Here is a 57,671-nt window from a genome sequence, read left to right on the forward strand (position 1 = left end):
TTAATTTTTTTCGTACTTTAAAGAACAAATACTTTAATTAATTCAACTTTCAAGCCCTGTATTGAGTAAATTTATTGATGAGTTAAACAAAAAACCTCTCGAAATGAGAGGTTCTACTATTTTATAATCCAGAATGTTACAGTAACAAAGTTAAAGGACTTTCCAGATATGTTTTTAAGGTCTGTAAGAACTGAGCTCCAGTAGCACCGTCTACCACTCTGTGGTCGCATGCCAGTGAAAGTTTCATAATGTTTCCTACCACAATCTGACCGTCTTTTACAATCGGCTTCTCAATGATTGCTCCTACAGATAGGATGGCAGAGTTCGGCTGGTTGATGATACTTGTAAAGGTTTCGATTCCGAACATTCCAAGGTTGGAAATAGAGAATGTAGAACCTTCCATTTCATTTGCCTTCAGGCCTTTGCTCTTAGCTCTTGAAGCCATATCTTTTACAGCGGCAGAAATCTGCGTATAGTTCATCTGGTCTGTATTCTTCAGTACAGGAACCACTAATCCGTCAGGAATAGCTACTGCCACGCCTATGTTGATATTTCCTCTGTGGATGATCTTATCTCCTGCCCAGCTTGAATTTACCTGAGGGTGCTTTCTTAATGCTATAGCAGTAGCCTTAATGATCATATCATTGAAAGAGATCTTGGTATCCGGTAAGGAATTGATTTCTTTTCTGGCCTCAATAGCCTTATCCATATTGATCTCTACCATCAGATAGTAGTGAGGAGCAGAGAACTTACTTTCAGAAAGACGTTTTGCAATAATATTTCTTACCTGAGAGTTTGGCGTTTCTGTATCTTCACCCTGAACAAAGCTCAATGCAACCTGTGCTGCTGCCGGAGCAGAAGCTGCTGGCTGGGCTGCCGGAGCCTGAGAAGGCTGATAGTTTTCAATGTCTTTTTTAACGATTCTTCCGTTTTCTCCTGAACCATGAATGCTGTTGATATCAACACCTTTATCCTGAGCCATCTTTTTAGCTAACGGAGAAATAGCTACTCTGTCAGAAGATGAAGCGTTTGATGCCGGAGCCGCTTTTTCTTCTGCTTTAGCTTCAGTTTTCTGTTCAGCCGGTTTTTCAGAGGCCGGGGCAGCTGCTTTTGGAGCACCTACCGCAGAAACATCTGTTCCTTCCGGGCCGATAATAGCCAATACTGAGTCTACCGGAGCTGCACCACCTTCTTCTACACCCTGCTTCAATAATACTCCGTTGAATTCAGATTCAAAATCCTGAACCGCTTTATCAGTTTCGATTTCAGCAAGAAGATCTCCTTCTTTCACTGTATCGCCTACATTTTTATGCCATTTCGCCACTTTACCTTCTGTCATTGTATCAGAAAGTCTTGGCATTGTAATAATTTCTACACCTGCAGGAACTTCTGCAGTAGTCTGCTCGACACTTGTAGCATTATTTTCTGTTTTTGATTCTTCTTCAGATTTTTTCTCTTCAGATCCGCCTGCAGCAGGAGCAGCAGCTCCACCTGTTAACCCTGAAATATCTTCTCCTTCATTACCGATAATCGCTAAAACAGAATCTACAGCAGCAGCAGCGCCTTCTTCTACACCAATATATAAAAGAGTTCCTTCCATTTCAGATTCGAAATCCTGAACAGCTTTATCTGTCTCAATTTCAGCTAAAATATCTCCTTCTTTTACTTTATCGCCTACTTTTTTATGCCATTTTGCCACTTTCCCTTCCGTCATAGTATCCGAAAGGCGGGGCATCGTAATTACTTCTGCCATAATTTTTTTTAATTTGAAAATTTGGTAATTTGCTAATTTGAAAATTAAAAAAGATGTGATAATAAATCATTTTCAAATTTTCAAACTTTCAAATTGATTCATTATCTTTTAGTTTTCTAATTTATCTAAGAATGGGTAGTTTTCCTGAGCATAAACATATTCGTAGATTTTCTCCGGATCCGGATATGGTGAATTCTCCATGAACTCAACGCATTCTTCTACAAACTCTCTTGATTTATTGTCGATCGCTTCCAGCTCAGCTTCTGTAGCCCATCCGTTTTCCAGGATTCTGTGTTTTACCAGCTCCATAGGGTCATCATTCTTATGAATCGCCACCTCTTCTTTGCTTCTGTAAGGTTCTGCATCAGACATAGAGTGTCCTCTGTAACGGTACGTTCTTGCTTCAATGAAGGTAGGTCCGTCTCCTCTTCTAGCTCTTTCTATTGCTTCGTAAGCTGCTTCGGCTACTTTTTCAGGATCCATCGCATCTACAGCCAGGCAAGGCATTTCGTATCCTAAACCTAATTTATAGATATCTTCGTGGTTGGCTGTCCTTTTTACAGAAGTTCCCATTGCATACTGGTTGTTTTCTACCACAAATACTACAGGAAGTTTCCAGTTCATCGCCATATTGAATGTTTCATGAAGCGATCCCTGTCTTGCTGCCCCGTCCCCGAAGAAACAGATGTTTACAGCTTTTCTGTCAAAATATTTATCTGCAAAAGCAATTCCGGCCCCTAAAGGAATCTGTCCTCCTACAATACCGTGCCCTCCGTAAAAACGGTGCTCTTTGCTGAAAATGTGCATAGATCCGCCCATACCTCCGGACGTTCCGGTAGCTTTACCACAAAGTTCAGCCATGATTCTTTTAGGATCTACCCCCATCGCCATTGGATGGATGTGGCATCTGTAAGCAGTAATCATACTGTCTTTCGTTAAATCCATTGCATGCGTGAAGCCGGCAGGAATAGCCTCCTGACCGTTATACAAATGTAAAAAACCTCTGATCTTTTGTTTTAGATAAAGAGAACGGCATTTGTCTTCAAACCTTCTCCACATAGTCATATCTTCATACCACTTCAGGTATACCTCTTTAGAAAATTCTTTCATGTGCTAGCTCTTGCTTTTTTATGATGAATATTTGAGCAAAATTATAAAAAAAACTTTGTTTTTATCGTATACATCCTAATTGTTTTTTTGCTTATAGTGTTATATTTGAATTTTAAACTTAAACATGGAAGAAAAACAGCCTTTACTGGTGCATAAAATTTCAAGAATCATCTCAGATTTTTTCAATCCTCTTATTTCCTTATTTATTTTTTTCGTTTATATGAGTGTAAGGGAATATTCCCTGAAAGATTCTCTTCTTTATTTTGTTCCTTTATTATTAATGATCATTCTTCCGGTCGTGATATGGCTGGTATGGAATGTAAAGACGGGAAGATATACCAATATGGATGTATCCGACCGGGTTCAGAGGAAAAGCCTTTATATATTTATTGCCGCCTGTGTGGTTGCTTATCTTGTTTTTAACTATTTCAGAAACGGATACATTGATCTTGTCATGCTTTTTATACTGATTCTTGTTTTCACTATGCAGATCAGCAATTTATTTATTAAAAGCTCGATGCATACAGCCTTTAATGTATTTGTTGCAGCCCTGTTCTTCACTCTCGACTGGAAGGCGGGGCTCGTATGGCTGGGCATAGCGGCTTTGGTGGGAATCACAAGAATTATTTTAAAAAGACATACGGTAAAGGAAGTATTTATGGGTGCCGGGATAGCATTTGTGGTATCTTTTATTTATCTTTATTGCAATATACAATTTCAACATTAAGAATTCTATGAAAATAAATCATCTTACCGCTGCTGAGGAAAATTTTATGAAGCTGTTCTGGAAGCTTGAATCTTTTTATCTTAAAGACATCATGGAGCAGCATCCTGAGCCGAAGCCGCACCAGAATACCGTTTCCACTTACCTGAAAATACTGGTGGAAAAAGGTTATATCACAACTCAAAAAGAAGGAAGAATCTTTAAATATACAGTGGCAGTTCCGTCTGAAGAATATAGAAAATTTCTGCTGAAAGAACTTTCGCACAATTTTTTCAATGATTCCGGGAAAGAAATGCTTGAGCTTTTGTTTAATGAAAAACTGATATCCCAGAATGATCTGAAAAACTACTTTGATCTTAAAATTGAAATCGTTCCTGCAAAGATTGAGGAACCGAAATTTGAGTACGCAGATGAAATATTAAATCCTAAAAAAGTTAAAAAGGCTAAAAAAGACAAAGACAAGAAGAAAAAAAAGAAAAAGGATTAAGCACAAAATAAGCGGATCATGAAAACAAGATTCCGGGAAATAACAGGGAAAGCACAGGAGGTTCTTTTGCGATATCCAATGGTTTTATTAATGGGACTTCTCTCTTCTGTCGGTGCTATCTGTATGCTGGATAGCAAAAACAAAAAAGAATTGCTGTTTACCCATACCAAATTCACCATCTGTTGCTGTCTGGGAATTTCTTTGATGTTCGCGTTAAAAATCCTTTCTCAAAGAATCGGGAAAAGACTATTACTGGAAATATTGGGAACCGTTTTCCTTGTTGGATTCTATTTTGTTTTACCTGTAAAAGAGCGGGAGTTCACCGAGGTATATGGCTTTATCGTTGCCATTACTTTCCTTTTGTCTCATTTACTGGTTTCCTTTGCTGCATTTCTGGAAAAAAACAGGGAGCTTAATTTCTGGCAGTATAATAAGAACCTTTTTGTTAATATTTTTCTGACAGCAGTTTTTACAGGAGTGTTTACAGGCGGTGTAGAACTCGCGATACTGGCCGTTGACAAACTGTTTGATTTTAATTTCCACGACAAACTTTACCTTGATACTTTTTATGTATTAGCTATATTCGGGAGTTCCTTTATTTTTCTGCTCTTTAATGAAAACGGCCTGAACTATCTTGAAAAAGACGGAACATATCCTGTGATCTTAAAATTTTTCACCCAGTTTGTCCTGATCCCTTTGCTTTTTATTTATGCAATCATCCTTTACTTTTATTCATTTAAGATCATCATCAACTGGGAACTTCCGAGAGGATGGGTTTCCTATTTGGTTTTAGCCTATAGTATCGTTGGTATTCTTGCCTTATTGCTCGTATATCCGTTGAAAGAAGAAAAAGCAAAATCCTGGGTCAAAGTATTTTCAAAGCTATTCTATTACACTATAATTCCTTTGCTTGTTTTATTATTTACAGCCATATTTACAAGGATTCTGGAATACGGTTATACGGAACCCAGATATTTTGTATTGCTGCTGGCACTTTGGCTATTGAGTGTGGTGGTTTATTTTATATTGAACAAAAAAGCAAGTATCAAATTCATTCCTGTAAGTTTATTCATATTCGGTCTATTTTCACTGATCTTTCCTTATTTGAATGCATTCAGTGTTGCTAAAAGAAGTCAGAAAAATGAATTAATGAAACTTCTGGATGAGAATAAGCTATTGGTCAATAATAAAATAGATTTTCAAAAAAGAGTGTCCGACACCATTGTGATAGAAATTTCGGACAAATTTCAGTTCCTGGCAAAAAGAAAGCAAAAAGATTTTCTGCTGAATCTTGTTTCCGGGAAAACAAGTAACCTTTTAGCCCGTGAATTTGAACAGCCTTACTCATGGGCATTCATTACATTGAGAGATGCATTTACCAATGTAGACAAAACCCTGGAAGCTTCAACATTGGAAAGACTTGTTTTAGAATCTGAGACCAGAGTAACTCACATTGAGGGATATCAGTATTTAATTAATTTCAATAATTATACTCAGGAATCAAGAGATATTAATGGGGATACATTCGAAATAGATAATGAGACAGAAGTAAATAATAACAGAACGATAAGGGTAATCCTTAATTCAGCTCAATCGGTAGATTTCGGTCCTGCCATGAACAAACTTTTTGAAAATAATACCTCTGGAACGGGAACAGTAACAATGAAAGAAATTTCTATGGAAAGTGACCTGGAAAAATATCACATCAAAATAGTGTTCCAGAATATGTCAAGAAGTAAAACTCCTGACAATAAAATGAATATCTACTATGACAATGCGGTACTTCTGATCAAAGAAAAATAAAGAGATAAAAAATTATCCCTTCCTGAATACATTAACAAATGCTAATAATCAGGAAGGGATAATTGTATATAAAAAAAGCGGCTCAAAGCCGCTTATATTTTTACCAACGGTTTCCGCCGCCGTTACCTCCACGGTTGTTTCCACCACCGTATCCACCACCGTTACCACGGTTGTTTCCGTAACCACCGCCTCTGTTGTTGTCAAAGCTTCTTCTTGGCTTCTCTTCTCTTGGCTTAGCTTCAGATACGTTTAAAGTTTTTCCGTTAAATTCTTTCTGGTTAAGAGCTTCAATAGCTTGTTTTCCTTCTTCATCACCCATTTCTACAAAACCGAAACCTCTTGAACGGCCAGTTTCTCTGTCTGTAACAATTTTAGCTGATGATACATCACCAAATTCTGCGAATAGATCGTGCAACTCATACTCTTTAGTTGCGTAATTGATGTTTGAAACAAAAATGTTCATTTTAAATAAAAATTATAAATTAATAAAAATTTGGTATATAAGAGAAAAACAACATAAATTAATGAACAAATATTGATTCCAAATATAAACGAATGCAAGATACAATTAAAAATTATAAATCAAAGTTTTTTTTAAGCCATTTATCACGCCGCTATGAATTCAAAAGATAGAATTATTTTTAAATAACAATTAATTATCGAAAAACAATAATTAAAGCCGCTTTTATAGAAAGTTAAAGTTAGTTAACATAATAGAAACAAGCCAACGGAATATCAGAAAACAATGCTCTGGTGATGAACTTCCGGATGTTTAAGGTCAAGAAACAAGATAAAAATATATGAAACATACTACCAATTACATCAACACTTTCATTGAAGTTGCCGGAGACTGCCCTGTCTCCCATGCCGAAACTCCGCCTGAAAAGAAAATAAAGACTTTAGCAGAGCTTCAGTATGATAAAATCATTAAAAATCCGTACCGGTATACTTCTGACGATATTATATTCGATTGCTATGCCCTGAAAAACGATATTGCAGAAAACGAAAAAGAAGAGGCAAAGATCCGTTTTTTCTCCAAAGGACAGCCCTGCCTCAGATCTTCCCCGCTGGCCAAGCGATATGGATTCGGCATTCATCACAACCAGGAAGGAAAAGTCGCAATTTTCCCTGTTGAAAGTAAAGAATATCAGAATTTCTTAAATGATGACCGCATAAAAAAGGTAAAAGCGATGCGTTCCAAAAAAATATGATTGAGAAAATGAATCATTTTCTTAAGATCAGTAAATGCTGTTTTCTTGATAAACCCAGTTTTTAACCTTAAATTTGTCTGGCAAATCAGTAAAACATGAACTATCATACCAGAAAATGGGTAAAGCCTGAAGACCTGAATCCCAACCATTCCCTTTTTGGAGGAAGACTTTTACAGTGGATCGATGAAGAAGCAGCACTTTACGCAATCATTCAGTTGGAAAATACAAAAGTAGTAACGAAATTTATTTCAGAGATCAACTTTGTAAGTTCGGCAAAACAGGGAGACATTATAGAAATCGGGATTGAAGCCACCCACTTCGGATCGTCATCCATTACTTTAAAATGTAATGTAAGAAACAAAATGACGCACCAGACTATCATTACAGTAGACAAGATCGTCATGGTGAACCTGGACAGTGAAGGAAACCCCGTGCCCCATGGAAAAACACAAATAGAGTTTGTAAAAGACAGACTGAGCAAGCCATGAAAATCTTCATCAAAAATATGGTGTGCAACCGCTGTATTTCCGCAGTGGAAAAAATATTCAGCGAGGCAGAAATAGCGACCAACTCAGTTATGTTGGGAGAAGTTGAAACCAAGGCAGATGTTTCTGAAGAGAAAATGACGGCTATAGAGAAAAGCCTTCTCGATACGGGCTTTGAAAGAATAAAAGATTCTGCCCATCAGCTTGTTGATAAAATTAAAAATATCATTATCATCAAAATCAGTGAACTGGATATTGATGAAAACTTCCTTCTTTCCGAATTTTTAAGCTCGAAAATTCACAAAGACTACAGCTCCCTTTCCAAAACCTTTTCCCAGAACGAAAACGTTACCCTGGAGCAGTTTTTCATCCTTCACAAAATTGAAAAAGTAAAAGAACTCCTTCTTTATAATGAATTCACCCTTACGGAAATTGCGGGAAAGCTTGGCTACAAAAGTGTTCAGCACCTTTCTTCCCAATTCAGGAATATCACCGGATTTACCCCTACGGAATTCAAGAAACTGAAAGATCATCAAAGAAAAACACTGGATAGTTTCTAAGTTTGAGAGTCAGAGTGTGGGAGAGTTTGAGTAACTATTAAATTAGATGTACTAATTTAATTTAAAATAGGTAATCATAGAATATCAAACCTCTTTCCATTTATCTTCCACACTATAAACTCTCCTACTCAACCCTTCTTCCAAATTCTATAACTATTATCCTTAAATTTATAACAGCCTTACCATTTCATTTTGGACATTTGTAATATAAATTCAAGGATCATGGACAAACAATATAATATACTCGGGATGACCTGCTCCGGCTGTCAGAAAAAAATCTCCGGACAGCTCAACAGTATTGAAGGAATTACAGCCGATGTCAATCTGGAGAATAATACAGTCACCATTACTTCTGATAAAGAAATCCAGCTTTCAGCTCTGAATAAAGCTCTGGAAGAAATAGGAAAATACAGGCTGGAAGACCCAAAACAACCTGAAAATACTTTTGTAAAGCCTCAGGACAGGGTTTCTCCTTCTTCTGTATATTACTGTCCAATGGAATGCGAAGGCGATAAAGTATACTTTAAACAAGGCGAAAGATGCCCTGTTTGCAATATGTATCTGGTTCCTATCGAAGAAAAGCATGCTAAAGACCCGAACCACAAACCCACCTACTCTTCCGCTAATCTTCCTGACAATTTCAAAGACAGCGTAGGTAAATACTATTGCCCGATGTTCTGTGAAGGTGATAAAATTTATGATGAAAAAGGGGACTGTCCGGTTTGTCATATGCATCTGGAAGAAATCACGGAAGATCTTGTAAAAAATGCTGCTTCTCACAACCATCAACACACCCATGCTCATCATAATCACGGCCATCATCATGAAGCTCCGAAAGTTACAGATGACATGGCCGGGAAATATTACTGCCCGATGTACTGCGAAGGCAACAAAACTTATGATTCCAATGTAGGATGTCCTGTATGCGGAATGGATCTGGTAAAATATCCTGAGAAGAAAACTGCAAAATATACCTGTCCCATGCATCCGGAGATCATCAGGGATGAACCCGGAGATTGTCCGATCTGTGGAATGGACCTTGTAAGAATGCCCGACAGCGGAGATGACGAAGAAGATGAAACCTATAATATTTTAAAAAGAAAATTCATTATTTCTCTTCTCTTTACAGTTCCTGTCTTCATTCTTTCGATGGGCGGAATGTTGATTAATTTTCCTTTTTCCCATACAACACAGGGATTTATTGAGCTCGCCCTGACCCTTCCGGTAATGTTTTATTCCGGATGGTTCCTGCTGAAAAGAGGCTGGGTTTCATTTAAAACATGGAATTTAAATATGTTCAGCCTGATTGCCTTAGGAGTTGCAGCTGCATTTATTTTCAGCATAACAGCTTTGGCTTTTCCGGATATTATTCCGCATGAAATCAGAGGACACAATCACGAAATTCCGTTGTATTTTGAGGCGGTCTGCGTGATCTTAACACTTGTGATTCTAGGACAGCTGATGGAGGCTGCCGCTCACAAAAAAACAGGAAACGCCATCAAAGAGCTGATGAACCTTTCTCCTGATGAAGCTAATCTTATGATAAACGGGGAAGAAAAAAGAGTTTTGCTTTCTCAGGTAAAGATCGGAGATCTCCTGAAAGTAAAACCGGGTGAAAAAATTCCGGTTGATGGAAAAATCACGGAAGGAAATTCCCTGGTTGATGAAAGCATGATCACCGGTGAACCTGTCCCTGTAGAGAAAAGTGTTGATGATAAAGTTTCTTCGGGAACCATCAACGGAAATAAGGTTTTTATCATGAAAGCTGAAAAAGTAGGCGATGAAACCCTTCTTTCGCAAATCATCAAAATGGTGAATGAAGCCAGCCGAAGCAGGGCACCGATACAGAAACTGACAGACAAGGTTTCCAAAGTTTTTGTTCCGGTTGTAATCCTCATTGCCGTTCTTACCTTTGTATTATGGCAGTTTTTCGGTCCGGAAGGAAAAAGAAGCTTATTCGCCTTTGTTAATGCTGTTGCGGTTTTGATTGTGGCATGTCCATGTGCATTAGGTCTTGCAACTCCCATGTCACTGATGGTAGGAATTGGAAAAGGTGCCAAAAGCGGTATCCTGATTAAAAATGCCGAAGCGCTGGAACAGATGAATAAAGTGAATGTTCTGATCACTGATAAAACAGGAACTCTAACGGAAGGAAAGCCATCTGTAGAACATATTGAACCATCAGGAAACGCCAACAGGAATGATATTCTGAAAATAGCATTTTCACTGAATCAGAATTCCGAACATCCACTATCTAATGCGGTAATAAAGAAAGCGAAAGAAGAAAATTTAACCCCGGAAAAGGTTGATCACTTCGAAAACATTTCAGGAAAAGGAGTCCGGGGAAATATCAATGGAAAAACGGTGTATTTAGGAAACGAAAGTCTTTTAACATCCAATAATCTGTCCGTTTCTCCGGAATTAAAGCAAAAAGCCGTAGAAGTACAATCAAAGGCGCATACTATTTCTTTTGTAGCACAGGATCAGTCTGTATTAGGCTTTATCAGTTTTACAGATAAAATTAAGGAAACTTCCAGAAAAGCTGTTCAGCGCCTTATGGATGAAGGAATTGATGTGATCATGATGACGGGAGACAATGAGCATACCGCAAAAGCAGTTGCAGATCAACTGGGAATCAGGCATTATAAAGCAGGCTGCCTGCCCGAAGATAAACTGAATGAAGTAAAAAAACTTCAGCAGCAGGGTAAAATTGTAGCCATGACCGGTGACGGGATCAATGACTCCCCTGCTTTGGCGCAATCCGACGTAGGAATTGCAATGGGAACCGGAACCGATGTGGCCATGGAAAGTGCAGAAATTACATTATTAAAAGGTGATATTTTAGGCGTAGCGAAAGCTAAACTACTCAGTGAAAAGCTTCTTAAAAATATCAAAGAAAACCTGTTCTTTGCATTTATTTATAATGTGCTGGGAATTCCGGTAGCGGCAGGATTATTGTATCCTTTCTTTGGAATACTGTTATCACCTATGATTGCAGCAGCTGCAATGAGTGTCAGTTCACTTTCTGTCATTCTCAATTCATTAAGGCTGAATTCTGTCAATCTGGATACGGAAATAAAATAAATATCATGAAAAAAGAAAGTCTTTACATTGGATGTTCGGGATTTTACAATAACGACTGGAAAGGGTCGCTGTATCCTGAAAATGCTCCAAGTAAAGACTTTCTTACCTTATACTCACAGGTTTTCAATTCAGTGGAGATCAATTCCACTTTCTACAGAAAGCCAACTGCAAAAACGCTTTCAAAATGGTATGATGAAACGCCTGACAGCTTCAGATTTTTCATCAAAATACCAAAAGCAATTTCACATGAAAAGCGCCTGAAAGATTCCAGACATGAGATTTCAGAGTTCTGTGAACACATTGAAACTCATCTGAAAGAAAAGCTTTCCGGGTTTTTATACCAGTTTCCGCCTTCATTCAGAAAGTCGCAGGAAAATATTGACCTGATCCTTGCCGGCCTTGATTTTAAATATTTAAATGTTATAGAATTCCGTCATGATTCCTGGTGGTCTGAAGAAATTTTCACCCTTTTAAAAGACAACAATATTGTTTTTTCAGGAGTCAGTTTTCCCGGAAACCTTCCGGAAGAGATGATCATCAATCATCCTGACATCTTATATTACAGGCTTCATGGCAAACCCGTGCTTTATAAATCTGAATACAGTCCAGAATTTATCGATAAGCTTGCTGAAAAAATCAACCATTCGGAAAGGAAAACATTTATATTTTTCAATAATACCTGGGGAACGGCAGCCATTAAGAATTCTCTTTATTTGAAAGAAATATTAAAATAAATCCCACAGAAAGGAAAATAATACTACTTCAATAATAATAGAGAGAAGCTATTATTATTATAATTTTAAATGTTAAAAAACAGCAATAAGAAAACATAATCTCAAAACTTTTCATTTCACCGCAAAACACCATAAAACAAAGAGCTTAAAATAAAATTAAAAAACTGCATTTTAACAAAATGCGGCATATTATTTGTTAACATTTCAACAATTATTTTAACAAGTTTTTAACGATTTAATCTCCATTATCTTTATGAAAAAATTTTTGGGAGAAAAGTCAAAAAATATGGCTTTTCTTGGGATGACTGCATTGGTGAGTGCGGCTTCAATGGTATTCAACGGCTGTAACGGCAAAACTGATGTGAAAGAGTTTGAAAAAAACATTTCACTGGAACATCCCACCGCAAAACCGGTCCCCAGAATAGATGATGAGAATGTAGAATCCGATAAAAGAATCATCTACCTTACTTTTGATGATGGCCCTAACCAGGGAACAGAAAACCTTCTTAAAGTTTTAAACAAAAGAAATGTTTGTGCAACCGCCTTTCTGGTGGGGAAACACGCCTATGGAAGCAAAAGGCAGAAAGATGACCTGGAGCTTTTAAAAAATAATCCTCTGATCGAACTAGCTAATCACAGTTTTAGCCATGCTCATAATAAATACACCGATTTTTATAAAAATCCCGATGCTGTGGTCCATGATTTTAATATTGCCAGAGACAGCCTTAAACTTTATGATATGATCGCGAGAACACCCGGCAGAAATATCTGGAGATTGAACAACATCAACGTGACCGATATCAAAAGCTCTACCTATGCTGCCAACAGCCTTAGAAAAGCAGGCTATAAAGTAATCGGCTGGGATCTTGAATGGAGACCTTCCCAAAAAATGACCTTAAAGGGAAGTCATGAAGCCATGATCAAAAAAGTGGACAGCATTTTCTTTAATGACCTGGAAAAAACATCGAGGCATCTGGTTTTCCTTACCCATGATCAGTACCTCAGGGATGCTGATTCCATTAATGAATTGGATATGTTTATCGAAAAGCTTCAGAAAAGCAACAAGTTTGTGTTCAGGAAGATTTCCCAGTATCCACAGATTAATGAGATATTAAATTAATGTAACAATCCAGCAGTGGAACAATGAATACTATATGTGTATTACTTAAGCTGTAGCCCATCAAATAAGAATCAATAATTAAAATCTGGCAGCAACTATTTTACGGATTCATTAGTTTTTTGCTTTTAAAATTCAGAAATTTGCATATATGGAAATTAAAGAAAATTATACAGCAATAAAAAATCAGCTGCCAGCGGGAGTTCAACTGGTGGCCGTTTCCAAAACACACCCTGTTGAAGCCATTCAGGAAGTTTATAATCTGGGGCAGAAAGTTTTCGGGGAAAATAAAGTTCAGGAACTTATGGAGAAATACCCTCTCCTTCCGCAGGATATCCAGTGGCACCTGATCGGGCATCTTCAGACCAATAAAGTAAAATATATCGCTCCTTTCATTGATACCATTCAGAGTGTGGATTCTGAAAAAATTCTTTCAGAAATCAGTAAAGAAGCCGGGAAAAGCAACAGAAAAATCAAGGTCCTGCTTCAGGTAAAAATAGCTGAAGAAGAAAGTAAGTTCGGTCTTGAAGTTGCTGAAGCAAAAGCATTATTCCAGCGATATCTGAACGGAGAATTTCCGAATGTAGAGATTACCGGCCTGATGGGTATGGCTACATTTACCGACGACGAGGAACAGGTAAAAAGAGAGTTTTCGATATTAAAAGGACTTTTTGATGAATTAAATACATTAAAAACACTGGAAACTTTATCTATGGGAATGAGTGATGATTTCCCGGCTGCCATTGAATGCGGTGCCAATTCCGTAAGGGTGGGATCCGCTATTTTCGGCAGAAGAGATTACTCAAAATAGTATATTTAGGTATAGTTTTTGCTAATAATTGAATCAAAAAATCTAAATTTGCAACTATGCAAAAAATCCTTATTGTAGAAGACGAAAAAGCAATCTCGGGAGTACTACACAGTATCCTTTCTGATGAACTTACCGATTACGAATTTGTTATCGCTGAAGATGGCCTCGAAGGCTACAAACAGATAGAAAAAGAAGATTTCGCATTAGTGATTTCTGATATCAAGATGCCTAAACTTTCAGGAACGGAACTTTTAAAGCAAAGTATGGTTCTCAAGCCCGAAAGTACCTTCATCATGATCTCAGGCCACGCAGATATTGATTCTGCTGTTTCCTGCTTAAAAGAAGGAGCGTACGATTTCATTTCCAAACCTATCGACATCAACAGGCTGATTACAAGCGTAAAAAATGCTTTAGCCAAAGAAAGTCTTAAAAAGGAAAATAAAAATCTTCAAACTGAAAATAAAACCTTAAAAAGAAAGGTCAACAAAAAATACCAGATGATCGGTGATTCCCCTGCTCTGAAAAAGATCCAGGATATGATCGAAAAAGTTGCTGCTTCTGATGCCCGTGTTTTGATTACAGGACCCAACGGTGCAGGAAAAGAACTGGTAGCCCATGCTATCCACAACCAAAGCGAGCGCGCAAGAGGACCAATGGTAGAGGTAAACTGTGCGGCCATCCCTTCTGAACTTATTGAATCTGAGCTTTTCGGGCATGTAAAAGGTTCTTTTACAGGTGCTATTAAAGATAAGCAGGGAAAATTCGAACAGGCAAACGGAGGTACGATCTTTTTGGACGAGATCGGAGATATGAGCCTTATTGCTCAGGCTAAGGTTTTGAGGGCATTGCAGGAAAGCAAAGTTTCTCCTGTGGGAAGCGATAAGGAAATTAAGGTGGATGTAAGGGTAATTGCTGCAACCAACAAAAACATGCAGAAGGAAATTGAAGAAGGAAAATTCAGGGAAGACCTTTACCACAGGCTCTCTGTGATTGAGATCTACGTTCCGCCGTTGGATGACAGAAAAGAAGACATCAAATTATTGGTGGATCACTTTTCCGGTATGATTGCCGATGAGCATGGTACTGCCGTGAAGAAATTTGATGATAAAGCGATTGACGCGCTTAAAGTTCTTTCGTGGACAGGAAATATCAGAGAACTGAGAAATGTTGTGGAAAGATTAATTATTCTTGGCGGAAATACTGTTTCTGAGGAGGATGTTGCCAATTTTGTAAGGAAATAATTTAATTGAACATTAAATATATTATAAAATTGCAGTAGCCTTACTGCAATTTTTTTTTGACCCTATTTTAAGTAAACTATATATGAATCATAAAATATTATGAACTTTTTAAACAAAAACTACACGAAAGAGTGCCTTACCCTGGCTCTGCCTGTAATGCTTACACAGGTTGGGCAGGTCTCGGTGAATCTGTTCGACAATATTATTGTCGGAAAACTATTAGGTGCGGATGCCCTGGCTTCCGTTTCATTGGGAAATGCTGTATTTTTCTCGGTGTTTGTACTTGCACTGGGTTTTTCATTTGCAATTCCCCCTCTGGTTTCTGAAGCACATTCCAAGCAGGACCACGGAATCATTAATTCTGTTTTCAGTCATGGCTTTGTCATCAATATGTCTGTAGGAATTATTTTAATGGCTGTTTTGTTTCTGGGAATGCCACTGCTCTATCATTCCGGACAGCCGGAGAAAATCATTCCGAACACAGTCGATTTTCTGACTATTATGGCGATCAGTATGATCCCTTTCATGGCTTTTCAGACGCTTCGTGAAGTTTCTGAAGGGCTTTCCTATACCATAGGGGTAACCAAAGCGACCATCATTGCCAATATCATTAATATTGCGTTAAATTATGTTTTCATTAAAGGACTTTGGATCTTTCCTGAAATGGGGGTAAAAGGTTCCGCTTTAGCAACCCTGATCTCCAGAATATTTATGGTAGTCTTCCTTTATATTGTGTTGGTTAAAGAGAAAAAAACAAGACGGTATATCAAAGATTTTTCTTTAAAAATTCAGGTTTTCTCCAGAAACATGTTTGATAAAATGGTGAAATTGGGCCTCCCTACAGCATTGCAGATGTTCTTTGAAGTAACTGCTTTTGCCGGTGCTGCATTTATCTGCGGGCTTATTTCAGCTCATGATATTGCTTCCCACCAGATCGCATTGAGTATGGCTTCGTTTACCTTTAACCTTTGTGTAGGGTTCAGTGTGGCATCAACGGTTATGATCGGTAGAAAACTGGGAGAACAGAATTTTGTTGAATTAAGAAAAGTCGGGATCAACAACCTGAAAATAGCTTTTATTTTCATGTGTATCTGCGGATTGGTCTTTATTCTGGGAAGAAATATTTTACCTACTTTCTTTACCAAAAAAGAGGAAGTTGAAGTTATTATGCTGGCCTCGAAATTAATGATCATAGCTGCCTTATTCCAGCTTTCGGACGGAGTGCAGGTTACTGCTTTAGGAATGCTCAGAGGGATCCAGGATGTAAAGATCCCTTCGATCTATACTTTTATCGCTTATTGGGTGATTACCATTCCTTTAGGGTATTTTCTGTGTGTCACCTTAAAAATGGGTGCTTTCGGAATGTGGATCGCTTTAGGATTGGGATTAACGGTTTCTGCTGTTTTCCTGGTGAAACGGTTTTTGAATATGTCTGCGAAGAAAATTAAGCAGTAATATCGATAAATATATTAAAAGTAAATAAAATGTCTGCGCGAAATCTTCGATTTCGCGCAGACATTTTTATATAAATAACATTAAAGTCTTCGACTCCGCTCAGACTGACAATGTTAGAAAAACAACTTATTATTAGAGATGCCACACTGAACGAAGTCGAAGTGTAACATATTAACATAATGATTTTCAATAGTATTAAACTGATATTTTTAAAAGCAAAATAATGCCTTTGAGGTTGCTTCGTCGCTTCTGAACTTCGTTCGCAGACCTTTAGTCTGTTCGCAATGACGGTTACCCTACTCTTTTCCCTAAAATCTTCAGGCTTCTCTCCACTCCATCTAAAACAGCTACATCTGGCAGTGTTCCCCAATCCTCAAATCCAAAATTCCTGAAAAGCCTTAAACTGGCTACATTATGAAGGAAGATAAGGGCTACAAGGTTATTTACCCCGAATTTCGCAGCATTATCTATGCAATATTTAAGGATAGTCTTACCATAACCTTTTCCTCTGCAGCTTTCATCCAGATAAATACTTACCTCTACCGTTCCGCTGTAAGCAGCCCTTTCGTGGAATGAACTAAAGCTCACCCATCCTATGGTCTGACCATTCTGATCTTCAAACACCCACAGCGGCCGTGTTTGAGGATTGTGCTCATTAAACCATTTTATCCTGCTTTCCACAGAAACATTTTCCATATCTGCCGTTACCATTCTCGACGGGATGGTAGAATTGTATATCTCAACTATTTTTTCCAAATCTTTCAGGTCAGCATTCCTGAATTGCAGGTCTTCCATATTTGTATAGGTTCCGGTTTATTGATGTGCAAAAATAAGAAGCATTGTATTCTTATCAACAGAATCAGGGGAAAAAAGTTATCTTTTATTTTTCTAAATTTTTCAAAGTCCTGTTCAGACTTCTTACTGTAATTCCCAGATAGGCTGCCATGTCTTCTTTGGAAATTTCTATTTCCTGCTGCGCCTGAAGCTCAAGAAGCTGGGCGAGGGTATGTTCTGCAGCATACAGCTGCTGATAGGAAGCTCTTCTGGAAGTATTCACGATACGCTCAGCAAAAACATCCAGCAGCAAATTATTCAATGAAAGGTCGGTTTTGATTAAATTCTTAAAATATGGGACTGCAACAGCGTAAACAATAACATCGGTTACAGCTTCAATACTGCACAGACAGGGAATATTCCGGATCAGTTCTATTTCTCCGGTAATCTCGCCTTTTCCAAGAAATTCGACAATATATTCCTTATCATTCTCTTCGACAAAGAAACATTTGGTAATACCTTCTTTAATCAACATTATTTTGGAAGGTTTTTCATTCTGGGTGAATATCCTTTCGCCTTTGGAAAATGACCTGATGATGATATCTTCCTTACGTTCCTGTTTCTCATAAAGATCTTCCAGGTAATTTAAAAATAACTGATTGGTCCGTAGCATTTCTTATCCGGGACAAATGTCCTTTTGAAATTGAATTTTTATACTGAATTTTGTCATCAGAAAATTACAAAAGTAAAATGAATAATCATATAACAACCATTGCATTTGATGCTGATGATACCCTATGGGTCAACGAACCTTATTTTCAGGAAGCAGAAAAGGAATTCTGTGCACTTCTTGAAGATTATCTTCCGCAACATTCCGTATCCCAGGAACTGTTTAAAACCGAAATGAAGAATCTTCATCTTTATGGTTACGGTGTAAAAGGTTTTATGCTGTGTATGATAGAAACCGTTAGCAGAATTTCAGAAGGAACAGCATCCATACAATTAATAAACAGAACTATCGAAATTGGCCAGGAACTTTTGCAAAAGCCTATAGAATTACTGGAAGGCGTTGCTGAAACATTAGATGTATTAAAAGGAAAGTACAGGCTGGTTGTAGCTACAAAAGGAGATCTTCTGGATCAGGAAAGAAAGCTTAAAAATTCAGGGTTACAGGATTATTTTCACCATATAGAAATTATGAGTAACAAAAAGGAAAGCGATTATCAGAAGCTGCTGAAACATCTGGATTGTAAACCGGAACACTTTCTGATGCTTGGAAATTCGATAAAATCTGATGTTCTACCGGTATTGGAGATCGGAGGTTTTGCCGCACACATCCCTTATCATGTGACCTGGAGCCATGAACAGCATGAGCATCATCTGGAGCATAGCAATTTTATGGAGCTTAAGAGTATTGATGAGATTTTAAGATATTTATAAAAAAACTCGTCCTGACGGACGAGCTTTACAATTTAATTATTTTTTTAAGCACTTCTCAAGGAACTGATCCTGCTCCCACAAAAGATGTAAAATATTTTCTTTGGCAACATAACCGTGCGCTTCTTTCGGAAGGAGAACCATTTTTACAGGTGCACCCAGATTTTTCAGAGCCTGAAAATATCTTTCGGTTTGTAAAGTAAAGGTTCCTGGATTATTGTCAGCATCACCATGAACCAAAAGTAATGGTGTTTTCATTTTATCTGCGTTCATGAACGGTGACATCGTGTTGTAAATTTCAGGAACATCCCAGTAATTTCTCTGCTCACTCTGGAACCCAAACGGAGTCAGAGTTCTGTTATAAGCACCACTTCTGGCAATACCACAGGCATAATCTTTAGAATGGGTCAAAAGGTTGGCAGTCATAAATGCTCCGTAGGAATGACCTCCTACAGCCACTTTGGTTCTGTCAATATACCCCAGCTGATCTACCGCATCTATGGCAGCCCTTCCGTTGGCAACCAACTGCGGAATGAAAGTATCGTTCGGTTCTGTCTTACCCTCACCGATGATAGGGAATGCAGCATCATCCAGCACAGCGTATCCTTTCGTAGTCCAGTATACGAAAGATCCGTAATATGGGAAGGTAAAGTCGTTCGGGTTCTGGGTATTCTGTCCTGCTGTATTTTTATCTTTATATTCTGTAGGATATGCCCAGATCAGTAAAGGAAGCTTTTCTTTTTTTGTTTTTCTGTCGTAGTTTGCAGGCAGATAAAGAGTTCCCGTTAAAGTAACTCCGTCATTTCTTTTATAGGTGATCACTTCTTTATAAACATCTTTAATGCTTTCAAAAGGATTGGCAAAATGGGTTACTGCTTCTGCTTTATTGGATTTAATATTCTTTTTAAAATAATTCGGGTAAAGGCTTGGGGACTGTTGAGTCGTCAAGATTTCTCCTTTTGAAGGATTAAGGATATCAATGATTTCTTCTTTCCCATTCTTGATATTGGATGTGTAGAGCCTTTTCTTTTTCAGTGACTTTACATCCATTTCATCAATGAAAGGATGCTGCCCGTCTTTCGTGAATCCGTCTCCTATAAGGTAGGTTTTCCCGCCTTTCATATCAATAACGGTTCTTCCATACTGGTTTTTTGCCGTATTAAAATTTCCCGGGTCACTGTAAACGTCCTGATAATTTCTGTCATCAATAACTTTTGATTCCCCGCTGTTAAGGTCTACAAGGAAAGATTTGGTATTTCTCGTATCATACCAACCTTCGGAGACTACGGCATAATGATCATTCGTCCAGCTTACTCCTTCATATCTCTGTTTTGTTTTAAAGAATGACTTTGGAGCAGCCGTAAAAGGGGCTTCCCAGGTGAAAATCTCATCTCTGTATTCCGCAGCCTTAGACTGGTCTCCTCCATCCAGAGCTTCGGCAAATACTAAAGTTGCCGGCGCATCACTTCTCCAGCCCATGCTTCTTTTTCCTGTTCTTACAGATGAAAATCCTTTCGGCATGATTTCATTCAAAGGAACATCGTTCACCGTTTTTATAGCATTTCCTTTCAGATCATATACGGTAGTAGTCGAAGGGAACCTGTTTAGTGGAACGATATAGGAGAACGGTTTTTTGATCACGGTCGCCATGAGATAGTTTCCGTCTGGGGAAAAACTTAAACCGGAATACATATCCTGGTCTTTTACTTTTTTAAGGTTTCCGTTCAGGTCAACATTATAAATCTCAGAAGCGGTAAGAACTTCAAAGTTTTTTTCATCCTGGGGGTTTTTAAGAAGATCCTGGTAAGTTCTGTTTTGCGAAACTTTACCGTCAGCAGTAGAAACAATGGGCCCTGTCGGGAGATCTTTACTGGCATCTATCAGAGTCGCTCTGTTTTGGGGAAGTGTTCTGATCAGCAGGCTTTGTGAATCATTAGACCACGTATATGGTGTTCCTAAATTCGCATTCAGGTTATCACCTGTAATCTTTTTGGCTGAAGCAGCTTCCAGATTTACGATCCAAAGCTCCACTCCTTTATCTGTTGTATGGGTAAATGCCAGTGTCTTTTCATCAGGCGAAAATGAAATATACGTAATCTTAGGATTAGCAGGCAGATTCTTTACCTGAACTTCATTTCTATCATTAATTTTTCTGATCTTCAGATTATTGGAATAGGTAACACTGCTTGAAATATTGGTAACCGGATTAATTCTCAACCCGGCAAGCTTCATTTCCTGCTGGTTAAGATCTTCCAGAGTTTTATAGGTCGGACGGTAAGTAAAAATCACCCAATCTTTTTTGCTGTTCATCAGAACACTCGGGGGTCTTTCGTAATCTGCAAGTTTTAGAATTTCAGCAGATGGCTTTTGATAAGTAATATTTTCCTGAGCATCATAGAAATTGAGAAATGCCAGAAGGCAAATTGTCAGTTTTATCTTCATATAATTCATTTTCTACGAAAATAGTGATTTTAAGCACCTGAAATAACTTATTTAAGCTATTATTTTTAGAAAATCAAATTTTAAATCATGGTAATAAAAAAGAGCACTATTTCTAATGCTCTTTTGTTTTATCTAAATCCGGATTACCAATCCGAGGCTCTTTTTCTTTTTTCTATCATATGATCCACTGATACTTTTCCCGCGCCAAAGGCCATCAGAAGAAGATAGACAGACAGGTAAATAAGACTTAGTTCTCTTTTTTCAAAAGGATCTGCCCCATGAACTACAAAAGCAGCAATGATCATTGTAAAGATCAGAAAACCCAAAGAAAACCTTGTAAAAAGACCTAAAATCAGGAGTATTGAACAAACGAATTCAGCAATAACCGTAAGAACAAGAGTCACTAAAGGACCTAATCCTATAAAGTCGAAGAACTCGATCTTACCGCCTTCCAAAAGCATCTGAAGTTTCGGAAAACCGTGAGAAAGCATTGCAAAGCCTACAAATACTCTCACTGCCAATAAAACAATATCTTTAGGTAGTGAGCTGGAATTGGACTGAAAATAGTTCATTTACTAAAAATTTAGAATTAAAGTTACTAAAAATCTTTTAATAGAACGGAATTTCAGGTGTTTTTAGTTTATCTGTATCCGAAATTTTTCAGATCTCTGTCATTTTTACGCCAGTCCTTTTTCACTTTCACGAAAAGATTCAAATGTATTTTCTTGGAAAAGAATTTTTCCAGATCCAGTCTGGCTTCTGTTCCTACTTTTTTGATGGCCTCTCCTTTATGCCCGATGATAATTCCTTTTTGGGTATCTCTTTCTACATAAATAATAGAATCGATGAAAATAATTCCTTCTTTTTCTTTAAACTGCTCAGTAACTACCTCTACGGAATACGGAATTTCCTTCTCATAGTTAAGAAGAATTTTTTCACGGATGGCCTCATTCACAAAAAAACGTTCCGGCTTATCGGTATACAGGTCTTTGTCATAATAAGGCGGGTTCTCCGGAAGCAGAGATCTGAGTTTTGGCAGAATGATATCTGTATTGAAAGCATTCAGGGCAGAAATAGGAAGAATTTCCGCTTTTGGAATTCTGTTGTGCCAGTCTTCCACCAATTTTTCCAGTCCTTCCTGTGTGGTCTGATCTACTTTATTCAGAAGAAGCAGTACCGGAACCGGGATCTTATTCAGTTTATCAATTAAAAATTCTGAAGGTTCGGCTTTATCGGTAACATCTACAATGAATAAGAATACATCGGCATCCTGTAAAGAATCCTTTACAAAATCCATCATTTTTTCCTGAAGGCCATACTTGGCGTCTAAAACTCCTGGCGTATCCGAAAATACGATCTGTAAATCATCTTCATTATAAATTCCAAAAATCCTGTGGCGTGTTGTCTGTGCCTTTTGTGTTACAATAGCCAGTTTCTCCCCCATTAATTGGTTTAATAAGGTAGATTTTCCGGCATTAGGCTTTCCGACTATATTTACGAATCCTGCTTTGTGCATATATTATTTTTTAGGCTCAATATTGAACCGGGGTGCAAAGTTAGTGAAAACAAAATTTAATTGTGTTTTGTTTCTGTGAAAAGTAAGTAAAGCCTTTGAAAAAGTAATATATTTATGACAAAATTGAATGACCGAAACAGGTAAGTTTGCTTTACATATTTTAAAACCAATATTTTTGACATTATAATTGTTTGTATGGATATAGATGAAATTCTTGACCGTATTGATGTACTTCCTGAGGCATCCAGAGGCTCCTTAAAAAGATATATCACAGAAGTATCATATCCAAAAAATTTCTGCCTTATGGAAGCAGATAAGATTATCCCGTATATCTATTTTATAAGGAAAGGTATTGTGCGGGCATACGCCTCCACTGCGGATAATGATATTACATTCTGGTTCGGCAGTGAGGGTGAAACAATAGTCTCCATGAAGAGCTATGTGGAGGATAAGCCCGGTTATGAAAGCATTGAGCTCCTGGAAGACTGCGATCTGTACATCCTGGAAACAGAAAACCTGAAAAAACTTTTCAGCGAGGATATCCATATTGCCAACTGGGGACGGAAATTTGCAGAACGGGAGCTTGTAAGAACGGAAGAACTGATTATTTCCAGGCAATTCAAAACCTCCCTGGAACGTTATAAGGATCTGATGATTAATAAACCCGATCTTTTAAAAAGAGTTCAGCTTGGACATATTGCTTCTTATCTGGGAATTACACAGGTAAGCCTCAGCAGAATACGTGCAGAGATAAAATAATGTCATTTTTTATCAAATGTAAAATTTTGTTTCCCCTCAAATCCTGAAATTTGCAGGAGAGAAAATTAAAAAAAATGAATTGGATTATTTTAATTGTCGCCGGATTATTTGAGGTTGCTTTTGCATCATGCTTAGGAAAAGCCAAAGAGACATCCGGTACTGAAATGTATTTGTGGTATGCCGGCTTCCTGATTACCATGACCATCAGTATGGTACTGCTGATCAAAGCTACACAAACACTTCCGATGGGGACAGCTTATGCAGTATGGACAGGGATAGGAGCCGTAGGAACAGCCCTGATGGGAATTTTCTTTTTTAAAGATCCGGTAAGCTTCTGGAGGATATTTTTCATTGTCACCCTGATCGGTTCCGTAGTAGGGCTTAAATCTGTCTCTCACTAATCAGGAAAAACAATTTCTATCTATATTAAATAAACCCGTTTTCATATGAAAGCGGGTTTATTATTTATTTTTTGAAAACTACAGGTAAGATTTCGTTTTTCCTTAACCCGTATTTTTTGATTTCTTCTTCTGAAAAATTCTGTGAATAGAAATTGGGCTCTGTTTCAAAACCGGCTTTTCTCAGACGATCGAAATAATCCATCCCGTACCAACGGACGTGATCGTATTGGCCAAAATGTTTCTGACGCTCTTTAGGATCTGTAATGGTGAAATCTTCATAGGTCTTTTCCATAGAGTTTCTCATCGGAACCTGAAAAATCCCCCAGCCTCCGGGTTTCATCACCCTGTACAGTTCACTCATAGCTTTTGCATCATCCTCAATATGTTCCAGAACATGATTGCAAAATACAATATCAAAGCTGTTATCTTCAAAGGGTAGATCCAGAATATCAGCTTTCACATCCACAATCGGAGAGAAAAGGTCTGCAGAAATATAGTTCAGGTTCTTCATCATTTTGAATTTCCTTAGAAATTCCTGTTCAGGTGCAATATGCAGAACTTTAGCATTTTTAATGAAAAAATCTGTCTCATTCTGAAGATAAAGCCACATCTGGCGGTGTCTTTCCAGGCTTAGTGTTCCCGGAGAAAGAGCATTTTCTCTTTGTTTTCCATAACCATAAGGAAGGAATTTCCGGTAAGATCTTCCGTCGATAGGGTCATAAAACTCATCTCCCTTGAAAAACTGGTAGATAAGCGGCCTCGCCCAGATACTCATTTTAATAAGCATTGGGCGAGGTATTTTATTAAGTAAAAGTTTCGTTACTTTTTTCATTAAAAATCCAGTTGGAAAGGCTTTTCTTCATCACTTACGATCCCCAAAGCCTCATAAACATATTTAAATGTGGAAAGCAGTACCGGTTTCCCGTTGATCACCGCCACATCATGCTCAAAGTGCGCCGAAGGCAGATTATCCAAAGTAGTTACCGTCCAGCCGTCGTTATGGAATTTTACTTTTTCCGTACCCATGTTTACCATAGGCTCGATGGCAATAGCCAGACCGTCTTTGATGACTTTACCGCTTCCCTGTCTTCCGTAGTTCGGAACCTGTGGATCTTCATGCATCTGTCTTCCAAGGCCGTGTCCTACAAGTTCTTTTACTACTCCATAGCCTTCTTTTTCACAGTGCGACTGGATTGCATGGGAAATATCCCCTATCCTTTTTCCTCTTACGCACTGCGCAATTCCTTTATAAAGGGATTCTTTGGTAACCTGCAGCAGTTTTTTAACTTCAGGTTTTACTTCACCGATTTCAAATGTATAGGCATGATCTCCTACGAAACCGTTAAGAATAACACCACAGTCTACAGAAAGAACATCTCCTTCTTTTACAATATCATTGTTAGGAAAACCGTGAACAACCTGATCATTCGGAGAAATACACAGTGAGTTTGGAAAACCTCCATATCCTAAAAAAGCAGGTTCTGCGCCGTGATCTTTAATAAAATCATGAGCCAGCTTATCAAGATATAAGGTATTGATTCCCGGTTTTATTTCTTTGGCAAGCATTCCCAGTGTCTTGGAAACTAGGTGTGCGCTCTCCTTCATCAAACGGAGTTCTTCTATTGTTTTTAATTGAATCATTGTATTAATTTACCAATGTATAAATGTACCAGTGCAACAATTTTGAAAATAAATATTGTTACATTGCTATACTATTAAATTGTTATCTTATTTTATTACCAGAAAAGTCCTTTTTTCTTTTCTTTTTTCAGTTTTGAATAGGCCAGAACTTCTTTTCCTTCTACGCGGAACTCTATTCTTTCCTGAATAATATTGTAAATTTCGCCCCATCCCGGAAATCCTCCCAGATTCCTGTCGTCGATGAACCAGTCTGCATCCAGTTTTCTTGATTGGTTCCCGGGATCGAAAACCTCTCCTTCAAAACTGGAATTTACAGCATAAAATTCTACTCCGTTCTGTCTGCAAAATTCTACGGCTTCATCTAGCGTTTTGCCATGTCTATATGTCCAGAGGATCAATCTGTACCCTTCTGCCTGAAGTTTTTTTAATGTTTCAAAAGCAAAGATTTTTGCTTTGCCAATTGCCGGATATGCATCATCCACGATAGTTCCGTCGAAATCTACAGCAATTTTTTTATTATTTAACATTTTGTCTTTTTTTAGCTTTGCAAAGATAAGAAATAAAAAGAGTGCCGAAAACGATGGCACTCTTAAGTTTTATATTTTTAAGTAATATGGAACTAACTTTTAACCCAGCTAAACTGAAACTGAAGGTCCGGAGTAGAAACTCTGTCGGTAATCTTCTGCAGTCTTGCAGGCAGTTTCATTAAATATTCCTGAGCTTTTTCAGCTTTTTCAGTAAGTCCTTTTACGTGTTCAATCTTCCATTCATCCAACAGGTCTGATAAAATATTGATATAATCGTTTCCTGTATATACCATGCATCGTTGAGCTGCATCTGAGAAATGTCCCCAAAGCTCTCCTGCTTTTTGTCCGGACTGTCTCATCAGGTGAGCAGGCATAACGATTTTCTTACGCATCATATCTTCGAAAGCAAGAATCATTTCCGATGGGTCTATTTCAAGGATTTTGGCTACGAAGTGCTTATAAGCTTTGGCATGTCTTGCTTCGTCTGCAGCAATAACACCACACATTTTCGCCAGCTTACCGTTTCCGGACTGCTTGGCCAGTGTCCCTACTCTACGGTGGGAAATGTTGGTTGCTGTTTCCTGGAAACTTGTATAGATGAAGTTTCTGTAAGGGTCCATGCTTGTTCCCAGATCAAAACCGTCGTTGATAAGATATTGGGTGGTGATTTCCACTTCTCTCATGTTTACTCTTCCGCACAGGTAAAGATATTTGTTCAGAAGGTCTCCGTGTCTGTTTTCTTCTGCTGTCCATGCTCTTACCCAGTTGGCCCAGCCTACCTTTTCTTCCTGGTTGATTCCTTCAACACCCATTAACCATGATTCGTAAGATGGTAATGCTTCTTCTGTAATACAGTCCCCGATAAGGGTTACAAACAGATCGTAAGGCATTTCACGGGCAAAGGTCTGGATTTCCTCCAGGTCATATTTAAAATCTGAGCTTGACGGATCCGGAAGGTAATCGGAAGGCTGCCATATTTTTTCAATTGGCGTTAAAAATTTATCCAGAAAAGAGGTTACTTCCTTTTCCAATATTCCCATTACTTCTTTTCTGACAAGCTTTTGATACATCTTACTAAATAGATTTTAATTTGCAAAGATATGATTTATTTATTATTTGTGGCATAATAACATATGCAACCCATACTATGACTGATATAAATCATACAAAAATGCCGCCATCTGTTATAATAACGGCATTTTTATGACAATATTATTAAATTTTAGCTAACTAAAATATCTCCTGTCATTACTTCCGGAATTTCCACTCCCATTACTTTTAAGATAGTTGGTGCAACATCTCCCAGTTTTCCGGGTTTCAGATTCCATGTATGGTCCTTATCCATTACGATAAACGGCACCAGGTTGGTGGAATGCTGTGTATTTGGCGTTCCATCCGGATTGATCATTACGTCTGAATTTCCGTGGTCGGCCAGGATAAATACGGCATAACCATTTTCGTAAGCTGTTGTTGCCACTTTTTCAATGCATTTATCTACTGTTTCAGCAGCTTTTACGGCAGCTTCAAAAACTCCTGTATGCCCTACCATATCTGTATTGGCAAAATTTAAGCAGACAAAATCGGCCGTTCCGTTTTCAAGCTCAGGCACGATGGCATTTGTGATATCGTAAGCAGACATTTCAGGCTTAAGGTCGTAGGTAGGAACATCTTTCGGACTTGGGCAAAGGAGTCTTCTTTCGCCATTGAATTCCTCTTCCCGCCCTCCTGAAAAGAAGAACGTCACGTGAGGATATTTTTCTGTTTCCGCAATTCTTATCTGTGTTTTCCCGTTTCTTTCAAGAATTTCTCCCATCGTTTCCTTCAAAACTTCTTCATCGAATACAACCTGTACGTTTTGGAAAGTCTTGTCATAATTGGTTAACGTGATATAATGAAGGTTCAGCTTACGCATAAAAAATTCAGGGAAATCTTTCTGGGAAAGTACTTCCGTTATCTCACGCCCTCTGTCTGTACGGAAATTAAAGCAGATAACCACGTCATTATCCACAATTCTTGCTACCGGAACTATGTTTCCTGTCGCTGTTGTATTGACTAAAATAATAGGTTTTAAGAATTCATCGGTCACATTATTATTGTATGAATCTTTAATGGCAGCCAATGCGTCTGTCGTTTGCAGTCCTACACCTTCTACCATTGCATCATAGGCCAGTTTTACACGTTCCCATCTTCTATCACGGTCCATAGCATAATATCTTCCGATTACTGTTGCCAGTTTTCCTACGGTTTTCTGCATATGTTCCTGAAGTTCTTCTATAAAACCCAATCCTGAATGCGGATCACAGTCTCTTCCGTCTGTAAATGCGTGTACAAATACATTTTCATTCAATCCGAACTCATGAGCGGCAGTCAGTAAACCTTTTAAGTGATTGATATGTGAATGTACCCCACCATTGGAAACCAATCCGATAAAGTGAAGCTTTTTATTTTCTCTTTTAGCATATTCGAAAGCATCCTGAATAACCTGCTGCTGTCCCAACGTTCCGTTTTCAACTGCCATATTGAGTTTTACCAGGTTCTGGTAGACTACTCTTCCTGCTCCAAGATTCATGTGTCCTACTTCGGAGTTCCCCATCTGTCCTGCAGGAAGTCCTACAGCCAGTCCGCTGGCTTCCAATGTTGTATGTGGAAATTTTTGATAACAGCTGTCTATAAATGGAGTGTTTGCTTTATCCAGGGCAGAAACCTCAGGATTTGTCCCCAATCCCCATCCGTCAAGGATTGCTAATATTGCTTTTTTTGACATTTTGTATAACTTTTTGTTACACAAATTTACCTAATTTCGGATGAATAGAAGAATCTGGAGGGTTTATTTTGAAAAGATCAGGTGAAAAAAGATGTTCTTTAGACTACTGGTATCAATATAAATAGCATAATTAATTTTCAAACCTGCTGATGTACTTTTATAAATTATTATTTAATTTTGCTTTATGGATTTACGAGATCAGTTAAAGAACCTATTTCCTGAACACGAAGAACAGGATTTTGAGATGCCTAAAGAAGAATTTAAGCAGCAGGAACCTTTGGTATGCAAATTTGAGAAGAAAGGCAGAAATGGCAAACCTGTAACAATTGTTGAAGGCTGGGAAGGCAGTGAGGAAGATTTGAAGAAAATTTCTAAAAAAATAAAAACCACCCTGGGAATAGGTGGCTCAGAGAAAGACGGAACAATCATTATTCAGGGTGATAACCGTGACAAAATAATGAATATCCTTAAAGAAATGGGATACAAAACCAAAAGAGTCGGCGGATAGATCTAGAAATAGATCTGGGTTTCCGGCATGAGGTTTTTTAACCGTTCAATCTTTGTTTTTTCTATTGGATTTCCTGTCAGGATAAGGGTTTTCAGCTTTTTCAGCTGGGCTATTTCTGAAGGAAGATCTGTTAAATGATTATGAGCCAGATTCATACTGACTATATTTTTCAATCCTTTTATCTCCGGAGATATTTCTGTGATATGATTGCTGCTGGCATTCAAAAATTCAAGATTCTGAGCTTTGAAGAGGTTTTCAGGGAGTTTTACAATCGCATTCTGCTGCAGTTCCAGGTATTTTAAATTTTTAGGAAAAGAAAGGTTTCCCAGATCATTGATCTGATTTTCAGATAAATTGAGAAACTTTAAATTTTTGATCCTGTACAAGCGGTCAGCAATGATACTGATCTGGTTTCCCTGAAGGTTAATTTCTTCCAGTGCAGGAATTTCCATCAGTGCTTCCGGAAATACATTAAGATTATTGGCATCAAAATGCACTGCCTTTAAATTTTGCAGCTTTGCAATATTTGGATTAATGCTTGTAAGGCCATTCAGGTTCATCGAGAAAGTGCTCAGCTTTTTCAGATTTCCTATTTCATCAGGAATGTATCTGATGCTGTTTTCATTCACATTCAAAATCTCAAGCTCTGTTAGGGTAAAAATCTCCTGATCCATTTTTTCAAGTTTGTTTCCCATGATGTTCAGGAAAAACAAAGACTGCAGTCTGGAAATCTGCGGGGGAAGATTGAAAAGCCCTTTTTGCCTGAAACTTATACTATAAACCGTCTTTTCACTGTTCAATGCCTCATCAATACTGGTAAAAGTGGGATATTTTACCGGATCGATCTGTGCCCTGATCTGGCAGAGATATAAAACGGAAATAAATAGGACTATTTTTTTCATAAAAAGAAGTTTCGGTTGCGGCGGCTTCGCCGCCGCAACCGAAACAGGTATTAATAATTACTTTTTCAATAATTTCACAGTTTTCTGGAAACCGCCTTCTGCCTCGACATTCAGAACAAGGATACGGGATGATTCCAGCTGGTGGGTAAAATCGAGATCCAATGATCTGTTTACTCCACTGAATTTCTTGGTATAAACAATCTTTCCGTCTATGCTGTATGCTGTTACCGAAATATCTTTCAATCCTTTCGGTGAATTGATCTTAACCATTCCTGAAGTAGGATTTGGAGCTACATCAACCGTATTTTCTGCATGTTGGTTTTCAACAGTTCCCAATGCTCCTGAAGTTCCCAGGTTTTGTTTTAGGGCGATCACAATGGTAGCTGATTTTCCTCTGTAATCAATAGTGTTTCCTGTAGCATCTACATCTGTAGTAATGGTAGAATCAGGATGCTGGATCGAGAAGAAGCCGAATTTATGGTCAGGAGTAAACGTCAGTCCTGTTGGCTCTGATCCTGCCGGCATTGAAGCGAAAAGTCTTACTTTAGGATTAGCCTGCGTATGATCCGGGGCAATTACCCAAATATAATTTTTCCCACCGTCCTGAAGAACCCAAAGGTTTCCAAGTTCATCAAAGGTAAGGTTGTCGTTTCCATCTCCCCATGCTTCAGTCTTCATCCCTTGTGGGGTATTGAATGAGTACGTTGTAGCAGCACCTCCTGCAAAAGTTTCAACCTGAGAAGCAGTTGCTCCGTTATCCTGAAGACGGTAAATTTTATCCAGTCCTTTTGCAGTAAAATAAATCTTCCCATCCAGCGGGCTGATATCCACATCTTCTACTCCGTTAAATCTTGTTCCTCCAAGCGACTGAGCAAGAGCTGTGGTGTTATTCTGATCTGCTTTTAATTTATTCGGAACCTGGATCCATGTTGCGGTAGTTCCCACAGGATCTCCGGTAACGCTTAATCCCTGGTCCAGCTTTAATACATACAGATTTCCTGAAGAGAGGTCATTCGGGGTATCCATTACATATTTGTACACCATATGAGTTCCTCCGTCTTCTCCGTAATAGGCTGTAGTTCCGGCACTGTTTACCACTACGTTTTCGTGGTTCATAATACCCATCTGCCAAAGTTTCCCTTTGGATCCGTCTGCATTTTTAGAGATAACCTGTGCTGTAGCAGGGTCTATTTCCACTAACCATCCGTAATCTTTATAGCCGTCATTGTTCACATCATTGGAAGTAACGGATTCTTCAGCTGTAACTACTGTTCCCCAAGGGGTAATTCCGCCTGAACAGTTTCTGATCGTCTGAACCAGGCTAGGGTCTGAAAAGCTTACGGCTCTTGATCTTGTCAGCTGCCAAAGTTTTGTAGAAGCATTGTAATTCACCTCAGCCATTGTAACGCCTCCCGGATTGGTTTCATGGTTTACGGAAAGGTATCCGTTTGTGCTGCTTCCTGCTTTGGCAACATAGGCTGTGAAATCATTCTGGCCGCCTACCATTCCGCCTCCTTCAGTATAATTATCACCTTCTTTTAAGATAAGCTGGTATTTATGCTCTGCCGGAATGATCAGTTTATTGGTTTGTGCAGTAGGAACAATTGAAGTAAAACAGCTGATATGTGTTCCTGTACATCCTGCTACGGTTGGTATTGTCTTTAAATAAGCATCTATTCTAAGGTCCGAACTCGCCCCGCTTCTGTTATGAAGCTCTACGGAAATCCTGTTAGTTCCATTTACAAAACCGGATTTCGGAATAGAGAAAATATTATACACGTTTTCTGCCGCACCATCAATCGTAGTGCTTGACGGTGTATTGAAAGCAATAGTACCTGAAGGCATATTATCTCTCGCAACTTCTACCCCGTTAAGGTAAACTACAATTCCGTCATCTCTCATCACTCCCAGTTCCATATTATCGGTAAGAGTTGATAAATCTACCGTAAAGTCTTTAGCAAAATAAGCTGTTGTAAGACCTGAGCTGATTGTAGTTGTTACAGGATCGCCATATCCCAGAGGCCCGTTTCCGGCTGCCCATGATGAAATGTCAAATGTTTGCCCTTTCCAGGAATCTGCCAATGCCTGGTTATTGTCTTTATAGCTCCATGACGAATTTTTATTGAATATAAAAGTCTGCGCCTGTGCACTAAAACCGGCAACCATTGCCAATGCCGCAATTGTAAGTAATTTTTTCTTCATTTTCTATTGATTTATTAGACATTGCAAAGCTATTTTTTTGGCACGGCACCTCTGTTAATAGGACTTTAAATATAAAGTGGAGAATATTAATTAATTCATAACCCAATGTTAAGGGAATTAAATAATTGTTAAATGATATGGGTTTCGAGGTTCGGGTTTCAGGATGCGGGTTTGGTGAATGAACGAAAGAAAGTTATTACCTGGGATTGGTTAATAATAGTATTAAGTATAATTCTGAGCTTGATTTTTACAACTCTTAAACCAAAATAATTTTCACCCCAAACTTTAAACTCAAAACTTTAAACTCGAAACTAATCGTAACCCGTATCCCGCATACCGTAACCCGAAACACAATTATCTCGCCCGGCTGATGTCCGTCAAAGAATTCAGGAAAGCAATAATCTGTCTTATCTCGGTTTTTGTAAGGTGCAACTTATCCGGCGGCAATGTCTGGTTTTTCATCTTTAAGCCCAGTCCTTCTCCTCCACCTTCGTTATAGAAATCTATTACTTCTTCAAGGGTATTGAATGCTCCATTATGGAAATAAGGTCGGGTAAGTGCAATATTTCTCACCGTAACTGTTTTGAAAGAATAATCATAGATCCACGATTTTTCTTTTTTCACAGGACTGTTTCCACGTCCCAGGTCAGAATCCAGCTCAATAGGAAACTGATTCACAGGTTTTGCTGTAATTCCTAAAACTTCAGACTCATTCTCATTAAAAAACGGTGGTACCAGCCCTGAAAAATGTGGGGCAAAATGGCAGGTGGCACAATTGGCTTTCCCCATGAAAAGATTGTATCCTTTTTTGGCATCTTCAGAAATGTCTTTTTCATTTCTCATAAAACGGTCAAAATCACTGTCGAAAGAATAGAGAGAAGCTACATATGAGCTTAAGGCCCTGGAGAAGTTCTCCTTATTTATTTTACCGTCTTTAAAAGCAGTACGGAAAGCTTTTTTATATTCAGGTTTTGTTTTTAATTTTTTGATGATGTCTTCATAGCTGGTATTAAATTCATCATCATTGTAGATCACGTGTTCCGCCTGCTGTTCCAGATAAAATGCACGCAGATCATAAAAAAATCTTTTCGCAAAAACAGCATTATATAAAGACGGAGAATTTCTAAGGACGGTTTTCCCTTCCACATTACTCTGGGATTTTATTTTAAGGTCAGTAAAAGCATTTTCCCCAAGATGACACGCAGCACAGCTCATTTTACCGTTCTGGCTTAAATTCTGATCATGAAAAATAGATTTTCCAAGGCTTCTGAGATTCGCATTGTCTTCCGAAGATTTCAGTAAGGTGTAGAAATACGGATCCAGAAAATCACTGCTGAAAAGATTTTTACTCTTTACATTCCAGCCGGAAAACTCCTTGAGATCATCCTCTCTTCCATCCCATTTTCCAAATTCTTCATAGAGAGGCTGAATATATGTTTTATAAAACTCAATCCTGTCAAAAGCTTCAAAATCTTTATGGTCTGAAAGATACTTGATTCCTTCAGAAAGGATTTGATTGGCTTTCTGAACGTTATAATTTTTAAAATAAGCATCATCGTTGATGTATTGTTTAATCCCGGTAAATGCATGGGCCGCTTCTTCGGAAATATTTAGTGAACCTGGTGTATCAAAGCCTGTAACTCCGAGGGTATAGATTCTTATCAGTTCTATCCTTAAAGGCAGTGTTTTGTTGTTTCCTCTGCTTAGTCCATTCTTCACAGCACTCAGGTAAAAGCCTGAATAGGAATTGTACAGAAAATCTGTAATGGTTTTAATTTTTTCTTTCTCTTCCACAGCTTCATCGGAAAATATCAGTTCGTCCAATACCTGAAGCCCTTCCGGAGGTAAAGTATATGCAGAAGTGCCCGCAGCCTCTATGTGAAACAGCGGAGCGGCATTAAGATGTGTTTTGGTGAATTCAGGATAATGATAGGCAATATAAAACTCAATTTCCTTAAATGAATTTCTGGTATTGCTTAAAGAATTCCGGAGCTCTTCAATAGAAATCCGGTCTTCTGAGAATTTATAAACATTGGACTTCAGCTGTTCAAGCTTATTTTTAAAATCTGACAAACCCCTATTAACAAAGCTATTTTCGTTTTCTTTTCCCTTATCAACCGGGTTAAAAGACATGACAGCCAAACCTATCAAAATAACTACAGCGAGCAGCGGATATAATCTCATGAATTTTTAGCGGCAAAAGTACCGTTCCGATGTTATCTTAAGTTTAAGCACAGATTAAAAAATGTTTATATTTCAGGTAAAATAATTTTTATTAATTTTAAACCCCGAAATCAAATTCATTATACTTAGAAAACGGCTGAATTCTAAAAGCCTGTTAAAAAATGATGAGGTAAGATATTGGGAGAGGATTTTTAACATTATTTCACTAAAAAACAAAATAGGATCATGAAAGCAAAAGTTTTATTCACATTTGCGGCGGGTTTTCTTTCAGTTTGTGCATTTTCACAGAAAAAGAAAGAAATGGCCGTTTATGCCGAGAAAAAAGGTAACGATTATTACCTGATACGCCTGGAAGAAAATAAAGAGATTCCCAATGTATATGTTTATTCAAACGGGGTGACAAAACCTTATAAAAATTATACAGACCTTAAAGATGTTGTAATGGACTTTCCGGGAATGATGGATTCCAATAATTCAACCAAGGAAGAAATGGTTTCCGTATTAAAAAAAGGTGACAAATTTTACGAAATAACCACCCAAAGAAAAGACCCGAAAAACTTTGAAAAGACCATTGTTACAGTTTACGAAATTTTCCAGGGACAGAAAAGGATTGTAGAAGAATATGATACGATTTATGACCTTGCCGGATCTCCTTACAAAGATGCTATTTTCATTAATTAAAAAACAAAAAATATAAATTATGCTGAATAAACTTGCTGCCTCAGAGCTGGTGCTGAATGACGACGGAAGTGTATACCACCTAAACCTTTTACCCGAAGATATTGCGGATAAGATCATCCTTGTGGGAGATCCGGACCGAGTGGCAAAAGTTTCAAAATATTTTGACAAAGTAGAGATCAAAAAAAATAAAAGAGAGTTCTACACCCACACCGGAACACTTCGCGGAGAAAGAATTACCGTAATGTCCACAGGTATCGGAACAGAGAATATCGATATTGTGATGAACGAACTTGATGCCCTGGTGAATATTGATCTTAAAAACAAAGAATTCAAAACCGAGCACAAAGCCCTTGAGCTTTTCCGTATGGGTACCTGCGGAAGCGTAAATCCTGATGTACAGGTAGATAATATGCTGGTAACCCAGAATGTGGTTGGTCTCGACGGACTGATGCATTTTTATCAGGATTACAGTTTTGAGAATGAATTTTCCAAAAGCTTTATAGAGAAATTCCCTTATGAAAAGATCAAACCGATGCTTTATTTCTCAGACTGGGCAGAAGAAATGGGAGAATATTATAAAGATGCCAAATACCATGGAAATACGGCTACTTTCCCGGGATTTTATGCTCCTCAGGGAAGACAGCTTCGTTTAAAAGCAGTAGATGATAAATTCCTTGAAACATTGAATGACCTTGGAATTACAAATTTTGAAATGGAAACCTCAGCCATTTATGCGCTTTCAAAATTATTAGGCCATAAAGCCATTACCGTAAACAACGTTATTGCCAACAGAAGACGCGGAGAATTTTCTGCAGACCATCATGCTTCCGAGAAAAACCTCATCGATTGGGTACTGGAAAGAATCATTAAATAATTAAAGATAATGGGGCAGGATATCACATGTCTGATCACTAACGAAAACATTGAATTAGATAAAAGTATTGTCCATTTCAGTATTAAGCAATTAACTTTTATTCCTTTTAATACTTCATGTGACCTTGGTATAGAAGAAGCCAAAAATTTTGACCTTCTGAGTGATTATATCCTTCATCTGGAGTCCAAGGACAGCTTTGATCACTATCTCTATAATCGGGATAATGATCATTGTGATATGGATATTTTCAAGATAGTAAAAGACTACCGCATTGAAAGTTTCATTATAGAACACTCTTATGATTGGGCAGATATGCTCGTGGAATATTATTTCATGCAGGTTCAGGATGGCAGAATCCTCAAGAATTCTTTGGTATATGATGATAGTGAGCGTTCAAAAAGTAATAAAGCCAACATTCAGGAGGCTAAAAAAAATTTAGGACTTCATTTCAATTGGTTGGACAGAACTGATCTATTTTACTCCTATTATCACGCTGACAGAGCTTATACTTTACAGCATGCAAAATAGATAATCATGTGCCTTATTCTATTTATTTAAAATACAAACATCTGCTTAATTTGTGATAGATAAAAATATCCAGCAAATTAAGCAGTTTTTATGTTAAAATAAATTCTAATGGAACTTACAAGGATCCGGATATTTGAAAACAAAATCCAGTTCTGACATTAATTTCGAAGGCAGAATGATTTTCCCATCAGCCATAGCCTCCTCTGGAAAAGGTAAATTTTTCTGCGTATTGATTACCTGTGCTTTTGAAGGATGTTGAGGAGACGCTACATTGTAAAGCTTTCCTTCTAAACCTCTTTCAATCATTCTTTCAATCACTCTGCAAATATCTTCATAATGAATATGGTTCACCGGAGCATCAAGGTTGGACACATTATAGTTTTTAAGAAGCCTGTTATCCCCCATTAATCCGGCCAGCCTGAGGATATTGGCCTGCGGATATTTATTTCTGACCATCCTCTCCCCCGGAACCTTATCCGGAGAAAGGCTTTCTTCTGCATATTCTCCCGGCATATCCGGATATACTCCTGTAGAGCTCATCACAAACATTTGTCCTTTGAAATCACCTATAAATGAGAAGAAGTGCTGTATCCTATTATACAGTGAACTTGCACAGCAGCTTTTTCCGGAAAGAGGAATGGTAATAATCAGAATATCCACATCCTTAATCTCACTCCATTCTTCTATTTTCTTTTCAAGCTGAAAATCAGGAAAGGCGGCCAAAGAAGCATTAAATCCTTTTGCTGACAGGCTTTCCACTTTATCTTTTGTTGTTGCTGTAGTATATATTTGATATTTACCGGACATGGAATCTGCAATTTTTGATCCCAGCCAGCCACATCCGATAATTCCTGTTTTCTTCATAAGTTTCCTGCTATCTGTATATGTATTTTAGTCTTTTATTATCCTTTTGCTAAAGGAAAATAAAAGAAATTTCACCTGTAAAATTAACCATTTATCCATACAATCTTCTCAGATAAATTATTTTTTGATGACAATAATGAGAGTTTTCCAGATAAGAAAGAAATACCCTAACAACTGTTAGTAGTAAAACTACGACAAAAACTAAAATTGACTGCTACTTTTTTTCTTACTTGCCTCATTGCTGCTTATATTTGTTTCACATGGACGTGATTTTAATAATTGAATTACACAACTGTAATTCAGAACATTAAATTCATGTAAATAAAATATTATTGTATTTTAAAGCTTAAAAATATATCGGGATGCACCCGCATATCAAGTGAAAACAGAACGACAATTTCCTCACAAAAGATACTATTCTGTTGACATGACCAGACAGTATTTTATCTGATGTGAGTGATAAGAAAGACCTTAAGTAGCTCTGTAAACCAGACTGCTGTTTAAAATTCGAACCCAGAAAAAATATGTTATGTTCCAAGATAGTGAGTCATCAAAAAAGCCAGGTACAAAATCCAAGAAAAATCTGGATAATCTGCAAACTGCAGGCATCAATGCAGGTAAAGAAGCAGTAAAAAAAGCCGACAGTAAAATTCAAAAAACAGTACAGACAGCCGGACAGGCCCTCTCCTATAGCAATACATTTCTGAATCAGGTTTCCGGGCCAAATACTCCCTTGGTAAAGGAAAGTAAAATCTGGTCGGATCAGCCTACCTCTAAAATACATAACGCCGGATCTATTCCCAAAAGTGAACTTTTAGGGATCAACCGTGTTATTAAGCTTGATATTATTATCGAAGGTAAGATAATCAAGCATTTCAAGCATTTTAAACTTACCCAGAGTGCCGTTAAGCATCATGAGTTTGACCTCACTCTTGCCCATGATACATTGGGAGGTCCGGAAAATCATAATCTGGAACAGGCACAGAACTTTCTGGGTAAAAGGATTACAGTCGTATTCAAATATAAAGACGTTGAAGAAAGCCCTGAAAGGAACTTTGTAGGGGTAATTACGGAAGTAGGATTCAGCCAGGATAAAGGAAGCCTTGGGAATATTGTCCTTAGCGGAAACAGCCCTACCATCCTTTTAGATGCAGCTCCGCATATTCAGAGTTTTGGCGGACGCCAGGAAATCAGCCTGAACAGTATTGCCGACTGGGTGATTAAAGAAGGCCTTGGCTCCAATAAATTTGATTTCAGGGTAGATGCCCAGCACGGAAATGTTTCTTACAGTTCACAATACGAAGAGACCCACTACAACTATCTGGCAAGAATAGCAGAAGCTTATGGGGAACAGTTTTATTATGATGGCGAAGTACTACATTTCGGAAAACTTCCTCCACAGGAAAAACCGGTTCAGCTGGTATATGGCAGCAGTGTACATGATATTAAGATCAAAATGAAGGCCCAGCATGTAAATCCTACTTTTTATGGCTACAACAGCAGCAAAAATGAAAAACTTACAACGGGAAGTTCAAAAATAAACCACCAGTCAGATATTGCCAAACGTGCCTATGAAATATCGAAGGCAACCTTTACAACCCCTTCATTGAGAGTTGCCCCTATCAAGGCTTCATCTTTCATGGATATTGATGCCTCACAGAAAGGCACGGCAGGAAGTAAAGCTGTCAATGTATTTATTACTTCCGGAAGCACTTCGGTCCCATTTCTATATCCCGGATGCGTTGCTGATGTGGAAATGCGGAAATCAGCTACCAACGAGACCGCTTATTTTACCAAACTCATGATTACGGAAATCAGTCACGAGGTAGATGCGCGGGGGCATTACACAGGAAATTTTGAAGCCATAGCAGCTGATACAGGATTTATTCCACGTCCTCAATTTGAAATCCCGAGAGCAGAGCCACAGTTTGCCAAAGTAATTTCCAATACAGACCCACTAAATCAAGGCCGCATACAGGTTCAGTTTGACTGGCAGAACGGACAGGATACCACAGAATTTATCCGTGTGATGACCCCTGATGCAGGAGGCAGTGATAAGGTCAGTAAAAACCGCGGATTTATGGCTATTCCTGAAGTTGGTGACCAGGTGGTCGTTAATTTCGTTCATCAGCATCCTGACCGTCCTTTCGTGATGGGAGGCATGTTTCATGGAGGAGTCGGCGGTGGCGGCGGAGCAGGAAATAATGTAAAAAGCCTGAGCAGCAGAAGCGGTAATAAACTGGAACTCAATGACGGTGAAGGCTCGGTATTTTTAACCGACCAGGGAGGAGCCAATATGAAATTTGATGGGGCAGGCAATGCACTAACCCATGCGAATAATAACAAAACAGTTACAGTCGGCAATAATAATACAGTAAATGTAGGCAGTGTAAGCGCCATTAATGTAGGTGGAAAAGAAGGCGGAGGAGCGAATTCCATGTTCAAAATGGATAATTCCGGTAACATTACCCTGGAATGTGATACAACGGTCACCATTAAAACGGGAAGCAGTTCAATTACCATGACGACCGGAGGAGATATTACCATAGAAGGTCTCAACGTAAAAGTTATAGGAAAAACAACAACTGAACTGGGAAAAGCCGGTGCCAACCCTGGAATTAAGATTGATGATAATATCAACGCCAATGCCACCAAAATCAATACCTCATCTTCAGGACCTACCAATATTAAAGGAGCTGATGTAGAAATCAATAAAGGATAATCATGCAAATTAATATAGAAAACAAGGGCGAATACCGGAAGTATACTTTTCTCAGAGAAGAAAGATATCAGTTCCAGGGTCTCCGCAACGAAAATTATATCGAAGCAGAGCTCAAAGTCACCCTATCTTCCATTGAAAATGACAAACCTGTCTTTACAGTTGAAATGCCATTGTATAAGCAATCCAACAAAGACGGGATGTATAAATGGGTGGGAGATCTGCATGAGCTGAGAGAAAAAATAGTATGCACACTGGATGAAAACGGACAACTCGGAAAGATCATCAATTTAACTGATATACAGAATAAATGGCGCGAAATAAAACCTAAAATCATTCTGAAGCACAGAAGTGAACAATATCGCGAAATTTTTATTAAAGGAGTGGAAGAACTTCTGGAAGACGGAAACCGCCTTGCTGAAGCCTTACGTTTTGCAATGCCCTACCAGCTTCTTTTTCCGGGAATTCATTTCAAGGAATTTAAGAAAAATCAGATCATCAACGGATATCGTGAGATTCCCAATTTTATTGCCGCTAAAAGTGTTCCTATTACTACTGAAGAAAGAATTTCAGAATTGGAAGACGGCAGGTACCAGATTGATGTAAAAGGAAGTATCGATGAAAATAATTTTGAACAGGATAAAGTAACAGCAATGATCCGTATTTTGAAGAACCGCCCGCGTGTTCCGACACTTCTTCAACTTAATTATATGGAACGCTATCTTCTGGAAGAATGGCCATGGTCTGAACAGAGCATGTGTATGAGTCTTGCGCAGATTCCCGGCACTTTATACCGTGAAGAAAAAAATATTTTAAAAGCCGCCGCTCATGACCATTCCCCTGCTTGATATTGTTTTCCAGAATGACCGCTACTATCTTCTTTTTGATGATGAGCGGATCCTGCAAGCTATGGATACCCGTGAATGGTATGTATATGCAGAAGAAGAATATATATGTTCTATTAAGAATTGTAAAGTTTCGGAGCTATTGAAAGTTCCGGGTAAGATTTTTCTGGAAACCCAGGAAAACCTGAATAAACTGGAAAATATTTTCAGAAAATTGAAAAATGTAGTCCTGAGCTCAGATAAAATTAACCACTAAATCATCGCATTATGGCAAAAAAATACGTACCCGAAGGTGCCTTTTTAGCTTGCGACAAAGGAACAAGTCCATCTACCCTAAGGGTTAGCAACAATAAAAACACGACCATCTATAGTGTTCCCATGGCTTCTGAACTGGATTTTCTTCCTTTTTTCAATATCAAACCCATGGGGCTCTGCACCAATCCTTTGAAATGGGCAACGGGAGTTTCATGTCTGCCGACTATTGTTACAGGATGGCAGCAGCCAAAGGATGGGGTAAAAATCAATGGCAGCAGGATGCTTTTGGAAGATTCCTTCTGTAATTGTATATTTGGTGGAAAGATCAATATTTTCTTTGATAGAGCTGCCGCGGTATCATATGGTGTCGGAGAGGGAAAAATGCCCACCGACTATATTAAAGAAGGATTTGACTGGGTTGCCGATCAAAATAAAAAAAGCCGTGAAATGCGGGACCAGATGCTCCCGGACTGGATGAAACCTGTAACAGGGGTCGGCGACTGGTTCAATGATCTGGGTACAGGATTGGTAGAAGGTGCTGTAAACGGAGTCGTTGGTTTGGGTGAAACTATCTATCAGGTTGGCCAGGATCCTGTGGGTACAGCTGAAGCATTGGGCGGAATGGTAAGTGACGGCTGGAATGCCACTACCAAAGGGCTTGAAAATGCATGGGACTGGGCGAGCAAAGGAGATAACTGGGCAAATGCCGCAGAAGGAGCCTGGAACTGGGCCAGTGACGGACAAAACTGGGCCGATGCCGGAAATGCAGCCTGGGAAGGCACCAAAAATGCAGCAGGCTGGGTTGCTGAAAACCCTAGAAAGATTGGCACAACGGTAGGAGAATTTGTTCCTGATGCAGTAGCCGCGGTATATTCCGGAGGAACTTCATTAGCTGCAACTGCCGGAAAAACAGTATTAAAAGAAGGAGCTGAAGCTGTTGTGGAAAAGACCGTTAAGGAAGTTGCTGAAGAAGCTGTGGAACAAGGAGTAAAGAAAGGAGCAGATGATGTAGTAGAAGCCGGTGCCAAAAAAGGAATTGCGGAAACAATGGAGCAACTCGCCAAAAAAGAAGGCGGGGATATTGCTAAGGTTACAGATGGTGTTGCAGACGATATAATAGAGTTAGCTCCAGGTTCAAAAGGAAACTGGAATAAAGCATTGAACGGAACATTGAAACCAAATTCTAAATATAAAGTTGGGGACAAAATTTATGAAACAGATGAACTTGGAAGGGTAAACAGAGTTTCTGGAAAATTAGAGTTAGGAAAAATTGGCAGAAATGGATATCAACAAGGAAAATCTGTAACTTTAAAGGGTGGAACTAAAGGTGTTGATGAAGGAGGTCACTTGATAGGTCATCAATTTAAAGGAGCAGGAGAGCAAATCAACTATGTTCCGATGAAAGGAACATTAAACCAGGGAGCATGGAAAAAGATGGAAGCTGACTGGGCAAAAGCTTTGAAAGACGGTAAAAATGTTGAGGTCGATATGAAGCCTATATATCAAGGTACCAGCCAAAGGCCGGTAGGTTTTAAAGTTACAGAAACTATAAATGGGGTAAAGAAAACTTATAATTATATAAATTAAAAATATGAAAACAGTTGACGAAATTTATGGCTCTATAGCCAATAATATTAATTCTGTAATTAACGAAGAATGGATTAAGGCAGAGTTAAATATAGAAGCTATTGGAGAAATGGCCAGTTTTACAGGAAATTATATTAACAGTAATAATGAAAAAAAGCAAATTGATGTTGATGAGTTCGATTTTCAATTAACATTTGATATTTTAGAGCTTCACAAAATAACAACTGAAGATGGCAGTAACAAGTGGAATAAAGCTATTTTTACCTTACAATCAGACGGAGAGTTTGATATGCAGTTTATCTGGGATCAGGAGCTGCATGATGAAGTAGTAAGATTATCAAAAGAATAAAATAAAAGGGTTTCAAATTGGAACCCTTTTTTAAGTTTATACAAAAAGATAATAATCATCGTTACAGATAATACTTCTTTAAAAATAAATATTATGACAGTAGATGAAATTTATTTAAACATTGGACGAAGCATAGTAAATGCTATAGAGGATGAAAGTTGGAGTGAGGCAAAATTAAATATCGAAGTTGTAGGAACAGGTGTGGTAAGCTACAATGGAGAATATACAACGGATAATAATGAAGTAAAAAACATATCTGTAAGAAATATTTCCAGAGATATTAGAAATTGGATCAGAGAATTACACGATATTACGACAGAAGGAGATAGTAATAAATGGAATAAGGCCATTTTTAATCTAAATGCACAAGGCAAATTTAACATGGAATTTATCTGGGATCAGGAACTGCACGATGAAATAGTAAGATTATCAAAAGAATAGAATAATATAGAGGGCTTCAATTTTTGAACCCCTTTTAAGTTTTATTGACAAAAAATGCTGAAAGTCAAGAAAATGCAAACCTCATTGCAAATTTTGCTTCTTAAAAATTTAAATTTATAACAGTTGACGAAATTTATGGCTCTACAGCCAATAATATTAATTCTGTAATTAACGAAGAATGGATTAAAGCAGAGTTAAATATAGAAGCTGTTGGAGAAATGGCTAGTTTTACAGGAAATTATATCAACAGCAATAATGAAAAAAAGCAAATCGATGTTGATGAATTTGATTTTCAATTAACATTTGATATTCTGGAGCTTCACAAAATAACAACTGAAGATGATAGTAACAAATGGAATAAAGCTATTTTTTCCTTACAATCAGACGGAGAGTTTGATATGCAGTTTATCTGGGATCAGGAGCTGCATGATGAAGTAGTGAGATTATCAAAAGAATAGAATAAAAGGGTTTCAATTGAAACCTTTTTTAGCTTAAAACTCATTAATCATCACATAAAAATGTCCGGAATACAAGCTTTCAGCCCCGCCTGAGATATTGGTAAGATTAATTGTAACACTCGTAGTAGAAGTCATTCTTGGATTGGATATTGAAAAAGAACTGTTCCCGGCAAAATCATCTGCAGGAGAAACTACAATTGCTGCTCTTGTAGAAGCCGGCTGCATATTCGCAGGAATAGGAATCTCGAGTGTAACAGATTTTCCGTGGGGAAGATTATTCACAGAAACCGATGGCCAGGCTTCAAAACTGATCTGGTTTTTTTGTATACTCCCCTTCTCGCCTAATTTATATTGGCCGTTTACATCTAATTTAGCAGAAGTATTGGGAGTTGCTGTACCTATTCCAATATTGGCATTATTGTTTCCGAGGATAATTGCATTGGCCTGAGAAGTTGCTGCTTCATATCCTATTGCTGTAGAAAACTGCCCTGCGGCATTTGCACCCGAACCTATCGCTGTAGAATTCTGGTTATTGGTGAGTGCATTATACCCTACTGCTGTTTCGCTATTGGAGTTTGTTTTGGCATTATACCCAACCGCAATAGACTGAAACCCAGACGCTGTTGAATTCTTCCCCAATGCCGTAGCATCATTCATTGTTGTTTTGGCATTAAAGCCCAATGCAATTGATTGAAATCCTGCCGCTTCAGCATTATTTCCTACAGCCATAGCTTCATTGGCTGATACTTTAGCATTAAATCCTACAGCTGTTGACTGATAACCGGAAATCTGAGTATTTGCTCCCACTGCTACCGATTCATTAGCTGTTACAGAGGTATTCATTCCAATCGCTATTCCCTGGTAGGCACTGCTGGAGTTACCAAGGGCAATCCCGTTTTGTTCAGCCTTAGCTCCATTGCCAAAGCTTATTGAGTTATTCACTCCCAATCTTCCCATTGCAACAGAATTCACTTTGAAGACAAGATCATCCATAGTGTTGGTCCCTAAAGAAAGATTGGTATTGGCTCCGCCATAACTACCACTATTGGTGGCTGAAGTATTCCATCCCGAAAACGGAGCTATATTTCCACCACTGCCTCCGTTTGTTCCGTTGCCAGCACCGGTAGACAGCATATTCCATCTCGATTTGCTCCAGTAATAAATACCTGCTTCTGTCAGCGATCCTGTTCCGTTATTCCATACCATCAGCCCTTCAGCCGGATTTGGAATTGTTGCCTCATCTGTAATTGATCTTAAAGATACACTTGGAAAAAGTACACCTTTGTTTTTTGAACTGATTTCCAGCATAGCAGAAGAATCCGGACTAGGAGTTCCTATCCCCACCTGTGCGTATATAAATTGATTAAAAAACAAAAAAAGAAGAAACAGTTGAAGTCTGCTGATATTATGCATTGCCTAATTACTAATAGTTATTTTTTGAGGCCGCAAATATACGAATTTATTTAAAAATAGTGTTATTCTTTATTAATTTCACAAACAAACACACTTAACAGTGAATAAGCAGTTATTTAATCACTATTAGTTGAAACATTTTCTCTTATTAAATGAGCTACAACCCTTTACTGATCTCATATAACAGATTTGATAACAGCCAAAAACCAATTATCAAATTACAATTTATATAAAAAACATCACCAAAAATTGAATAAAATACAATAAACTAATCTCTGATAAAACAGCTTTCAATATGATCATTTACCATTCCGGTTGCCTGCATGTGAGCATAAACAACGGTAGACCCCATAAACTTAAAACCTCTTTTCTTAAGATCTTTGGACAACGCATCTGAAATTTCCGTAACGGCCGGAACATCGCTTAATACTTTAGGCCGGTTATCCAATGGTTTTCCTCCCACAAAACCCCAGATATATTTTGAAAAGCTTCCAAATTCTTTCTGGATTTCCTGAAACCTTTGTGCATTGGTTACTGTTGCGTTTATTTTTAGGCGGTTCCTAATAATTCCGGGATCATTCATAAGTTCTTCAATCTTCTCTTCCGTATACAGAGCAATTTTTTTATAATCAAAATGATCAAAAGCTTTTCTGAAATTCTCTCTTTTAGAAAGAATAGTGTACCAGCTCAGGCCTGCCTGAAAGCTTTCAAGAATCAGGAATTCAAAAATAGTGTCATCATCATAAACGGGCCGCCCCCATTCTTCATCATGATATTTACGGTAGAGATCATCTTTTTCGCACCAGCCACAGCGTATTTTTTCCATTAGCGTAATTTTAGATTAAAGATAAGTGTGATTTGGAAAAGTATAACAAAAGATTATGAAAATTTTAACAGTGGTCCCGGGTTTTAGGAATAGTTCTTGTTTATTTACTGGTACACAACAATAAAATATTATATTATGAACAATTCAGAATACAACAAAGCGGAAAATGCAGTAAACAACACGGAAAACTCTTTAAAAAATGCAGCGGACAATGCGAAATGGAAAATTGAAGATCTTGCAGACAGAGCTAAAGATTATATCAATGAAAAAAGAAACAATGATGAAGAAGCCCAGCAGGAAGACTGGTTTGAAAAAGTAAAGAACAATGCAGCTGATGCCTGGGATGATATCAAAGATAAAGCAAACGAAGCCTGGGAAAAAACCAAAGATGCTGCAGAGGATGTAAAAGCAGAATGGAATAAGAAAACCAATTAAAATTTCAGTTATATAAATATTTTCAAGAAAATGGAGTCTTAAATGAATAAGGCTCCATTTTTATTATGTCGCAAACACAAATTATTGCTACATTTGTATTTAAAATAAACATTAAAAAATTATGTCATACGGTTTACTTAAAGGCAAAAAGGGAATTATTTTTGGAGCCCTTAATGAGCAATCTATCGCATGGAAAGTTGCAGAAAGATGTCATGAAGAAGGTGCTGAATTTATCTTATCAAACGCCCCTATTGCTTTGAGAATGGGAGAACTTAATGGTTTAGCAGAAAAAACAGGATCTGAGGTGATAGCTGCAGATGCTACTTCTATAGAAGATCTTGAAAAACTTTTTGATGCCGCGGTTGCAAAATTTGGAAAAATCGACTTTATCCTTCACTCTATCGGAATGTCTATCAACGTTAGAAAAGGAAAACATTATACAGAAATGAATTACGACTGGTTGGAAAAAGGTTGGGATATCTCCGCTGTTTCTTTCCATAAAGTAATGCGTGTGGCTTGGGAGAAAGACTGTATGAACGAATGGGGAAGTATTTTGGCCCTTACTTATATTGCAGCTCAGAGAACATTCCCGGATTATAACGATATGTCCGATAACAAAGCTTACCTTGAAAGCATTGCAAGAACTTTCGGAAACTATTGGGGTGAAAGAAAAGTACGTGTAAACACTGTTTCACAATCTCCAACTATGACCACTGCAGGGAGCGGTGTGAAAGGCTTCGGAGGATTCCTGGGTTATGCAGAAGATATGTCTCCTCTAGGAAATGCTACAGCTTTAGAGTGTGCAGACTATTGTGTTACTCTATTCTCTGATCTTACCAAGAAAGTAACGATGCAGAACCTTTTCCATGATGGCGGTTTCAGCAGTTCAGGAGTTACCCAGAAAGTGATCAGTAAATATGATCTTGAAAATTAATGATCGTTTCAAATAAAAATATCAGTTAAAATTGCGGCGTACCAAGGTACGCCGCAATTTTATTTTTAAAAAGTATATTATTGCAGAGGTTAATAAGCATTGCTTATAATGAAACCGGCGGCCTCTTCGAGGCCGCCGGTTCTATAAAAATAATCAATATGAAGTTACAGGATAACAGTCTGGATAGAATGTGCCGGAGCAGATAATTTGGCAGACATTCCTTCAATCCAGAGATTGGTTTCAATATCATTTTCGGAGTCGTTCATAATTACGGTAACCAGCTGGCCGTTTTCATTCATGAAAGTTGTGGATGTAAGCGCAGCCCTGTTCGAAGAGTTTCCTATTCTCTGCGCATTGGGCTTGATGAATTTTGAAACATGTCCTACATAATAATATTCGTAGGTGTAATGTACTTCTCCTGTTTTGGTATCAGCAATGATAGGGGCAAAACAGAAATTGCCAACATGGTTCGGACCTCCGGTTTCATCAAGCAGTACATTCCAGTCGGTCCATAAAGCGGTTCCTTTATTGAAATCATTCAGCATATTCCTTCCGTATAATTCTCCTAAGCTCACATCATAAATTCCGGACATTTTGAATTGTTCTTTGCAGCCTTCGGTAAAAGCCAGGAATTTATCCGGGAAAGCTCTCTGGGTTTCTGATAAATTATCGAAAAGCTGGGTTTTATTATTCCAGGTTTCGTACCAGTGGTAGCCGATTCCGCTGGCATATTTTGAGGTTTCAGGATCACTTAAAGTGGTGGTTGCTCTTTGGTAAATCAGATCTCTGTTATGGTCCCAGATCATTACTTTCTTGTCTTTGTAACCGTTTTTCCAAAGAGTTGGGCCTAAATTGTTTTTAAGGAATTCACCTTCTTCCTCCGCAGTATAAATACAGGATTCCCAGGTTTGGGTGGCCATTGGCTCGTTCTGTACAGTCAGACCCCAGATATTAATTCCTCTTTTTTCGTATTCTTTGATGAACTTAATATAATAATCTGCCCAGGTCTGGTAATATTGGTTTTCAAGTCTTCCTCCTTTGTAAAGGCTTTTATTGGATTTCATCCATGCCGGCGGACTCCAAGGGGAAAAGTAAAAAGTAAAATCTTTCCCGATTGCTTTCTGGGCTTCTTTGATCATCGGAATTTTATACTTTTCGTCGTGGGTAATATTGAAAGTCTTCAAAGAAGTATCATTATCCTGAACATAGGTATAGGAATCGCTGGAAAAGTCACAGGAGTTCATGTTGGTACGAACTACTGTATAGCCTAATCCGTTTTTTCCAAAGTATGCTTCTATAATTTCTTTCTGCTTGTTCTTTGGCAGTTTATAAAAGGTTTCTGCAGAGGCATCTGTTATGGCACCTCCTATTCCTATCAGCTTCTGGTATTTAAAATCCGGATCTACGAAAATACACGCATCCGTTTCCTTCGGCTGACCGAATTTCTCAAACTTAACAATTCCTTTGTCGGCCATTTTTTCATTAGTCTTGGAACTTGTTAAGATGACTTTCGCTGTTTTTCCTGCATTCTTTTTCCAATAGTTTTGTGCGTTAGCATTTAGAAATACGCCTATTGTCAAACAGCTCACAATTAGTTTTTTCATAATTTTTTTTCTTTCTTTTTTGGGCAAAAAGCCCTCTCTTCATTATTTATTTTGATAAACCCTTACATAGTCTATATAATATTTTTGCGGAAATATACTATCGTCTATTCCTTCTTTTCCGCCCCAGAAACCACCTACCGCCAGATTTAAAATAATAAAATAAGGCTGATCGAAAGGCCATGATCCATAAGTTTTCTCCTTATTTTCATAAGTAAAGAACTTCTGCCCGTCAATGGAAACCTCTATTTTCTCCGGTGTCCAGTCTGCTTTATATACATGGAATTTTTCGCTTACGTCTTTTACAATCATGGTATCTGTTTTCTGCGTTCCCTGAATATGATTGTATTTCTTAGTATGAACTGAGGCATGAACATAGCCCTGATTAAACCCTACATGCTCCATGATATCCAGCTCCCCATCATCCGGCCACTGTTTCATTTTTTCGCTCATCATCCATATAGCGGGCCAGGTTCCCCGGCCTTTGGGAAGTTTTGCCCTTACCTCTACAGTACCATATTGGAAGGAAAATTTCCCTTTGGTCAAAAGTCTTGCAGAGGTATATTTGTTCTTTTCCCAGTTTTCTTTTCTGGCTTCAATCACCAGGTTTCCGTTTTCCAACCGGGCATTTTCAAGCCTGTTTTTTGTATAAAACTGCGCTTCCTCATTGCCATAACCGTCTCCTCCCACGTCATAATTCCATTTCGATGAATCTGGAAGCCCTGTTCCGTTAAATTCGTCGCTCCAGATCAGTTTTTTGCCCCGCTCAGGTTTATTTGAGGCACAGCCTGCGACAGAAAAAAGTAATATCCCTGCTGTACAGAACTGAATGATATTTCGGGATTTTATTTTCATGAATAATGATTAGGTTTTGGCTAAAGCCGTTGTTATATTTTTCATTAAGTGGGCTGAAGCCCGCTCCTATTGAATTATTTACTCCAATTGATTCTTTTGGTCTGAACATCCCTGGAGTTGGTTCCGACCATAATATCGAATTCTCCGCTTTCCCAATCATAATTCAGGTCATTATCAAAGAATTTCAGATCCTCCGGAGTGAGTTTGAAATCCACTTTCTTACTCTCTCCTTTTTTGATGAATATTTTCTGGAAACCTTTCAGTTCTTTTACAGGTCGTACTACTTTTCCAAAAAGATCCCTGATGTAAAGCTGTACGACTTCTTCACCGTCAAATTTCCCTGTATTGGAAACCGTTACGCTGATGTTTAAAGTCTGGTTTCCTTTAAGATCAGTGGAACTTAAGCTCATATCGGAATATTTAAAATCCGTATAACTCAATCCATATCCAAAAGGAAATTTAGGATCATTGTCTAAATTGATATAAGCGGAAACATAATTTCTGTCCGTATTATTTTTTGCAGGTCTTCCTGTATTGTAATGATTATAATAAACAGGAATCTGGCCTTCCGTTCTTGGGAAGCTCATCGGAAGTTTCCCGCCCGGGTTTACCGTTCCGAAAAGAACATCGGCAATGGAGTTTCCGGCTTCGGTTCCGAGCCACCAAGTATAAGCTATTGCCGGGATATTGTCTGCTGCCCAGTTAAAGATCAAAGGTCTTCCGGCATTGATCATTAAAACGATTGGTTTTCCTGTTTTAGCTATTTCTTTCAACAGTTCCTCCTGAACTCCCGAGAAACCGATACTGCTCCTGCTTTTCGCTTCACCGCTCATAGCGTGGCCTTCCCCTAAAGTCATGATCACTACATCTGCCTTTTTAGCTGTTTCTATCGCTTCTGCAAACATGGATTTGTCCTGGTCGTCTACGTTACAGCCTTTTGCATATAATAAGGTTGAATTTTTATCAAGCTGATTTTTTATTCCGTCAAACTGGGAAACTATTCTTTGGCTGTCATCTTTAAATGCAACAGACCAGAAACCGTGATTGGCAACAGTTTCTTTTCCGAAAGGCCCGATAAGCGCAACTGTCTTAATGTTTTTTGAAAGAGGAAGGATATTTCCTTTATTTTTTAAAAGAACAATACTTTTTGAACCGAATTCTCTTCCGAATTTTCTGTTTTCCTGATTATCGGTCTGCTCTTTCTGCCTTTTTTCGTTGCTGAACCTGTAAGGATCATCAAAAAGGCCCATTTCAAATTTTTTGGCTAAGATTCTTCCTGCTGCTTCATCCACAAGTTTTGGATCTACTTTACCTTCTTTCACCAGTTTTGGAAGTTCTGCCATGTAAACACGGCTTTCCATATCCATATCGCTACCACCTAAAATGGCTTTGTCAGCAGCTTCACCGGCATCTTTGGCATAGCCGTGAGGAATCATTTCCCCGATACTCCCCCAGTCTGAAACCACAAAGCCTTTATAGTTCCATTTTCCTTTTAACAGCTCTCTTTGAATATATTGGTTGGCTGTCGCAGGAATTCCGTTGATATCATTAAATGAATTCATGAATGTGGCTACTCCTGCTTCTGCCGCTGCTTTGAAAGGAGGCAGATAGGTTTCGTTCAATTGCCTCAAACTCATATCCACAGAATTGTAATCTCTTCCACCAACGGCTGCTCCATACGCTGCAAAATGCTTGGCACAGGCCATTACAGCATCAAGACTTCCTAAACCCTTCCCCTGAAAACCTTTAATCCTTGCCAATCCAATGCGGGTTCCCAGGTAGGTATCTTCGCCGGAACCTTCCATTACTCTTCCCCATCTTGGGTCTCTTGCGATGTCTACCATTGGCGCGAAGGTCCAGTGGATACCGTAAGCGGAAGCTTCTGTGGCTGCTATTCTTTCTGATTTTTCTATCATCGCCAGATCCCAGCTTGCTGCCTGTCCCAAATTGACGGGAAAGGTTGTTCTGTATCCATGGATTACGTCCTGTCCAAACAATAAAGGAATTTTCAGTCTCGATTGCTGGGTCAGTTTCTGAAATGCCCTGGTTTCTTCGGCACCGGCTACATTAAGCATAGAACCTACTTTTCCTTTTTTTATTTCTTCCAAAACTGCTGCAGAATTGGACTGCTGGGGTCCGGTAGCATATTCGAAGCCGCTGTACTGGACCATCTGCCCTACTTTCTCTTCCAATGTCATTTTAGACAGCAGTTCTACCACTTTCTGATCAATTGTTTTCTGTCCGCAGACATTCATTCCCAATGCCACAACTGCAAGTAAGAAATAAGCTTTTTTCATGATATTAAATTAAAAAACATAAGTCGCTGCCGATTTTCCTGAAAGGGTTACGGGAGCGGTCTTTCCGTTATATTTGATGTTAAAGTTTTCATCGGCACTGTTTGCATTCTGAACAATAAGCACTGTTTTTCCGGCAGGAGTTTTAAATGCTGCCGTAGAAATGGTTTCTGTTTGTGTAGAAGCAATACGCCGAGACCCTGCAGGGACAAATTTGGAAGCATGTGCAATGATGTAGTAGGAAACATTTCTGGTGAAATTTTCAGGGCCGGAAACGGTTATTGCTCCTTTACATTCTGTACAGCCTCCCTCAGTGTGAGGTTTGTACTGGGGATCATTGGCTACATTCCATTCCAAAGCGATACTGCTCCAGTTTCTCATTGAACCGATAATAACATTTTTAACATGCCAGTTAAGGTCTTCGTTAAAAGTTCCCTTTGAACCGGTCCATTGTTCGGTAAAATACAAATTTTTATCAGGAAAAGCATTATGCACCGTACTTAAGGCAGAAATATCTCCTTCGTACAAATGGAAAGCTGACCCGTCAATATACTGATAGGCTTCCGGATCTTTCAGAATATCAAGGACATATTCCGGTTTGTTACAGTTATGGTCATAAACCACAATTTTTGTTTTGATATTGTTGGCTTTAAAAACGGGACCTAAATAACCTTTAATAAAATCTCTTTGTTGCTCTGAAGGCATGTACAAGCTCGGATTGTTTCCGGGATGAAGAGGTTCATTCTGAGGGGTAATGGCATCAATAGTAATCCCTTCTTTCTTCATTCCCTGGATGTATTTTACAAAATATTCTGCGTACACTTTATAAAATTCAGGCTTCAGGCTTCCTCCTTTGGATTTTCCGTTATCTTTCATCCAAACCGGAGATGACCACGGAGCTGCAATAATTTTAATTTCAGGGTTAATCGTAAGGATTTCTTTCAGCATGGCGATCAGATCTTTATCTTTTGCCAGGCTGAATCTGGATAGCGTAGGATCTGTCTGGCCTTCCGGAAGATCATCATAGGAAAAAACTTCCCCGTCGAGATCGGAAGCACCGATACTAAGCCTCAGATAACTTACAGAAATTGAATTCTTATCTTTTCCGAAAAGCTCATTCAGAAGTGCTTTCCTTTTTAAAGGTGAAAGCCGGTTGATTACTTCAACACTACCTCCTGTCAGTGTATATCCAAAACCGTCAACATATTGAAACTTCTGAGTATCATCAATTTCAATATTCTGCCAGCTATTGGAATTTTTAACAAATTTAACAGGAGCCTGCTGCTGTAATTTTACACTTTCATTACCTTTCGTCAGCCAGGACTGAACATCATTTCCTTTATCTCCATTTACCGTAGCACATGATACAGGAAAAAGTACCACGCCGCAAAGCAGCGCAGTACCTTTAAAAAAGAAACTATATAAGTTGTGAAACTTCATGTTTTAGTAGCCTGGGTTTTGTTTTAAAGCGGTATTGGGCAATTCATTAAACGGAATAGGTAAAATTTCGTTTTTATTGCTTACAAACCCTTTGAATGCCAGCTTTGAAGGAGCATCACCCCATCTTACAAGATCAAACCATCTGTGCCCTTCTCCTGCAAGTTCTCTTCTCCTTTCATCTTTAATAGCCTGTAAAGAAACAGGAACTGACGGGAGACCTACTCTTGCTCTTACTGCATCTAAAAGAGCCTGGGCTCTTCCTCCGGTGCCCCCTAAGGCTTCCGCTTCCATCAGGTAAGTATCCGCAAGTCTTATGGCTATATAATTTTGTCTGAAATTCAGTTCTGCCGGCCCAGGAAGTGAACTTTTTAAATCGTTTGTAGGTAAATATTTATTCAGGAAATATCCGGTATCTGCATAAGCCGGACTGTAAGAAATTTTACCATCCGTCACTAGTTGTTTTGCATTGAAAACAGTAACGCTTAATCTTGGATCTCCCTGCATGAAATTAACGAAGTTATCCGTTACTGTATTGAAAGCCCATCCTGAATAGATATCCGGAGCGTTATTATTCGGAACATTTTTTAAAGAATAGGAACGAGGTCCTACCATTACATTAATAGAGTTTCCTTCATCTTTTCCCTGTCCCCAAAATCCCCAATCGGAATTTCCTTTGTTGGTATGCATTACTTCCAGGATAGATTCTGTTGAGAACTTGTATGGATCTGCTGTTTCAGGCCCTACCTTAAACAGATCTGCGTAGTTTGCCACGAGCTTATATCCGTATTGACTGGTTCCTCCGGGAGTTCCGTTGACTTCAGCAAACTGCTCCGCAGCCTGAGGCATTTTTTTATCATACAGATAAATCTTTCCTAATATTGCACGGGCTGTTCCCTGTGTAATCCGGCCTCTGTCATTACCACTGGCCGTCATCATTAGATCCGGAATTGCAGCAACGATATCCCCCTCTATCTGAAGATAAACTTCAGTTGGTTTTGCCTGCGGTATATTCCAGTAATCATCTCCAAACTGAATCGTTTTGAGAACTAACGGAATATTACCAAACATCCTTAACAGTTCGAAATAGTATAAGGAACGAAGCACTTTGGCCTCAGCAATATATCTTCTCTTAATATCTTCTCCCATAGTAGCTCCCGGAACTTTTTCGATCAACAGGTTAGCTCTTGCTATTCCCTGATAATAATCTTTCCAGTAACTCGCAGGCATTGTATTAGGATTGATTGTATAATTATTCATTCCCTGGATTCCGGCTCCGTCATTGGAATTTCCACCACCGGAATAAAAATCATCAGATCCTGCATTAAAGAATGTAACCGTATTCTCGAATCCACCTGAATATTTTCTTAAAACATCATATACGGAAACCAAAGCACTAAAAGACTGCTGTTCATTCTGAAAATACAGATCGGTATTAAAAGATCCTGAATTCTTTACATCATCAAGATATGAATCACTACAGGCAATATTGCTAAAACTAAGACCTGTAAGGAAAGTAACAGCAAGCCCTTTATATAAAATATTCTTATTTTTCATTTTATTCATTTATTAAAATTGGATATTAGCACCTAGCAAAAATGTTCTTGCTTGAGGATAGTAAGCTCTGTCAACTCCTATTATATCTTGCTCGGAATTGTTTCTTCCCGCAATTTCCGGATCGTAGCCCGTATATTTGGTGAAAGTAAAGACGTTTTCTCCTGTAATGTACAGTCTTACCTTATTCATTCCAAAACGGTTAGTAACGTCCTGAGGAAGTGTATATCCTAACTGAATAATTTTCAGACGGACATAATCTCCTTTCTGAAGATAATAACTTGACATCCAGGAATAGTTATGGTTAGGGTCATTTCTTGTAATTCTCGGGTTATCATTGGTTGAACCTTCCCCTGTCCATCGGTCTAAAACTTTTGTCTGATAATTGGCATCCAGCATATCCAATCTTCTTAAGCCCTGGAAAATCTTATTTCCGGCCTGTCCCTGTGCAAACATCATGAAATCGAAATTCTTGTAATTTAAATTAACCGTAAGTCCAAAAGTATATTTCGGGATAGAACTTCCTAAGTTTACTTTATCATTGTCATCAATTTTACCGTCTCCATTATTGTCCTGCCAGATGAAATCTCCTGGTTGAGCGTTGGCTAATAATTTAGTTCCATTGGCATTCACATAGGAATCAATTTGTGCCTGATTCTGGAAAACACCACTATATGTATATCCGTAAAAGGAACCGTAAGGCTGTCCTACTGCTACTCTGGATACAGCTCCCATAGTCTGGAAAGAAGCAAGGTTGAAATAGTCTATATCATCTTCCAATCTTAAAACTTTGTTTTTAATAGTGGCAAAGTTTCCGTTAACTGATATACTGAAATCTTGCCAGTTCTTTTTGTAACCTAATTCCAATTCAAGACCTGAGTTTTCCATATCTCCAACGTTTGCCCAAGGCAAATTAGGAACCCCTACATAGCCAGGAATGTTCACCTGTCTTAAGATATCGGATGTTTTCTTTTTGTACCAGTCTGCCGTAAAAGTGAAGTTATTGAAAAGCTTTAAATCCGCTGCGATATTCAGCTGGCTGGTCTCTTCCCATTTCAGGTTCGGATTCTCCAGAGTACTTGGTGCATACCCTATGATAATGTTGTTTCCTGCATTGGTATAGTTGCTTCCGGAAACCATGAAACTTGCAAATCTGAAGTTCTCCATTTCATCATTTCCTAAAACTCCGTAACCTCCTCTTAATTTTAAGTTATTAACCACTTTATTTTGCGGCCAGAAGTTTTCTTTATGAACATTCCAACCTAAAGACATGGATGGAAAAGTTCCCCAGTGCTGATTGGTAGCAAATTTTGATGAACCGTCTCTACGGATCGTTCCTGTAAATAAGTATTTATCAGCATAATCATAAATAACCCTTCCGAAATAGGATGCTTTACGGGTCTGAATTCCGTCCCACCCTGTAGCTGTAATATCATCCTGCGGGATATTAAAGTTGAAAGAAGCATCCTGCCAGTTATCAATAGGCAGATTGGTGTATGTTAAACTTGTTCCTCCGGAAATATTATAACGGTATACTCCTTGTCCAATCAATACACTTAAATTATGATTCCCGAATTTATTCTGATAGGTCAGTGTATTCTCCATGCTCCATTCGAACTTATTTTCGTCTACCTTATTCAGGCTGTTAAAGCTTGTATTGCTATAATTGGGACTTAAATAGTATTTCGGTGTAAAAGTACGGCTTCCCCAATAGGATTTCTTACCGTTAAGACTCGTTTTGAAGGTGAAATTTTTAAGGAATTTAAGCTCGGCAAAAACATTCCCTACAAAATCGTCCGACCAGTTGTAATTTCCCTGCTGAATATGCTTGAATGCTTGTGGATTGGTCATTTCCTGGTTTACATAGCGGGAAATTCCATACGGATTACCATTCTCGTCACGGATAATATATGGATTGGTATAGCCGCTGGGATCTACCATAGACCAGTCTGTAACAACTACCGGAGTTGTAGGATCTAAATTTACAGCTGAAGCTAACGGACCTCCAAATTCTTCATTGGCACTGATTCCCTGGGATTTTGTTCTCGTATAGGCAAAGGTTTGTCCTATGGTTAAGAAATCAGTTACC

General features: G+C 38.3%; 53 protein-coding genes (1 of these 53 only partly in view). 28 read left to right on the forward strand and 25 right to left on the reverse strand.

Annotation, left to right across the window (positions count from 1 at the left end):
- Positions 1 to 136: 136 nt before the first annotated feature.
- A complete protein-coding gene (locus BUB03_RS12195) occupies positions 137 to 1,753 on the reverse strand; it encodes a pyruvate dehydrogenase complex dihydrolipoamide acetyltransferase (RefSeq protein WP_073063440.1) in 1,617 nt (538 codons plus the stop codon).
- A gap of 108 nt (positions 1,754 to 1,861) precedes the next feature.
- On the reverse strand, positions 1,862 to 2,863 hold the full coding sequence (pdhA, locus tag BUB03_RS12200; RefSeq protein ID WP_040999142.1) for a pyruvate dehydrogenase (acetyl-transferring) E1 component subunit alpha: 1,002 nt from the start codon (positions 2,861 to 2,863) through the stop codon (positions 1,862 to 1,864).
- Between the two features lie 124 nt (positions 2,864 to 2,987).
- Here pdhA and BUB03_RS12205 point away from each other — a divergent pair, with 124 nt between their 5' ends.
- Genes BUB03_RS12205 through BUB03_RS12215 form a run of 3 tightly spaced genes read left to right on the forward strand, consistent with a single transcriptional unit; the run spans position 2,988 to position 5,877 of the window.
- Positions 2,988 to 3,590: a phosphatase PAP2 family protein gene (locus BUB03_RS12205; RefSeq protein WP_040999140.1), complete on the forward strand. Its 603-nt coding sequence runs from the start codon at positions 2,988 to 2,990 to the stop codon at positions 3,588 to 3,590.
- A gap of 7 nt (positions 3,591 to 3,597) precedes the next feature.
- The gene (locus tag BUB03_RS12210; protein WP_073063442.1) at positions 3,598 to 4,074 is read left to right on the forward strand and encodes a BlaI/MecI/CopY family transcriptional regulator; all 477 of its coding nucleotides are present in this window, start codon (positions 3,598 to 3,600) and stop codon (positions 4,072 to 4,074) included.
- A gap of 18 nt (positions 4,075 to 4,092) precedes the next feature.
- Entirely contained in the window at positions 4,093 to 5,877 is a 1,785-nt protein-coding gene (locus tag BUB03_RS12215) for a DUF4153 domain-containing protein (RefSeq protein WP_073063444.1), read from the forward strand.
- 100 nt (positions 5,878 to 5,977) lie between these two features.
- Here BUB03_RS12215 and BUB03_RS12220 read toward each other — a convergent pair whose 3' ends face one another.
- Positions 5,978 to 6,340 (reverse strand): RNA recognition motif domain-containing protein, encoded by a 363-nt coding sequence (locus tag BUB03_RS12220; RefSeq protein ID WP_040999136.1) that lies wholly within the window; start codon positions 6,338 to 6,340, stop codon positions 5,978 to 5,980.
- A 337-nt stretch (positions 6,341 to 6,677) separates the two neighbouring features.
- Between BUB03_RS12220 and BUB03_RS12225 the strand changes: the two genes are divergently transcribed.
- The 9 genes from BUB03_RS12225 to BUB03_RS12265 all read left to right on the forward strand — a co-directional run bounded on the left by BUB03_RS12225 (position 6,678) and on the right by BUB03_RS12265 (position 16,575).
- Positions 6,678 to 7,088, forward strand: coding sequence for a DUF6157 family protein (locus BUB03_RS12225; RefSeq protein ID WP_040999134.1), 411 nt, complete (start codon positions 6,678 to 6,680; stop codon positions 7,086 to 7,088).
- Positions 7,089 to 7,183: 95 nt separating this feature from the next.
- Complete coding sequence (locus BUB03_RS12230) at positions 7,184 to 7,576, forward strand: acyl-CoA thioesterase (RefSeq protein WP_040999132.1); 393 nt, start codon at positions 7,184 to 7,186, stop codon at positions 7,574 to 7,576.
- Positions 7,573 to 8,133, forward strand: a complete 561-nt coding sequence (locus tag BUB03_RS12235) for a helix-turn-helix domain-containing protein (RefSeq protein WP_073063447.1) — start codon at positions 7,573 to 7,575, stop codon at positions 8,131 to 8,133. The genes BUB03_RS12230 and BUB03_RS12235 overlap by 4 nt, the downstream gene beginning before the upstream one ends.
- A gap of 222 nt (positions 8,134 to 8,355) precedes the next feature.
- Complete coding sequence (locus BUB03_RS12240) at positions 8,356 to 11,217, forward strand: heavy metal translocating P-type ATPase (RefSeq protein WP_073063450.1); 2,862 nt, start codon at positions 8,356 to 8,358, stop codon at positions 11,215 to 11,217.
- 5 nt (positions 11,218 to 11,222) lie between these two features.
- Positions 11,223 to 11,951, forward strand: coding sequence for a DUF72 domain-containing protein (locus BUB03_RS12245; protein WP_073063452.1), 729 nt, complete (start codon positions 11,223 to 11,225; stop codon positions 11,949 to 11,951).
- A 253-nt stretch (positions 11,952 to 12,204) separates the two neighbouring features.
- Positions 12,205 to 13,071: a polysaccharide deacetylase family protein gene (locus tag BUB03_RS12250; protein ID WP_073063455.1), complete on the forward strand. Its 867-nt coding sequence runs from the start codon at positions 12,205 to 12,207 to the stop codon at positions 13,069 to 13,071.
- Positions 13,072 to 13,219: 148 nt separating this feature from the next.
- Positions 13,220 to 13,879: a YggS family pyridoxal phosphate-dependent enzyme gene (locus BUB03_RS12255; protein ID WP_073063458.1), complete on the forward strand. Its 660-nt coding sequence runs from the start codon at positions 13,220 to 13,222 to the stop codon at positions 13,877 to 13,879.
- 56 nt (positions 13,880 to 13,935) lie between these two features.
- Entirely contained in the window at positions 13,936 to 15,120 is a 1,185-nt protein-coding gene (locus tag BUB03_RS12260) for a sigma-54-dependent transcriptional regulator (protein ID WP_040999120.1), read from the forward strand.
- Between the two features lie 99 nt (positions 15,121 to 15,219).
- The gene (locus BUB03_RS12265; protein ID WP_073063461.1) at positions 15,220 to 16,575 is read left to right on the forward strand and encodes an MATE family efflux transporter; all 1,356 of its coding nucleotides are present in this window, start codon (positions 15,220 to 15,222) and stop codon (positions 16,573 to 16,575) included.
- A gap of 291 nt (positions 16,576 to 16,866) precedes the next feature.
- Here the strand turns inward: BUB03_RS12265 and BUB03_RS12270 are convergent, their stop codons facing one another.
- Together BUB03_RS12270 and BUB03_RS12275 are read right to left on the reverse strand one after the other, a co-directional pair.
- The gene (locus BUB03_RS12270; RefSeq protein WP_083538909.1) at positions 16,867 to 17,370 is read right to left on the reverse strand and encodes a GNAT family N-acetyltransferase; all 504 of its coding nucleotides are present in this window, start codon (positions 17,368 to 17,370) and stop codon (positions 16,867 to 16,869) included.
- A gap of 85 nt (positions 17,371 to 17,455) precedes the next feature.
- Entirely contained in the window at positions 17,456 to 18,022 is a 567-nt protein-coding gene (locus tag BUB03_RS12275) for a Crp/Fnr family transcriptional regulator (protein ID WP_073063464.1), read from the reverse strand.
- 77 nt (positions 18,023 to 18,099) lie between these two features.
- Here BUB03_RS12275 and BUB03_RS12280 point away from each other — a divergent pair, with 77 nt between their 5' ends.
- Positions 18,100 to 18,789, forward strand: a complete 690-nt coding sequence (locus BUB03_RS12280; protein ID WP_073063467.1) for an HAD family hydrolase — start codon at positions 18,100 to 18,102, stop codon at positions 18,787 to 18,789.
- A gap of 36 nt (positions 18,790 to 18,825) precedes the next feature.
- Here the strand turns inward: BUB03_RS12280 and BUB03_RS12285 are convergent, their stop codons facing one another.
- The 3 genes from BUB03_RS12285 to era all read right to left on the reverse strand — a co-directional run bounded on the left by BUB03_RS12285 (position 18,826) and on the right by era (position 22,744).
- Complete coding sequence (locus BUB03_RS12285) at positions 18,826 to 21,228, reverse strand: alpha/beta hydrolase family protein (RefSeq protein ID WP_073063470.1); 2,403 nt, start codon at positions 21,226 to 21,228, stop codon at positions 18,826 to 18,828.
- Between the two features lie 143 nt (positions 21,229 to 21,371).
- On the reverse strand, positions 21,372 to 21,800 hold the full coding sequence (locus BUB03_RS12290) for a DoxX family protein (RefSeq protein WP_073063473.1): 429 nt from the start codon (positions 21,798 to 21,800) through the stop codon (positions 21,372 to 21,374).
- Positions 21,801 to 21,868: 68 nt separating this feature from the next.
- Positions 21,869 to 22,744 (reverse strand): GTPase Era, encoded by an 876-nt coding sequence (gene era / locus BUB03_RS12295; RefSeq protein WP_040999113.1) that lies wholly within the window; start codon positions 22,742 to 22,744, stop codon positions 21,869 to 21,871.
- A 195-nt stretch (positions 22,745 to 22,939) separates the two neighbouring features.
- Here era and BUB03_RS12300 point away from each other — a divergent pair, with 195 nt between their 5' ends.
- Positions 22,940 to 23,503, forward strand: coding sequence for a Crp/Fnr family transcriptional regulator (locus tag BUB03_RS12300; protein WP_040999111.1), 564 nt, complete (start codon positions 22,940 to 22,942; stop codon positions 23,501 to 23,503).
- Between the two features lie 74 nt (positions 23,504 to 23,577).
- Positions 23,578 to 23,904 (forward strand): DMT family transporter, encoded by a 327-nt coding sequence (locus tag BUB03_RS12305; protein ID WP_040999109.1) that lies wholly within the window; start codon positions 23,578 to 23,580, stop codon positions 23,902 to 23,904.
- Positions 23,905 to 23,968: 64 nt separating this feature from the next.
- Here the strand turns inward: BUB03_RS12305 and BUB03_RS12310 are convergent, their stop codons facing one another.
- The 5 genes from BUB03_RS12310 to gpmI all read right to left on the reverse strand — a co-directional run bounded on the left by BUB03_RS12310 (position 23,969) and on the right by gpmI (position 28,836).
- Positions 23,969 to 24,736 carry a class I SAM-dependent methyltransferase gene (locus BUB03_RS12310; RefSeq protein WP_073063475.1) on the reverse strand — a complete coding sequence of 256 codons (768 nt, stop codon included), beginning with the start codon at positions 24,734 to 24,736 and terminating at the stop codon, positions 23,969 to 23,971.
- Entirely contained in the window at positions 24,736 to 25,545 is an 810-nt protein-coding gene (gene map, locus BUB03_RS12315; protein WP_040999107.1) for a type I methionyl aminopeptidase, read from the reverse strand. The genes BUB03_RS12310 and map overlap by 1 nt, the downstream gene beginning before the upstream one ends.
- Positions 25,546 to 25,640: 95 nt before the next feature.
- Complete coding sequence (locus BUB03_RS12320) at positions 25,641 to 26,072, reverse strand: BT0820 family HAD-type phosphatase (RefSeq protein WP_040999105.1); 432 nt, start codon at positions 26,070 to 26,072, stop codon at positions 25,641 to 25,643.
- Between the two features lie 92 nt (positions 26,073 to 26,164).
- On the reverse strand, positions 26,165 to 27,142 hold the full coding sequence (locus BUB03_RS12325; RefSeq protein ID WP_040999104.1) for an acyl-ACP desaturase: 978 nt from the start codon (positions 27,140 to 27,142) through the stop codon (positions 26,165 to 26,167).
- Between the two features lie 152 nt (positions 27,143 to 27,294).
- Positions 27,295 to 28,836: a 2,3-bisphosphoglycerate-independent phosphoglycerate mutase gene (gpmI, locus tag BUB03_RS12330; protein WP_073063478.1), complete on the reverse strand. Its 1,542-nt coding sequence runs from the start codon at positions 28,834 to 28,836 to the stop codon at positions 27,295 to 27,297.
- Between the two features lie 184 nt (positions 28,837 to 29,020).
- Between gpmI and BUB03_RS12335 the strand changes: the two genes are divergently transcribed.
- Positions 29,021 to 29,344, forward strand: a complete 324-nt coding sequence (locus BUB03_RS12335; RefSeq protein ID WP_040999102.1) for a translation initiation factor — start codon at positions 29,021 to 29,023, stop codon at positions 29,342 to 29,344.
- A 2-nt stretch (positions 29,345 to 29,346) separates the two neighbouring features.
- On the opposite strand, the gene BUB03_RS12340 is transcribed toward BUB03_RS12335, so the two are convergent.
- The 3 genes from BUB03_RS12340 to BUB03_RS12350 form a co-directional block, all read right to left on the reverse strand.
- Positions 29,347 to 30,246: a leucine-rich repeat domain-containing protein gene (locus BUB03_RS12340; RefSeq protein WP_073063480.1), complete on the reverse strand. Its 900-nt coding sequence runs from the start codon at positions 30,244 to 30,246 to the stop codon at positions 29,347 to 29,349.
- A 57-nt stretch (positions 30,247 to 30,303) separates the two neighbouring features.
- Complete coding sequence (locus BUB03_RS12345) at positions 30,304 to 32,448, reverse strand: alkaline phosphatase PhoX (protein ID WP_073063483.1); 2,145 nt, start codon at positions 32,446 to 32,448, stop codon at positions 30,304 to 30,306.
- A gap of 354 nt (positions 32,449 to 32,802) precedes the next feature.
- Positions 32,803 to 34,632 (reverse strand): cytochrome-c peroxidase, encoded by a 1,830-nt coding sequence (locus BUB03_RS12350; RefSeq protein WP_073063485.1) that lies wholly within the window; start codon positions 34,630 to 34,632, stop codon positions 32,803 to 32,805.
- A gap of 225 nt (positions 34,633 to 34,857) precedes the next feature.
- Between BUB03_RS12350 and BUB03_RS12355 the strand changes: the two genes are divergently transcribed.
- The 3 genes from BUB03_RS12355 to BUB03_RS12365 are packed head-to-tail and all read left to right on the forward strand — an operon-like array spanning position 34,858 to position 36,715.
- A complete protein-coding gene (locus tag BUB03_RS12355; protein ID WP_073063487.1) occupies positions 34,858 to 35,313 on the forward strand; it encodes a hypothetical protein in 456 nt (151 codons plus the stop codon).
- A gap of 19 nt (positions 35,314 to 35,332) precedes the next feature.
- Positions 35,333 to 36,187, forward strand: coding sequence for a nucleoside phosphorylase (locus BUB03_RS12360; protein ID WP_040999094.1), 855 nt, complete (start codon positions 35,333 to 35,335; stop codon positions 36,185 to 36,187).
- 9 nt (positions 36,188 to 36,196) lie between these two features.
- Entirely contained in the window at positions 36,197 to 36,715 is a 519-nt protein-coding gene (locus BUB03_RS12365) for a hypothetical protein (protein ID WP_073063489.1), read from the forward strand.
- A gap of 105 nt (positions 36,716 to 36,820) precedes the next feature.
- On the opposite strand, the gene BUB03_RS12370 is transcribed toward BUB03_RS12365, so the two are convergent.
- Positions 36,821 to 37,579 (reverse strand): Rossmann-fold NAD(P)-binding domain-containing protein, encoded by a 759-nt coding sequence (locus BUB03_RS12370; protein ID WP_073063492.1) that lies wholly within the window; start codon positions 37,577 to 37,579, stop codon positions 36,821 to 36,823.
- Positions 37,580 to 38,108: 529 nt separating this feature from the next.
- Between BUB03_RS12370 and BUB03_RS12375 the strand changes: the two genes are divergently transcribed.
- The 7 genes from BUB03_RS12375 to BUB03_RS12405 all read left to right on the forward strand — a co-directional run bounded on the left by BUB03_RS12375 (position 38,109) and on the right by BUB03_RS12405 (position 44,233).
- On the forward strand, positions 38,109 to 40,301 hold the full coding sequence (locus tag BUB03_RS12375) for a type VI secretion system Vgr family protein (protein WP_073063495.1): 2,193 nt from the start codon (positions 38,109 to 38,111) through the stop codon (positions 40,299 to 40,301).
- Between the two features lie 2 nt (positions 40,302 to 40,303).
- Entirely contained in the window at positions 40,304 to 41,146 is an 843-nt protein-coding gene (locus BUB03_RS12380; RefSeq protein ID WP_073063498.1) for a hypothetical protein, read from the forward strand.
- Positions 41,127 to 41,399 (forward strand): hypothetical protein, encoded by a 273-nt coding sequence (locus BUB03_RS12385; protein ID WP_073063499.1) that lies wholly within the window; start codon positions 41,127 to 41,129, stop codon positions 41,397 to 41,399. Before BUB03_RS12380 ends, BUB03_RS12385 begins: the two co-directional genes overlap by 20 nt.
- Before the next feature lie 11 nt (positions 41,400 to 41,410).
- A complete protein-coding gene (locus BUB03_RS12390; RefSeq protein WP_073063501.1) occupies positions 41,411 to 42,985 on the forward strand; it encodes a DNA/RNA non-specific endonuclease in 1,575 nt (524 codons plus the stop codon).
- A 4-nt stretch (positions 42,986 to 42,989) separates the two neighbouring features.
- Positions 42,990 to 43,334 carry an immunity protein YezG family protein gene (locus tag BUB03_RS12395; protein WP_073063503.1) on the forward strand — a complete coding sequence of 115 codons (345 nt, stop codon included), beginning with the start codon at positions 42,990 to 42,992 and terminating at the stop codon, positions 43,332 to 43,334.
- 93 nt (positions 43,335 to 43,427) lie between these two features.
- Positions 43,428 to 43,775 carry an immunity protein YezG family protein gene (locus tag BUB03_RS12400; RefSeq protein ID WP_073063505.1) on the forward strand — a complete coding sequence of 116 codons (348 nt, stop codon included), beginning with the start codon at positions 43,428 to 43,430 and terminating at the stop codon, positions 43,773 to 43,775.
- A gap of 131 nt (positions 43,776 to 43,906) precedes the next feature.
- Positions 43,907 to 44,233, forward strand: coding sequence for an immunity protein YezG family protein (locus tag BUB03_RS12405; protein ID WP_228417882.1), 327 nt, complete (start codon positions 43,907 to 43,909; stop codon positions 44,231 to 44,233).
- 33 nt (positions 44,234 to 44,266) lie between these two features.
- Here BUB03_RS12405 and BUB03_RS12410 read toward each other — a convergent pair whose 3' ends face one another.
- Together BUB03_RS12410 and BUB03_RS12415 are read right to left on the reverse strand one after the other, a co-directional pair.
- Positions 44,267 to 45,607, reverse strand: a complete 1,341-nt coding sequence (locus BUB03_RS12410) for a hypothetical protein (RefSeq protein ID WP_175547503.1) — start codon at positions 45,605 to 45,607, stop codon at positions 44,267 to 44,269.
- A 307-nt stretch (positions 45,608 to 45,914) separates the two neighbouring features.
- Entirely contained in the window at positions 45,915 to 46,472 is a 558-nt protein-coding gene (locus BUB03_RS12415; protein ID WP_073063512.1) for a DNA-3-methyladenine glycosylase I, read from the reverse strand.
- A gap of 135 nt (positions 46,473 to 46,607) precedes the next feature.
- Here BUB03_RS12415 and BUB03_RS12420 point away from each other — a divergent pair, with 135 nt between their 5' ends.
- On the forward strand, positions 46,608 to 46,907 hold the full coding sequence (locus BUB03_RS12420) for a hypothetical protein (RefSeq protein ID WP_040999076.1): 300 nt from the start codon (positions 46,608 to 46,610) through the stop codon (positions 46,905 to 46,907).
- A 121-nt stretch (positions 46,908 to 47,028) separates the two neighbouring features.
- Positions 47,029 to 47,841 (forward strand): enoyl-ACP reductase FabI, encoded by an 813-nt coding sequence (locus tag BUB03_RS12425; protein ID WP_040999074.1) that lies wholly within the window; start codon positions 47,029 to 47,031, stop codon positions 47,839 to 47,841.
- Positions 47,842 to 48,005: 164 nt separating this feature from the next.
- On the opposite strand, the gene BUB03_RS12430 is transcribed toward BUB03_RS12425, so the two are convergent.
- From BUB03_RS12430 to BUB03_RS12455, 6 genes are all read right to left on the reverse strand, one after another.
- Positions 48,006 to 49,445, reverse strand: coding sequence for a glycoside hydrolase family 30 protein (locus BUB03_RS12430; RefSeq protein ID WP_073063513.1), 1,440 nt, complete (start codon positions 49,443 to 49,445; stop codon positions 48,006 to 48,008).
- 42 nt (positions 49,446 to 49,487) lie between these two features.
- The gene (locus BUB03_RS12435; protein ID WP_073063515.1) at positions 49,488 to 50,297 is read right to left on the reverse strand and encodes a glycoside hydrolase family 16 protein; all 810 of its coding nucleotides are present in this window, start codon (positions 50,295 to 50,297) and stop codon (positions 49,488 to 49,490) included.
- Between the two features lie 74 nt (positions 50,298 to 50,371).
- Entirely contained in the window at positions 50,372 to 52,594 is a 2,223-nt protein-coding gene (locus tag BUB03_RS12440) for a glycoside hydrolase family 3 N-terminal domain-containing protein (protein ID WP_073063517.1), read from the reverse strand.
- 9 nt (positions 52,595 to 52,603) lie between these two features.
- A complete protein-coding gene (locus BUB03_RS12445) occupies positions 52,604 to 54,031 on the reverse strand; it encodes a glycoside hydrolase family 30 protein (RefSeq protein ID WP_040999067.1) in 1,428 nt (475 codons plus the stop codon).
- A 3-nt stretch (positions 54,032 to 54,034) separates the two neighbouring features.
- Positions 54,035 to 55,585, reverse strand: coding sequence for a RagB/SusD family nutrient uptake outer membrane protein (locus tag BUB03_RS12450; protein ID WP_073063792.1), 1,551 nt, complete (start codon positions 55,583 to 55,585; stop codon positions 54,035 to 54,037).
- 12 nt (positions 55,586 to 55,597) lie between these two features.
- Positions 55,598 to 57,671 carry the 3' portion of a SusC/RagA family TonB-linked outer membrane protein gene (locus BUB03_RS12455; protein ID WP_073063518.1) on the reverse strand. The gene runs 845 nt beyond the window's last position, so 2,074 of the gene's 2,919 nt are visible here — the last part of the coding sequence; its start codon lies beyond the right edge, outside the window — the gene reads right to left on this strand; it ends in the stop codon at positions 55,598 to 55,600.

The sequence above is a fragment of the Chryseobacterium oranimense genome (assembly GCF_900129755.1).
GTDB classification, from domain to species: domain Bacteria; phylum Bacteroidota; class Bacteroidia; order Flavobacteriales; family Weeksellaceae; genus Chryseobacterium; species Chryseobacterium oranimense.

What these genes read in the sequence shown, in the direction of transcription:
- BUB03_RS12335 (WP_040999102.1), top strand. Translation starts at nt 29,021, where the DNA reads ATGGATTTACGAGATCAGTTAAAGAACCTATTTCCTGAACACGAAGAA.
- BUB03_RS12395 (WP_073063503.1), top strand. Translation starts at nt 42,990, where the DNA reads ATGAAAACAGTTGACGAAATTTATGGCTCTATAGCCAATAATATTAAT.
- BUB03_RS12255 (WP_073063458.1), top strand. Translation starts at nt 13,220, where the DNA reads ATGGAAATTAAAGAAAATTATACAGCAATAAAAAATCAGCTGCCAGCG.
- BUB03_RS12205 (WP_040999140.1), top strand. Translation starts at nt 2,988, where the DNA reads ATGGAAGAAAAACAGCCTTTACTGGTGCATAAAATTTCAAGAATCATC.
- BUB03_RS12355 (WP_073063487.1), top strand. Translation starts at nt 34,858, where the DNA reads ATGAAAGCAAAAGTTTTATTCACATTTGCGGCGGGTTTTCTTTCAGTT.
- BUB03_RS12430 (WP_073063513.1), bottom strand. Translation starts at nt 49,445, where the DNA reads ATGAAAAAACTAATTGTGAGCTGTTTGACAATAGGCGTATTTCTAAAT.
- BUB03_RS12195 (WP_073063440.1), bottom strand. Translation starts at nt 1,753, where the DNA reads ATGGCAGAAGTAATTACGATGCCCCGCCTTTCGGATACTATGACGGAA.
- BUB03_RS12290 (WP_073063473.1), bottom strand. Translation starts at nt 21,800, where the DNA reads ATGAACTATTTTCAGTCCAATTCCAGCTCACTACCTAAAGATATTGTT.
- BUB03_RS12325 (WP_040999104.1), bottom strand. Translation starts at nt 27,142, where the DNA reads ATGTATCAAAAGCTTGTCAGAAAAGAAGTAATGGGAATATTGGAAAAG.
- BUB03_RS12310 (WP_073063475.1), bottom strand. Translation starts at nt 24,736, where the DNA reads ATGAAAAAAGTAACGAAACTTTTACTTAATAAAATACCTCGCCCAATG.
- BUB03_RS12375 (WP_073063495.1), top strand. Translation starts at nt 38,109, where the DNA reads ATGTTCCAAGATAGTGAGTCATCAAAAAAGCCAGGTACAAAATCCAAG.
- BUB03_RS12250 (WP_073063455.1), top strand. Translation starts at nt 12,205, where the DNA reads ATGAAAAAATTTTTGGGAGAAAAGTCAAAAAATATGGCTTTTCTTGGG.
- BUB03_RS12260 (WP_040999120.1), top strand. Translation starts at nt 13,936, where the DNA reads ATGCAAAAAATCCTTATTGTAGAAGACGAAAAAGCAATCTCGGGAGTA.
- BUB03_RS12305 (WP_040999109.1), top strand. Translation starts at nt 23,578, where the DNA reads ATGAATTGGATTATTTTAATTGTCGCCGGATTATTTGAGGTTGCTTTT.
- BUB03_RS12220 (WP_040999136.1), bottom strand. Translation starts at nt 6,340, where the DNA reads ATGAACATTTTTGTTTCAAACATCAATTACGCAACTAAAGAGTATGAG.
- BUB03_RS12320 (WP_040999105.1), bottom strand. Translation starts at nt 26,072, where the DNA reads ATGTTAAATAATAAAAAAATTGCTGTAGATTTCGACGGAACTATCGTG.
- BUB03_RS12240 (WP_073063450.1), top strand. Translation starts at nt 8,356, where the DNA reads ATGGACAAACAATATAATATACTCGGGATGACCTGCTCCGGCTGTCAG.
- BUB03_RS12230 (WP_040999132.1), top strand. Translation starts at nt 7,184, where the DNA reads ATGAACTATCATACCAGAAAATGGGTAAAGCCTGAAGACCTGAATCCC.
- BUB03_RS12400 (WP_073063505.1), top strand. Translation starts at nt 43,428, where the DNA reads ATGACAGTAGATGAAATTTATTTAAACATTGGACGAAGCATAGTAAAT.
- BUB03_RS12215 (WP_073063444.1), top strand. Translation starts at nt 4,093, where the DNA reads ATGAAAACAAGATTCCGGGAAATAACAGGGAAAGCACAGGAGGTTCTT.
- BUB03_RS12380 (WP_073063498.1), top strand. Translation starts at nt 40,304, where the DNA reads ATGCAAATTAATATAGAAAACAAGGGCGAATACCGGAAGTATACTTTT.
- BUB03_RS12350 (WP_073063485.1), bottom strand. Translation starts at nt 34,632, where the DNA reads ATGAGATTATATCCGCTGCTCGCTGTAGTTATTTTGATAGGTTTGGCT.
- BUB03_RS12280 (WP_073063467.1), top strand. Translation starts at nt 18,100, where the DNA reads ATGAATAATCATATAACAACCATTGCATTTGATGCTGATGATACCCTA.
- BUB03_RS12390 (WP_073063501.1), top strand. Translation starts at nt 41,411, where the DNA reads ATGGCAAAAAAATACGTACCCGAAGGTGCCTTTTTAGCTTGCGACAAA.
- BUB03_RS12225 (WP_040999134.1), top strand. Translation starts at nt 6,678, where the DNA reads ATGAAACATACTACCAATTACATCAACACTTTCATTGAAGTTGCCGGA.
- BUB03_RS12275 (WP_073063464.1), bottom strand. Translation starts at nt 18,022, where the DNA reads ATGCTACGGACCAATCAGTTATTTTTAAATTACCTGGAAGATCTTTAT.
- BUB03_RS12340 (WP_073063480.1), bottom strand. Translation starts at nt 30,246, where the DNA reads ATGAAAAAAATAGTCCTATTTATTTCCGTTTTATATCTCTGCCAGATC.
- BUB03_RS12285 (WP_073063470.1), bottom strand. Translation starts at nt 21,228, where the DNA reads ATGAAGATAAAACTGACAATTTGCCTTCTGGCATTTCTCAATTTCTAT.
- pdhA (WP_040999142.1), bottom strand. Translation starts at nt 2,863, where the DNA reads ATGAAAGAATTTTCTAAAGAGGTATACCTGAAGTGGTATGAAGATATG.
- BUB03_RS12420 (WP_040999076.1), top strand. Translation starts at nt 46,608, where the DNA reads ATGAACAATTCAGAATACAACAAAGCGGAAAATGCAGTAAACAACACG.
- BUB03_RS12440 (WP_073063517.1), bottom strand. Translation starts at nt 52,594, where the DNA reads ATGAAAAAAGCTTATTTCTTACTTGCAGTTGTGGCATTGGGAATGAAT.
- BUB03_RS12370 (WP_073063492.1), bottom strand. Translation starts at nt 37,579, where the DNA reads ATGAAGAAAACAGGAATTATCGGATGTGGCTGGCTGGGATCAAAAATT.
- BUB03_RS12415 (WP_073063512.1), bottom strand. Translation starts at nt 46,472, where the DNA reads ATGGAAAAAATACGCTGTGGCTGGTGCGAAAAAGATGATCTCTACCGT.
- BUB03_RS12435 (WP_073063515.1), bottom strand. Translation starts at nt 50,297, where the DNA reads ATGAAAATAAAATCCCGAAATATCATTCAGTTCTGTACAGCAGGGATA.
- BUB03_RS12365 (WP_073063489.1), top strand. Translation starts at nt 36,197, where the DNA reads ATGGGGCAGGATATCACATGTCTGATCACTAACGAAAACATTGAATTA.
- BUB03_RS12345 (WP_073063483.1), bottom strand. Translation starts at nt 32,448, where the DNA reads ATGAAGAAAAAATTACTTACAATTGCGGCATTGGCAATGGTTGCCGGT.
- BUB03_RS12445 (WP_040999067.1), bottom strand. Translation starts at nt 54,031, where the DNA reads ATGAAGTTTCACAACTTATATAGTTTCTTTTTTAAAGGTACTGCGCTG.
- era (WP_040999113.1), bottom strand. Translation starts at nt 22,744, where the DNA reads ATGCACAAAGCAGGATTCGTAAATATAGTCGGAAAGCCTAATGCCGGA.
- BUB03_RS12385 (WP_073063499.1), top strand. Translation starts at nt 41,127, where the DNA reads ATGACCATTCCCCTGCTTGATATTGTTTTCCAGAATGACCGCTACTAT.
- map (WP_040999107.1), bottom strand. Translation starts at nt 25,545, where the DNA reads ATGATTCAATTAAAAACAATAGAAGAACTCCGTTTGATGAAGGAGAGC.
- BUB03_RS12450 (WP_073063792.1), bottom strand. Translation starts at nt 55,585, where the DNA reads ATGAAAAATAAGAATATTTTATATAAAGGGCTTGCTGTTACTTTCCTT.
- BUB03_RS12245 (WP_073063452.1), top strand. Translation starts at nt 11,223, where the DNA reads ATGAAAAAAGAAAGTCTTTACATTGGATGTTCGGGATTTTACAATAAC.
- BUB03_RS12360 (WP_040999094.1), top strand. Translation starts at nt 35,333, where the DNA reads ATGCTGAATAAACTTGCTGCCTCAGAGCTGGTGCTGAATGACGACGGA.
- BUB03_RS12265 (WP_073063461.1), top strand. Translation starts at nt 15,220, where the DNA reads ATGAACTTTTTAAACAAAAACTACACGAAAGAGTGCCTTACCCTGGCT.
- BUB03_RS12270 (WP_083538909.1), bottom strand. Translation starts at nt 17,370, where the DNA reads ATGGAAGACCTGCAATTCAGGAATGCTGACCTGAAAGATTTGGAAAAA.
- gpmI (WP_073063478.1), bottom strand. Translation starts at nt 28,836, where the DNA reads ATGTCAAAAAAAGCAATATTAGCAATCCTTGACGGATGGGGATTGGGG.
- BUB03_RS12300 (WP_040999111.1), top strand. Translation starts at nt 22,940, where the DNA reads ATGGATATAGATGAAATTCTTGACCGTATTGATGTACTTCCTGAGGCA.
- BUB03_RS12235 (WP_073063447.1), top strand. Translation starts at nt 7,573, where the DNA reads ATGAAAATCTTCATCAAAAATATGGTGTGCAACCGCTGTATTTCCGCA.
- BUB03_RS12210 (WP_073063442.1), top strand. Translation starts at nt 3,598, where the DNA reads ATGAAAATAAATCATCTTACCGCTGCTGAGGAAAATTTTATGAAGCTG.
- BUB03_RS12425 (WP_040999074.1), top strand. Translation starts at nt 47,029, where the DNA reads ATGTCATACGGTTTACTTAAAGGCAAAAAGGGAATTATTTTTGGAGCC.